Origin of the sequence: Microcystis sp. LEGE 00066 (assembly GCF_015207925.1) — a bacterium.
Taxonomy (GTDB): domain Bacteria; phylum Cyanobacteriota; class Cyanobacteriia; order Cyanobacteriales; family Microcystaceae; genus Microcystis; species Microcystis ichthyoblabe_A.
In genome coordinates this window covers 1-50,441 of the sequence record NZ_JADEVX010000010.1, presented here as the reverse complement: position 1 = coordinate 50,441, position 50,441 = coordinate 1, and the positions used below count along the sequence as shown (strand labels likewise).

Genomic DNA, 50,441 nt, shown 5'->3' with positions numbered 1-50,441 from the left:
CACCCCACACCCCACACCCACGAAAAACTTTTTCAGCAAGCCCTAATTAATTGGACCGAAAGATTACCTGTGATGATAACATGGGCTTTACTTGTCCCAGCCATTGCCAAGATTTGCCCTTGTATATATTCAGGTTTAATGGGACTAATTTTCTCTATTTCTAGATAGTCTTTGGGAGTAAAATAAGCGTGACTTTTACTGGCTGTCATGGGGTTTATTTTGCTTATTGTTGGTTTTCTAGCGGACAATTAAGCCAAATAATTGAGTCTAAATCAGTCGGATTACCTTCAGTAATTAGCTTTCTTATCAGTTCAATATAATTAAAATTACTCTCGAATAAAACAAAACGTCTATATAAAGAAGCTGCCGCTAGTCCCACGGTTCCTGAACCAGCAAACGGATCTAAAACCACATCACCTTTAAAAGAGTAATAGGTAATCACTTTTTCTGCCAATTCTACGGGAAAAGCGGCGGGATGTTTTGAGTTAGTGACTGGGTTAATTTTCCAAACATTAGTGCGTTCATAACCATCAGCAATTTTTGAGGCTTTTACTACTTCTTGATCGGGATGATTACGAATATGCCAATCGATGAGTAAATCCGTGTGTTTACGATAGACTAAAACGTATTCAGTCACTGGCACGGTTTTGTATTGGAGAGGATTGCGATCAGCTGCAAATCTGCGTCCTCTACCCGTTGCCCACCCTGCTCCCTCTGGTTTTAGCCAAATAATATCATCAATAAAATCGTAACCTTCCTCAATAAAAATTCGATGTAAATCAAAGGGAACAGCAATACGTTTAGAAGCTTGATTGCGCGAAGCACGACGCAACAGCACGGGAGAAATATTAATGACGAAAAAACGTCCTTCACTCAAAACTCGATGGCATTTTCTGATCACCTGTCGCAGCTTCAATAGATAGCTTTCGTATTCTTCAAATTCTGAATATTCCGGACGAGCATTAAAATAGGGTGGTGAGGTAAAGATTAAATCAACACTTTCTCCGGGCATTTCCTCCAAAAGTTCGCTACAATCACCAAATCCTATGGTATTTCTCAGAGAGGAAAGCTTATATTCTTTTTTGGGTTTCTTGCGGTTTTCTAATTTAGATTCATCCTGTTTTAACAGACGAGCGATAATAATTTCAGTCTGGGTTGTTTTATCTAATAAAATTTCGGTGGTGTAGGCATCGATCACCACTTCCCCAACGGTTTTTTTCTGTTCATTACATAAAGGAATTCGCCAAATGTGATATCTGTCATCCACTTCTGGTAAACCTAATTTAATCGCATTAACTAAATTTATTTCCCGCAACCAATTAAGGACAATTTCTTTAGCTTCTGCCACCGTGCGAAGCAGATAACCGCGCTTTTCTGATACCAGTTCTTTTTCCATGACATTACTCTAATTCTCTCTAGAATTTTAGCTGATCATTATCCAAAAAACTAGGAGAGTCTCAAGATAGAAATTGGCCACCTTTTAAAAATTCCACATTTCTAACACTTTTCCCGTAATGGTTTGATTTAACCAGAAAGTATTATGACTGAGGGACTGAAGATTATTTGCCGTTACTTTCCAGCTTGCTTGGGGATGAAAAAGAATTGCTTCTGCACGATTGCCGGGGGTGAGAGATGCCGGTTTTTGTTGTAAACAATGACAGGGATTGAGACTAAGCGCTTGCCATAATTGTAAAGCTGATAATTGTCCGGTTATTACTAATTTTTCCCAGAGTAGCGGTAAAGCTAATTCTAACCCGATCGCGCCGGGGGGTGCTTCTGCAAAAGAGACGGTTTTTTCTTCGTAGGTATAGGGACGATGATCGATCGCGATTGCGTCGATAATTCCCTCTTTAATTGCCGCAATTAACGCCTTGCGATCGCTTTCGTTGCCCAAGGGTGGAGCGAGGTGTAAACTGGGATGATAGCTGGCGATCGATCCTGTATTTAAGAGGAGATGCAACCACGTCACACTAGCGGTTATCGGCAATCCCCGCATTTTTGCCTCGCGAATTAATTCCACTCCTCGACGGGTAGAAATTCGCATGATGTGAACAGGTGTATTAATTTCGCCGACGATTTCTAAAATTGTGGCTAAAGCAGTGGTTTCAGAAATAGCAGGATCTCCGGGTAAACCGAAGCGAATCGAGGTTTCTCCCTCGCGCATGACTCCATTACCCTTTAATTGCTGATTTACGGGGGAAAGGGCGATATTTTGACCGAAGGGTTTTAGGTATTCCAATAAGTGCCGCAACAGTCCCAAATCTTCCAGTCCGCGATTATCGGTAAAACCCACCGCTACAGGCATTAAATCGGCTAATTCCGTCATTTTTTGCCCTTGTCTTCCTAGGGTGAGACTTGCCCAAAAATGCAGACGAGTCGATTTTGAGTCAAAAAACCCTTGACTTTTTTGCTGTAATGTGCTAACGAGTGCGGGGTGATCGAGAGGGGGGAGAGTATTGGGGAGAATTGCCACCCTGGTGCAGCCTCCGGCCGTGGCCGCTTTGAGCAAAGATGCGAGGGTTTCTCTGTCCTCGTGGCCGGGTTCCCCAGAATGACTGTAGAGATCGACTAATCCGGGAGCAAAAATACAGTTTTGACCAGAAATATAGTTACTGTTTTCTCTTGGGGGAAGCTGAGATTCGATCGCTTTAATTACCCCCTCCTCAATCCAGACATCGGCAATGCGATCAGTTTGTGTCAGGGGGTCAAGAACTCTAACCTGTTCTATAATCGTCGAGGATTGGCTATTCACGCAGACTAATTAAAACGTCATTTTTTCCTTTGGCAGTATATCACTGTTAAGCACTCAAATTTATATATTTTTAGTTATGTACAGAAATTTAAGTTAGGAAAGGATCTTTTTATGTTCTAAATCTACTGCTTGTGTTATATAATAGTTAGAGCAAATAACGAAACAAAATGTCAAAATACCAAGAAAGAATATTTTTACATCTTTTAGATAACACAAGCGAAGTGGAACTGGCCAAGAGGATTTTAAAAAGTCCACTGGGTTTAGCGGCCGATATTATCTATGCACTTTTCGAGGATAGACTGGTAAGTAAGAAGGATGAGCTAGATAAAATTAAGATGTTTGCTGCTGGAATCAGCAGGTCTGAAAAATTAGGTTCTAATTATTCTTTAGCCAAGTATTATCCTTATATGTTCTCGTTTCAGCAATTTTTTCATAGTTCCTTTCGAGCTAGACAAGGTAAAGTTTTAGAGGAGATGATTAAGAATATATTGGAAAATTATACTGATTGTAATGAAGTGCCAAAAAAAGTAGATCGTATGCAAGAAATATTGAGAGAAAGCTTTGCATCATCGACTATTACTTCACTAGATATAGATGCTATGGGCATAAATAATAAGAAAAATAAAATAGTTGTTATCCAATTGCGTTCGAGAGATGATACAGGTGGAACCACTGCAAAAAGTTCCTTAGTAGAGTTATTGAGAAGTCTAATGCGATTGAAGAATTTACCAAAAGAAGAATTATTATATTTGATTTGCATTTGGGACGAGAGGAATTCACAGCAAAAACAATCAACCATAACTAAGATATATTCTTCTTTGCAAGATTATATCCCCGATGAAAATAAATTTAGACAAGAAATTATTCAAGGCTATGAGCTTAATTCAAAAATTAAATTGAAATTAGCTTATGGTACTGATGAAATAAGTCGCTCATTATTTGAATGGACTGGTACTAATCAGCAAAGTATTTTGACAGCTATTCAACAAATTATTGATTTTGTAGAAAATTGGGATGATTTATGGGTTACTTACTCAATATCTAATATTGAGTTAGAATTAAACAGTTTTCAAGGAATTTCAAATATAAACCTTTTGAATCAAAAATTCAATGAGATTAATGCTAAATTTGATTTTAGTTCTTACGAGAAATTAAAGACTTCTATCGATGAAATAACCAACCAAATCTTGCCAATTTGGAGAGAAAAAACTATTCCATTAGCAAGTCTTTCTGATAAGGCTCATTATGTTAGAGATTTAGTTTTTCTTAAGGCTTGTTACTCTAAAATTAGAAATAATTAAAATACATTATGCAACTAGAACTTTTCGATTCTAATAATTTAGAAGAAATTAATCAGGGAACCCCGCGATTAGTTTCTTTTCGAGATTTAGTACCAGAAATCACCAGCACCAGTTATCTAACCCACGGCATCTATTATTATCCTGCCAAATTTATTCCTCAAGTGGTGAGATTTTGTCTTGATAACTACAGTAAAAAGGATGATTGGATTATCGATCCTTTTGCTGGTTCGGGTACGGTGGGTTTAGAGGCAAAACTTTGTCAAAGAAATGCAGTTTTAACTGACCTGAATTATCTTTTAAACCATATTATTCCGATTAAGATCACAGAACACCAAGAACCATTGAGTTACTCAGAGTTAGATAAAAAAATCTTAGAAGTTTTTGCCAGCAAGGATAAATTTATCCCTCAGTGGTCAAATTTAAACTATTGGTATCCAGAGGAGATTTTAGCAGTTTTACAAAAACTTTGGGCCGGTCAAAAAAGTCTAGAACCTGATTTGTATTCCCAGATCATTCAAGCAGTTTTAGTGAAAGTTAGTAAACAGTTTTCCTATGCAGAACATACGAAACCTAAATTATTTCAATCGAAATACAAAAAATCAGATATACAGGAACTATTACAAAGAAATTGGCAAGAGGAATTAAAACGAACGATTAAAGAGATGAGTTTTGAAACTTTAACCAGCGTCAATCAATATATTACCATAACTTGGCGTAATTATAATCAGGTGCTTTTTTATGGAGGAGTAGATAGTGCCACTTTTGAGATCGATCAAGAGCTAGAGTTAGATTGTTTAATTAGTTCACCCCCCTATCTGCAAGCACAGGAATATATCAGAACAGCAAAACTAGATTTATATTGGTTAGGATATACAGAAAAAGAAGTGCAAAAAATCTCTAAGCTAGAAATTCCCTACCGACAGGCTACCAGATTAATCGAAACCGAAACCTTAAATAAAGTGAGATCAAGTTTAGAGAAAGAGAATTTACATAAAATTCTTGATTCCTATTTTTGTCACACCATCAACGCTTTAGAAAATGCCACCAGAAAATTAAAACAAGCTGGGAAAGCTTGCATTTTTGTGGGTAATCCGAAAGTGGATGGAGTGGAAGTAGAAACTTGGCGAATATTACAGGAATATTTTCAGGAAAATGGCTTTATTTTTAATACCGTCTTTGAGGATAGAATTAAAACCAGACAATTATTCAAATCTCGCAAGAATAAAAATCCTGATGGCATGAAATCCGAATATTTACTAATCTTAGAGAAAAGGTAGATCTAGTTTATAGCGTTTCCCATTCACAAAAGGTACATTCTCGATCTGGAAAAGCTTAATCAGCAAAACTTTAAGTGTGCCGTACAGGTACGAGAAACCCTATATTATGTGTAAAAAACTATGTAAACAACAGGCTTCGACCGTTGAGATAGCGATCGCCCTTGAGGTTCAGCGATTGCCGCTTGGGTAAACATTTAGGGACTTGCGCTTTGATAATGTACCTTTTGGGCGAACGCAGTTCGCCCCTACATTGTGGACAAAATCCTGGCGTTGCTGATTTGAGATATGAATCTTCTCTTGTGGGATTTTTAAAACCTAGACCCAAACTAACTTTTGGATACGATGCACAGTTGGCATTCATGCCTTGATTCAGCGAACCCTAGCTTAACACCATAGTTCGGGAACCCGTACCGATCGAGCAGTTGTCAGGGGGCCTTGTATTTCGGTAAATTAGCACTCGGAAGGTAAGAGTGCTAATCTGGAAAAGGCACTTACCCAAATACAAGACAAACGGAGGATATTCCATGGCTGCAGTCAGCATCAACGTAACAACTGTTAAACCCCTAGGCGATCGAGTTTTCGTCAAAGTTAGTCCCAGCGAAGAAAAAACCGCCGGTGGTATTTTCCTTCCCGACGCCGCTAAAGAAAAACCCCAAATCGGGGAAGTCGTAGCCGTCGGCGCTGGCAAACGCAACGATGACGGCAGCCGCACCCCTGTGGAAGTGGGTGTGGGGGACAAAGTTCTCTACTCCAAATATGCCGGAACCGATATCAAACTTGGTGGCGAAGAGTACGTTCTCCTCTCCGAAAAAGACATTCTCGCCTCCGTTTCCTAATCATCTACCCTTGAAAACCCCTATTTTGCACGAATAACGATACATTATGGCTAAATCTATTATCTACAACGAAGATGCTCGTCGCGCCCTAGAAAAAGGCATGGATCTGCTGGCCGAAGCGGTAGCCGTCACCCTTGGCCCCAAAGGTCGTAACGTCGTCCTCGAAAAGAAATTTGGCGCACCCCAAATCGTCAATGATGGCATCACCATCGCTAAAGAAATCGAACTGGAAGACCATATCGAGAACACTGGTGTGGCTTTAATTCGCCAAGCCGCCTCAAAAACCAACGATGTAGCAGGGGATGGTACAACTACCGCCACCGTTCTCGCCCACGCTATCGTTAAAGAAGGTTTACGCAACGTCGCTGCCGGTGCTAACCCGATTTCTCTGAAAAAAGGGATCGATAAAGCTGCCGATTTCCTCGTCAGTCAAATCGCCAAACACGCGAAACCCGTAGAAGATTCCAAAGCGATCGCACAAGTGGGCGCTATCTCTGCTGGTAACGATGATGAAGTCGGTCAAATGATCGCCTCGGCCATGGATAAAGTCGGTAAAGAAGGCGTAATTTCCCTAGAAGAAGGGAAATCGATGACCACCGAACTAGAAATCACCGAAGGGATGCGTTTTGACAAAGGTTATATCTCTCCCTACTTTGTCACCGACACCGAACGCATGGAATGCGTTTTTGAAGATCCCGCTATTCTGATTACCGACAAAAAAATCGGTTTAGTACAGGATTTGGTTCCTATTCTCGAACAAGTGGCCCGTCAAGGTAAACCCCTAGTAATTATCGCTGAAGACATTGAAAAAGAAGCTTTGGCAACCCTAGTGGTTAACCGTCTGCGCGGTGTTCTTAACGTCACTGCGGTGAAGGCCCCTGGATTTGGCGATCGCAGAAAAGCGATGTTAGAAGATATCGCCGTCTTAACCGGTGGTCAAGTCATCAGCGAAGATGCGGGTTTAAAACTGGAAACCACCAAAATTGATAGCTTAGGTACGGCCCGCCGTATCACTATGAACAAAGATACCACCACCATCGTGGCCGAAGGCAACGACGTGGCAGTGAAAACCCGTTGTGAGCAAATTCGCCGTCAAATCGAGGAAACCGATTCTTCCTACGATAAAGAAAAACTGCAAGAACGTCTGGCTAAATTAGCCGGGGGTGTGGCAGTGATTAAAGTCGGTGCCGCTACGGAAACGGAAATGAAAGACCGCAAATTGCGCTTAGAAGACGCAATTAACGCCACTAAAGCAGCCGTAGAAGAAGGTATCGTCCCCGGAGGTGGTACTACTTTAGCTCACCTGGCTCCCCAATTGGAAACCTGGGCCAAAGAAACCCTACACCATGAAGAATTAACCGGTGCTTTAATCGTTTCTCGCGCCATTGCTGCTCCCTTAAAACGGATCGCTGAAAATGCCGGCCAAAACGGTGCAGTTATTGCCGAACGGGTGAAAGAAAAGCCCTTTAATGTCGGTTATAATGCCGCTACCGGTGAGTTCTCCGATATGTTTGAGGCGGGTATCGTTGACCCCGCGAAAGTGACTCGTTCTGCCCTACAAAATGCCGCTTCTATCGCCGGTATGGTTTTAACTACCGAGTGTATTGTGGTGGATAAACCCGAAAAAGAAAAAGCCGCTGCTCCCGGCGGCGGTGGTGACTTCGACTATTAATAATTAGTCTATTTTTTCTCGACTCGATCGCTTAAATGCGATCGAGTTTTTTTTGATGAAAAAACATCACTTCAGGTTAAGGAAAGTACAATTTTATCCCCGGCGCTTTTTCCTTGCGGTAAAATATTGATAGCTCGATCGGGTATCCCGATTTACAGCCCACCATGCGGAACAAATCTGGATTGTTAACTTATACCACGATGTCGAAAAAAGCGAAAGGATTCGGTCAGTCGCCAACTCCCACGAGAAAATTTAAGGATTTTCTCCTTGCTTTTGGGGATTTTTATCGAAAAAATTCCAAAGATGAAACGAAGCTACAGCAATTTTTAAAAGCAAATATTAATAAATTAGATGATTTACTTTCAGACGCTTTACCTTTAGTCTTCACAAGCTTAATCGCCGATAAATCAATAGACGAGCGAGAAAAAATAGCCAGCCTTTTCGAGAATTTTGCTGTCACCATTGACAAGTTTCCGTTAGGCGATCGAGCAACAAATTTAGAATTAAGTATTATTGCTCATAATCTCAGCCTAAAAATTTACACCCGCAAGGATTCCCCCGAAAATTGGGCGCAAATCCTCAATAACCTCGCCAGCACTTACAGCGATCGAATTCGTGGCGATCGTGCGGAAAATCTAGAGAAAGCGATCGAACTGTACGAGCAAGCTTTAGAAGTCTATACCCGCGAGAATTCCCCCGAACATTGGGCGCAAATCCTCAATAACCTTGCCCTCGCTTACAGCGATCGAATTCGGGGCGATCGGTCTGAAAATCTAGAGAAAGCGATCAAACTGTACGGGCAAGCTTTAGAAATTAGAACCCGCGAGAATTTCCCCGTCGATTGGGCGATGACCCTCAATAACCTCGCTATCGCTTACAGTAATCGAATTCGGGGCGATCGGGCGGAAAATCTAGAGAAAGCGATCGAACTGTACGGGCAAGCTTTAGAAATTAAAACCCGCAAGAATTCCCCCGAACATTGGGCGACAACCCTCAATAACCTCGCTGTCGCTTACAAAAACAGAATACTGGGAGATCGGGCTGAGAATCTAGAAAGGGCGATCAAACTGTACGAACAAGCTTTAGAAGTCTATACCCGCGAGAATTTCCCCGAAAATTGGGCGATGACCCTCAATAACCTCGCCAACGCTTACAGTAATCGAATACTGGGCGATCGTGCGGAAAATCTAGAACGGGCGCTCGAACTGTACGAGCAAGCTTTAGAAATTAAAACCCGCAAGAATTTCCCCATCGATTGGGCGGGAACCCTCAATAACCTTGCCAGCGTTTACAGTAATCGAATACTGGGCGATCGGTCTGAAAATCTAGAAAGGGCGATCAAACTGTACGGGCAAGCTTTAGAAGTTAGAACCCGCAAGAATTTCCCCGTCGATTGGGCGAAAAGTCAGCATAATTTGGCCAATGCCTATCGCGAGCGAGTTTTAGGAGAGCGGAAGGACAATTTAGAACAGGCGATCGATCTCTACAATCAAGCCGCTCAAATCTTTACTCGCGCCGCACTTCCTGTGAGATGGGCGAAGAATCAAGGGGATTTGGCAGAAGCTTTGATGCAACGGGATAACCCCGGCGATCTCGATACTGCGATCGCTCTACTCCAAGAAGCTCTAGAAGTCTCCCCCGCAGGTTGTCAAGATTTTATTGACTCTCAGTATCGATTAGGAATAGCTCTTTCTCAAAGGTACGATCGCGACAAAAATCCCGACGATCTTCAACGAGCTTTAGAAGCTTATAAAACCGCCCTAGATCTGATTAGTCCCGAACATTACGATCGAAAAGATATCTGGAAAGCGCTGCCCACTACCCAAACCATTCTCGGTAGTCGTCTGGTGCGGGATGGCGAATGGCAGCAAGGGTTACAACTGTTGTTAAATAGCGTCAATCAACTTAGTACCAGTGACGATCGCCTAGCCCATGCGAACGCGCTCTACCACACCGGCCGCGCCTACGAAGTTCTGTCCGATCGAGAGAAAGCCCGTCTCTACTATCGCGATGCCCTGCGTTGGTACGAATATTTACAGGATTTACCCGGAATCGCCAAAAGTCGCGCCGGATTGGGGACTGTTTTCGTATCCCAAGGACATCTAGAGAAAGGAATGGAGGAACTCGATCGAGCGAAGGCAATCTACCGACAACTACCACAGACCGATCCCGATAAAGTGGAGGAGATAGACATTATCTATCAAGCTTCTCGACGGGCGATCGAACGACAAACCAGCGAGGTATATTTATGACAAGTGCCGATGATCTTTTTAAGCAATCCTTTGACAATATCCAACGGTTAGGACTGAAGGAAATCCCCTTTACCGAAAGCCCGATCGATTTAAACAGCGATACCCTCGATCGTGTTTTTACCGGGCGAAAAAATGAATTGACGCGGGTGTTTAATCTGTTCCAAAGTCGCGAGCGTCGTCGGATTCTGGTTTCTGGTCGTTTAGGAATCGGCAAAAGTGCTTTTTTACTGGAAGCATTGTCGGTTATACGCCGCAATCGTCCGCAAATGTTGACTACCTATATATCTCTACCCGCAGGTTTAGATATCGCCACTACAGCACTGATCGCCCTCGCTAGAGCGATGCCAAATGACGATTGGGCGCAGCGTCAACTCCATCAGATGGGAATTCCCACCGAAAAACCATTGAAAGAGCGTAGCGCTGAAATTAGCGGTAGTTTAGGCATCGGTGGTAAAATCGGCGAGAAAGATTTACCGCTCACGAAATTTCAATATCCGACTGTGAGCTTCGATACATTGTTAGAGCGGGCGCAAGAAGAATATCCGCAGGGGATTCTGATCGCGATCGATGATCTAGATAAACAAAATCCTAGTGTGGTACGGCAAATGATGCACGACGCGCAGGGAATGTTAAAAGGTCGGGCTTGGTTTATGCTGACGGCTCACCCCATCGGGATGACGGGAGATTTATTAACCAGTGAACGCGGTTTATTTGACTTGCAATTGCCGCTAGAAGAACTAGATGCGGATACCACATACCAGATGTTAATTAACTATCTCAACAGTGCCAGAATTAAAAACGATTGTATCGATCCGAAAGATGACAGGTGTGTACTTCCCTTTTTACCAGACGCGGCAAGACGTTTTTGCAAGGTTTCTCTCGGCAGACCCCGTTTGTTCAACCGCTTCGGAAATATTGTACTCTCCACCGCGGCCGATCTTCAGGTTAAAACAATCACAATGGAAGTTCTCGAACAAGGATTAAGAGCAGCCGAACAGGATTTCCGACAACAAGCGGCCTTAAACGCCAAAGAGGAAAGAATTCGTCTGCTTTTGCAACGCAAAGGTAATATCTCCGACGATTCGATCACCATCGATGAGCTTGAAAGTTTAGGTTTTCGGGCATTTAGTGATATTTTGCCCTTTCTAGAAAGATTGGAAGAAGCTGATCTAGCTCAAAGGTTAAATCAAGAGGATGTGACGGTTTTCGAGCCGATCCTTCTCCCTCCGGCGGATTGAAGGGAAAACGAAAATACACCGGCAAAAATCGATCGCCGTTCCCAGAAAAATCCTTTAAGGATTCGGGATCGATCGCACCAGCAAAGTCAGAATACTGGTTAATACTGCCACTACCACGGGAATAATCAACGATTTTGATCCCTTAAGGTCAGAGACATCCTGAATTAAAGCGTCCTGTGTTCCCTCTACTTTTTCCAATCGCCTATCAATAATCTTGAGTTCGGTTTTCACCTTGGCCATATCTACTTTTAGATCAGCGACATCTTTCTGTAAAGAGTCTAACTTGCCTTCGATTCTTGTTAGAACAGTTTCTAGGGAATAGGTGATAGTGACGGGGGATTGACTCATCTGAATTTCCGGGAACATTCGATCGCCTAGTAATATTGTAGGCTGATAATCGTTATTGGTAATTCTGCGATCTTTCGGGAGTGACGGAATTACAACGATCGCATTGATCAAATATCTTCTTCAGAAAGTCCCGCTTGTTTCAAAAAATGCTTGAGTAATCCGATTTTTAAATCCTGATTTCCGTGAATCGGCACAGAGATACGGGTGGGATTATCCGGCTGACAGTAAATGTGATGGCTACCTTGAATTCTCAATAATTCCCATCCGTGACGCTCTAAAATTTTGGCGAACTTTTTCCCGGAAATTGATTTCATATCGCTATCTCTAGAATCCGAGTTGTCGGATCGTTCGGCAAGGATTCCACATCTATGGATAGACAACCTTCGATCGCCTCGTGTAAATTCTCTAGTAGTTCCTCGAAAGTTTCTGCTTGGGTGGCACAGCCGGGGAGCGCCGGGACTTCCCCCCAGAAGCCACCTTCCTCCGCCTCGTGAACGATAACTTTCATTTTCATTGCTTATCTCCTAGATCGATCAATGGGAGGGATAGATAGATAAATTATCACCACCCCTAAAATCTAACATTTCTACGGCGTTGTGTAAATAATCAGTCTTCAATAACTGGATTTAGTCTAAATATTGTAGGCTGTTTTTGTAGGTGATGCAATCCTTACCAACTGACGACATTCTGTTTTAATGGCTTGTTGTAGTTCTTGTGCCTCTGAATCGCTTAAAATGCCTGAAAACTTGGCCAGAGGATGATTGTTGCCTGTTGCCTGAACTCGATGTAAAAAATCTAACACGGTTTCTATTAGATCATCAGGTGCTTGTTCGAGTTCTTGAATTAATTGTTGACGATGGTTCATAGACAGTCTTAACGAGTAATACAGTAAATGTGATGGCTACCTTGAATTTTCAATGAAGTTCTCAAATTTTGGCAAACCTTTTCCCAGAAATTGATTTTAATTGACTCATCTGAATTTTGGGGAACATTCGATCGCCTAGTACTATTGTAGGCTGATAATCGTTGCCGTTTCCTCTCTCTTATAACAAAGAAAAACCCACTGCCCCCGCCGTTGGTGGATATTTCGACTAATAATCAATAGATCAAAGCAAAAGTAACTGAATTTCCTGAGAAAGTGGCTAATACTAAATCGAGCTATTAAAAACTGATTATTTATTCTCCCTATTGCTTTTTGCCTCTTGCCTTTTGCCTAAAACCCATAACTTTTGTACCTCACTAGACTGAAAAACGCTATAGTATAAGCTCTTGTGCAAAAACAAAAGAGTTGAGTGTTTCCGCTCAACTCCTTGGTTATCTATGCTTGATTCTATAAAGTGTTATTGTGACTGCCAAAAACTTGCGCTTTTAGTGCATCAATTTCGGCTAATAACTCGCGACGATTTTCATCTTTGAGCAGATAGCGCCAGACAAACCAACCAGTGTAAACGATCCCAACTAATTGTAGGATAGGAGCAAGGAGGGGAATATCATCGATCGCATCTAAAACCGCTAGGGTAACTTTCACGGTGACAAAACTCGCTAAAATTGCCCCCAGAACGATTAAAGGTTTTTTGTATCCAGAGAAGAAACTACCGATATAATCGGGGACATTAGCCAGATAGGACATTACCGAATCCCACACTGGTTCTACATATTCAGACCAAATCTGTTCGGTGCTGCTGCTGGGTTTGCTCAGAGACCCGGGTAAATCTGTTCTAATCGGATTTTGTGTTTCGGTGGGTTGCATTGATTCCATATTAACTGATCCTCATCATAAAGGTTAGACAGTGCGCGAATACGACCAACGGGGGTCAATTTTAACAGACTGAATAGACTAACTCGCTGTTGCCCATATTATCGGATAATTGCGATAGTAGGCGGAAAGTTTCTCAACAACTATTAAGAATCAAGGATTTAGCTTCTCAATTTTATCGTTAGTCTGACCGCAATTTTCTATTTTAACAGCAGGTAGCGATCGGCGTTGAGGAATCGGGGGGATGTCAGTTATCAGTGAACAGTAATCAGTTATCAGTGAGGAAATAGGTAGTAAAAAGCCAGTGGGTTACGGCGAATACTCAATTTTTAGTGAGATTATAACTTATTTTTCGCCTAACCCACCCTACAGATGATTACCTATTCCTGGATAAGTTGCATGGGTGCGGTGCGAGGATCGATGATTTTCTGACCTAAACCCGAAAATTTGACCGCTAGACTCATTTTTTTGCCCGTACCGAGGATATGGGTCACTTCTCCTTCTCCAAAAGTAGAGTGTAACACTCGATCGCCTACCTGCCATTTTCTTTGATCAGAGACAGTTTTTTCCATAGCAACCACTTTTGGGGTCTTTTTCGGTTTCAGGTTGCTTGTGAGCAATTCTGGAGGCAATTCCTGCAAAAATTGGGAAGCTACCTTCATCTCTTTATTCCCCCAGACATATCTTTCTTTTGCGTAGGTTAAAAATAATTGTTCCTTGGCCCGAGTCACTCCCACATAACACAAACGGCGTTCTTCCTCAAGGGCAATGGGATCGTTTAAACTACGATTATGGGGAAAAATGCCCTGTTCTAAACCGACTAAAAAGACGATAGGAAACTCTAAACCTTTGGCTGAATGAAGGGTCATTAACGAGACTTTTTCTTGACCTTCCTGAAGGTTATCTAAATCCGAGGCTAAACTAGCACTAGCGAGAAATTCCTGGAGATTGGTTTCTTCGTTTTCCTCTTGGAATTGTACCACAGCGCTATACAATTCTTGAATATTCTCGATCCGGGTATCAGCTTCCTCGGTTCCCTGGTGTTTTAATTCATCAATATATCCCGAATCTTCCATGATTTTATCTAGGATTTCACTAGCGGATAAATCGGTAATTTTTTCTTGCAGGTTTTGGATAATTTTAGCTAATCTATTGATGCTTTTAGTCGCACGACCGGCGAGAGTATTAACGGAAGTTTCATCGCTGATAATTTCCCATAAAGGTACTCCTAATTCTTGGGCAGCTTTGAGCAAATTATCGATTGTGGTTTTACCGATACCGCGTCGGGGAGTGTTAATAATTCTCAGTAAACTAACGGTATCAGCAGGATTGGCAATCACTCGTAAATAAGCGATCGCATCTTTAATCTCCTGTCGATCATAAAATTTAAATCCCCCGACAATATTATAGGGGATATTATTGCGAATTAACCCATCTTCAAAGGGACGAGATTGGGCATTAATTCGGTAGAGAATGGCAAAACTACCCCAATTTAATTCGGGATTTTCTTGGGTAAATTCTCGAATTTTATCGATAACAAAAGCCGCTTCTTCCTGTTCATCCCTGGCTTTAAAAACATAGATAATCTCGCCCCCTTCTCTAGTGGGAACAAGGACTTTATCGATTCTTTGACTATTCTTTTCAATTAATTTATTAGCCGCTTGTAGAATATTCTCCCGTGAACGATAGTTTTCCTGTAATTTCACCATCGTGCGAGTATCATCATCGGGTAAACCATCGCCAAAGTCCGCTTGAAAATTGAGCAGAATAGTAAAATCCGCCATCCGAAAACTATAGATAGATTGGTCGGCATCACCCACCACAAAAATTGATCGATCCGTCCAATTCCACTCACTTTTTTTCGTTTCACCATTGGTGGACAAAAGCCTAATTAACTCGTACTGAATCCGGTTAGTATCCTGGTATTCATCGACTAAAATATGCTTAAATTGCGTGTGCCAATAACCGAGAATAGATTCATTTTGCTGAAAAAGACGGACTGGAACCAGTATCAAATCATCAAAATCTAGGGCGTTATTTTGTGCCAATTGCATCTGATAAGCCTGATAAACCTCAGAAATGACCTTTCCCCGAAAATGAGGGTTTTCTCTGGCGTAATCTGTGGGTGTTAAACCTAAATTTTTGGCATTACTAATCGCATAACGTAGATTGCGAGCGTCAAATTTTTTATCGTCTAAATTCATTTGTTTAGTGACGATATTTTTTACCAAACTCTGGGCATCAGATTCGTCCATAATTGAGAAATTCCTTTGCCAACTATGACCATATTCATCCTGATATTTATTAATGTCATAGCGCAAAATTCGACCGCAAAGACTGTGAAAAGTCCCGATCCAGAGTTTTTTAGTATAATTCCGATAAACTTGAGAAAAGAGTTTTTTCTGTTCGTATTCTTCCAAAAGTTCTAATCTTTGACCGTATTTTTCCTGTGCTTTTTGTTGAGCAAAAGTTTTTTCAATTCTCGTTTTCATTTCCCGGGCCGCCTTATTGGTAAAAGTGACCGCGAGAATATTTTCCGGATCGACCCCGTGATGACGGATCAAATGGGCGATACGATAGGTTAAAGCGCTGGTTTTTCCCGATCCTGCTCCAGCAACCACCAACAAGGGGCCGCAAAAATGCTCCACAGCAATGCGCTGAGAAGGATTGAGTTGTTCTAAATAATCGGCTGTGACTGTCATAATCTTGGCATATAGCTCTGCGACCTCTATTACTCAGGCTACATCATCGAGACAGGTATCGCTCATTAGTCAACCCCTTCGAGAGATAAAAATTTTTTGGGCCAGTTTGTTTCAAGTCGTTCAAGATTCTAAGTTGTCCTCTACAATGGAATTAGCGGAGACGAAAGTTTCCGTTCACTCCTCACACCACACTCCGTCCGGACAATGTTCGGGCGGTTTCTTATTGAAAATACTTGATCTCTACAAATTCCCTGTTACACTGTATTATCAAAGATTTCTTGGAATCTTTTTGCGTTCAAATGTACTACCATGTGAGGGACATCACTTGTCTAAACGTTATTTGTTCACCTCCGAATCGGTTACAGAGGGACATCCCGATAAAATTTGTGACCAGATTTCTGATACCATTCTCGATGCTCTGTTATCCCAAGATGACCACAGCCGTGTAGCGGCTGAAGTGGTTGTCAATACAGGGTTAGTCTTGATTACCGGTGAAATCACCTCGAAAGCACAGGTTCATTTCGTCGATTTAGTTCGCAAGAAAATCGCTGAAATTGGCTATATCAACGCCGATAACGGTTTTTCCTCGAATAGTTGCACCGTTTTAGTCGCTCTAGACGAACAATCTCCCGATATTTCCCAGGGGGTCACGGCTGCTCAGGAAAATCGCGAACTTCTCAGCAATGATGAACTCGATAAAATTGGTGCGGGAGACCAGGGTATTGTCTTCGGTTTCGCTTGCAATGAAACCCCCGAATTTATGCCCTTACCGATTAGTTTAGCCCACCGCATCGCTCGCCGTCTAGCGGCAGTCAGAAAAACCGGTGAACTGTCCTATCTGCGTCCCGACGGTAAAACGCAAGTATCGGTCATTTATGAAAATGGTCATCCCGTGGGTATCGATACTATCCTTGTTTCTACCCAACACGATGCTACTATCGGCGATATCACTGATAATGATCTCGTCCAACAAAAGATTAAAAGTGATCTCTGGAAAGCGGTAGTAGAGCCAGTTTTCAGCGATTTAGAGATTAAACCCGATGCCAACACCCGTTATCTGGTTAATCCCACCGGAAAATTCGTCATTGGTGGACCCCAAGGCGACGCGGGATTAACGGGACGGAAAATTATCGTCGATACCTACGGTGGCTATTCTCGTCACGGTGGCGGTGCTTTCTCCGGTAAGGATCCTACCAAAGTCGATCGCTCTGCGGCCTATGCTTGCCGTTATGTGGCCAAAAATATCGTCGCTGCTGGTTTGGCCGATAAGTGCGAGATTCAAGTGGGTTATGCGATTGGGGTAGCTCGTCCGGTGAGTCTCTTCGTGGAAACCTTTGGCACTGGCAAAGTCGCTGATGATGTGATTCTGGACTTAATCAATAAATACTTTGAACTTCGTCCGGCCGGTATTATCCAAACCTTTAACCTGCGCGGTTTACCCAGTGAAAGAGGCGATCGTTTTTACCAAGATGTGGCCGCTTATGGTCATTTTGGTCGCAATGATCTCGATTTACCCTGGGAAAAGACCGATAAAGCCGCTATCCTCAAAGAAGCTTTGACTTCTGTGGTAGTATAGGGTTAGAAATTAACTGCAATTTTTGATTGAGGAGTAGAGTTTCAGGCTCTATTCCTTTTTTATACTAAATCCGTTGAGTATAGGCTACTTATGAGGACAGGAAAAAGGCAAGAGGCAAAAGGGTGAATAAATAATCAGTTTTTAATAACCAGATTTAGTATCATAATGGCATCCTATCACCTGAAGATTAATCTTCAGTTTACTAGGCTAAAATCCGAAAGAATAACCAATTTTTAGCTTTAACTGACTTTGGTCATGGCTATTAGTGGCAATATCTCCCTCGATACCGAAATCGATCACACCTTGACGATTAATTTGCTGACGAATTCCCATTCCAGTGCGAATTAAAACTCCACCATTACTATTATCACTGGTAATTACGCCCAATTCTGCTAGAAAAGTTTGATCGAAGCGTTTCGGATAACCAATCGGTCGCGAATAACCGAGAATTGCAGCGGGTAAAAAAGATCGATCGCCATTATCGGGGTCAGTTTTTATGTTTAAATCGAGATTAAGATGCAAGCGATCGAATTGACCGAGAGTTTTACTGGCAATTCCCCGCAGACGAAAATCTAATCCACTAGCATTATTTCCCGTCGGTAATCCCACATCGGTACGAATAGCAAAAGCAGGAACATTATCGTATTCGCGATTGAAATTATAGAAAAAACCTACGGATAAATTCCCCACATCAAAATCCGTGTCATCACTATTAACTCGTCCTCCCACTTGTGGATCAATACCGATAATAATATGACCATTACGAATAATACCATTGAGGTATTCAAGATCAAATTCACCACCGACATTGCTGTTTTCAGGAAAGACTAACCCAGTACCAAATTCTATCGATTGTTCCCCAAAACCTATACTTTCAGCATCATCAAAAGAAAGGGGACGACCAGAATCCAGATTATTATGATCGTTGGCAAAAACTGGATTAGTAAAACTGGCAACTAAACCCACGGCAATCAATAAAAATCTTCTCATTTTGTCGGTTCCTCTTGAGCATTGCTGTGGTCAGGTTTTTTCTCCGTATTAGGAGGGTTTTCTGGGGAGTGATTTTCGTGGTTATGGTGTTGGTGATCTCCTCCCTCATCTACTTGAGAATCATCAGGTTTTTTCTCAGAATTATCAGGATTTTCGTGATTATGACCTTCGTGAGAAATATCTGCTGGCATTAATCCCATACCCGGAATTCCTGACTCAAAACGATGATCATGTAGTCCTTCACCACCATAATTTTTTCCTGCTTCCATTTCCCGATGATTAGCAGCCATTACTAACCAAATAGCGCGGGTAATTTGTTCGTCTTTTTGTTGGAGAGTTAGCCAATCTGATGCCAGAATATCATTAACCATATCGTGTAACATATGCAGGTTATCGAAGGTGTTAGATATTGCGGGAAAACGTCGGGCAAACTTGGGACTAAGTTCGGCAAACATGGGCATAAAAGCTCGATCAGTGCGATACAATTCCTGACTATGGTATTGTTTACCCACCTGTTTATAAGCCTGTTTTTGTTCCTCTAAAGTTTTCTCATAAAGCAAGTCATACATGGTTCCTTGTAGCCAATGGTAGCCCCAAAATAAGCCATTAACTTTCGGATATTTCTGGCGAAAAGCTTTAGAATAGGGTTGGGAATCCAGATAACCCATATTCATCGGTAATCCAGTAATAGCATAGGGAACTTTTGTCAAGTAAAATTGATATAATTTTTCAATTTCTGCTTCTTTTTCCTCGTTGGTTAATTTGCTGCTGGCTAAAACATCAACGGTTTGAGCATGGAAAATATGCGCCCACTCGAAAACCTGTTCTAAAACACCGTATTTTCTGCCAAAAGTTGGGGAAATATTACCCTCGTCGGGCATAAATTTAGGCGGATTTTTTAAAACCCAATTAATTTTTTGGTATGTCTTAGTTTCTAAATCTTTCGCTTTTCCCGTTACGATATCTTCGTAAGCAAAGGCATGACCAACAGCGACCGCATTTAAGTCTAAAGCTAAATCTCTGACATTATAAATTGCATTATTATAAACCCCTCTTTGGGGATAAATATGATTACGTTGCTTGTTATACATCCAAGGTGGTATATTGTCAGAAATTGATTGTAAATTCTGAGTTTGAGGTGAATCAAGATGTAAATGTTGAGCAATGACAGGAGTAGAAATCAGTGCTACAGTTACCAATAAAATTAACTTTTTCATGATAGTTAAACCTTGAGATTAGGGCAAATAAATTGATCGTCTTTTGCTGGTGTATCCGTCCATCCTTGCAGGGTTTCGGTTAATTGTTGACGCAATAAAAGCAATTGTTCCACTTGTTTATCGATCTCAGCAATATGTTTAATTAATTTTTCCTGAATATCTCCACAGGGTAACTCGCCCTGGTCATGAATTACTAAACATTCGCGGATCTCTTGCAGACTTAAACCCAAGGATTGCAATCTCTTGACAAATAGCAAGCGATGGACAGTATCGGGAGTAAATAGGCGAAATTGTCCCTCTGTCCTCTCAGGGGACTGAATTAGTCCTAATTCCTCATAATAACGGATTGTTTTAACCGAAACACCACTTTCTAGGGAAAGTTGACCGATTTTGAGCATTATTTTTGCTCCTTAATCCTATCGTTTCTCCATGATAAAATCTCCCCTTGACTGGAGAATCAAGGGGGGGGAGAAGAAATATTTTTTTAACTGACTTTACACTCAACTCCAAAACCGACCAAGAGAACTTTTTCTAAGGGTTCTCCCTCCTGGGGACGTTGATAGTTAATAATTTTGCGAATTCGCAGTTCTGGATTGATTAAAGTAATTGAATCCACGGAAACACTGCGAGTATAATTGGTGGTCATTAATAACTCTCTGGTGGTGGAATCAAAGCGAAAAGCGGAGATAATTGGTCTTGCTTCTTCGTAGGCGCGATCACGAAGATAATCCCCTTCTAAATAACCATTATTTTCTGCTTTAACCACAAATAAAAGATTAAGATTTTGTCGTACTTCTTCCCCTTTTTCCGAGATGGTATAGAAACCTAAATTAAACCCGGGGATAGTTTCTAAATCAGCAATATCAGCATAGTGATTATCTGTCAGAACTTTCTGTTTAATCTCCCTGGTGAGCGGTTGGATGAGAAATTCAGTGCGGGAACGTTCCACTTCTTGAGCAGCTAGATAATGATAGGTTCTTTCAGTTTGCCAACTACCGACACAATAGGCAAAAAATTGCTGAAAAACTTCGGTATTCATAAATTTAACTCTCCTCATGTCATATCTTAATTTTAAGTTATTTTATCAGTAACTTGTTCCCTATTTTCAAAACCATAACAATCTCGAACAAGATAAAGTGGCCTACCCTTGACTTCCTCATAAACCCTGCCAATATATTCGCCAATAATACCAAGAGTCAGTAATTGAATTCCTCCTAAAAATAAGACAGCAACCATCAGAGAAGCGTATCCGGGTACATCGATTCCGAAGATAATAGTTCTGAGGATTAAAAAACTAGCATAAACAAGACTAACAAGTGCAATGATCAATCCTACATAAGTCCAGACTTTCAGAGGTAAAAAACTAAAAGAGGTAATACCATCGATGGCAAAATTCCATAATTTCCAGTAATTCCATTTAGTTTGTCCTTGATACCGGGGTTCTCGATCGAATAAAATTGATGTCTGTTTATATCCCACCCAAGCAAATATTCCTTTCATAAATCTTTGACGTTCGGGCATTTTTTTAATTGATTCTACCACTCGGCGATCAATCAAGCGAAAATCTCCCGTATTAGGGGGAATAGAAACCTGACTTAATTTATTTATGACTTGATAGAAACCTTCTGCGCTGAAACGTTTAAACCAACTTTCGCCAATTCTAACCCGACGGGACGCATAAACCACATCATAACCCTGCTGCCATTTTTCGATCATTTCGGCAATTAATTCTGGCGGATCTTGTAAATCAGCATCAATAGGAATAACTGCCATTCCTTGACTGTAATCAATTCCTGCTGACATGGCGATATCTTTACCAAAATTACGCGATAAATTAACCACTTTAATTTGTGGGTAACGTTGATGATATTCCACGAGATTTTTGAGAGTATTATCACGACTACCATCATTGACGCAAACGACCTCATAACTGGTATTTATTGTCTCTAAAACTGCTAAAAGTCGCCGAAAGAGAGCATCGACATTTTCTTCTTCGTTATACAGAGGAACAACAACGGATATTTTCACTGGTATTTGATTTGATAGCATATTAATTGACAAAAAACTAGAGAAATTACCTAACAAATGTCAGCAGTCAAAACTTGTTCATACTTAGCAACTGCTTGCTGCCAAGTATAATTATCTTCGATTAATTTGCGAGCATTTCTAGATAATTTTTCTCGCAACTCTGCCGATTCAAAAAGACTGCTAATCGCCGTACAATATTGCTCAATACTATTAGCCATTAAGGCTGCTAAAGGAACATTATTTACTGCCACCGTTAATCCTTCTAAACCTCGATCGCTGGCTACCACTGGCACCCCAGAAGCCATGAACTCTAGGGTTTTGAAATTCATTCCAAAACTTTTTCTTAGGGGAATAACTACCACAGTTGCCTGATAAAGATAGGTGGTCATTAATGGTACTTGTCTCGTTACAATTACTCCTTTTAAATTAGTTAATTCTTGCACTTCTAGGGATGGATTACCACCGACTAGAGTTAAAGTAGTATCGGGGTAAGTAATTTGTCCTTGAGGACGAATATAAATTTCATTAACACTATGTTCACTGGTAATTACTGAGAATTTTTGACTCTTAACTGCCCTATCTATCCAGTTTTGCATCTCTTGTTGCAGCAATTGAGCTAATCTTTGGAGTTTAGCAATTATTCCAGTTTTGGCATCTTGAGGACGGGTAAAAACTACCAATTCACTAACAAATTTACCTAACTTATCTACCTCCTCATCCCTAACATCAGCATTAGACTGAACGATGACAGTAATATCATGATTTTTGCCTAGATACTTGAGTAAATTAAAAGTTCTGCCCTGAGTTCCTCCTTTGCGAGATGGATAGGGAAAGGTGGAACTAATCATTAAGATATTCATAGCTATTTCTCTAAACGATTTTCCACCATCATGCGGACAATATCGGTCATTTTGTATCGTGCTTGCCAACCTAATTTTTCCTTAGCTTTGCGGGGATTACCGCGACTAATGGCTAAATCTGTTGGTCTTAATAAACTTCGATCGGAAATTACATGATCTTGCCAATTTAAACCAACAGTAGCAAAAGCTGTGGCGACAAAATCCTCTAGTTTTGAACTTTTTCCCGTGGCAATGACGTAATCATCGGGTTGCTCCTGTTGCAGCATTAAATACATCGCTTCAATGTACTCCGGCGCCCAACCCCAATCCCTTTCAATATCCATATTTCCTAAGTGTAAAGTTTCGGGACTTCCCTGGGCAATTCTAGCCACGGCAGCGATAATTTTTTGGGTAACAAAGCGCTCGGGACGCAGGGGAGATTCATGATTGAAAAGTATGCCTGAACAGGCAAAAATTCCGTAAGCTTCTCGATAATTAGCCACTTCCCAAAAAGCCGCCGATTTGGCCACAGCGTAGGGACTACGAGGACGAAAAGGGGTATTTTCATCGGCAGAATTATTGCCGATATTCCCGAAACACTCACTCGATCCCGCATTATATAATTTAATTTTTGCTCCGGTAAATCGAATTGCTTCTAAGAGATTTAAGGTTCCTCTGGCAATACTTTCTAAGGTTTCTACCGGCTGCTCAAAAGATAAACCCACAGAACTTTGTCCAGCCAAATTATAGACCTCATCCGGCTGAATTTTAATTAACACCTGTAGGACACCGCGAAAGTCATTCAGTGACATTGATTCTAGTTTTACCTGTTCCTTGATTCCCAAACGTTTCAGGTTACTAAAAGAGGACATTTGGGCATCCCGGGAGGTGCCAGAAACCGTATAGCCTGCTTTTAACAGTAATTCGGCTAGGTAGGCTCCATCCTGCCCCGATATACCACAAATTAACGCTTTTTTACCCATTTATTTACAATAATTTACTTTTGAGGAGTTAACATGGCCTTGGTGGCTTCGCTTAAATAACCGATTTGTCCATAGGCATAGAGCAGATTATCAAAGCTTTTAGCAGGATCATTGATAAATTTGACAGATTTAACCAATCCTCTCACCAATCGCTCACCTCCTCGCCCAAATTGAGCCAATCCCGTCCTTCCTGCCACTTCTTCCCGGTAGTGTTCGCTGATGCCTTGCCACCAACTGCGACTCATAAACCATTGACGATTGATTCTTTCTGGAGCCACATTGTGTTCCACCAATGCTGCAGGAAAATAGCCCACTTGCCATCCCTGGGCCAGTGCCAGTTCTGTAGTGTATAATTCTTCGTTAGAGAGAAGTTTTTTGCCAATTCTTCCCAAATTAGGGTCAAAACCGCCAATCTTCCCCAAGAAATCTCGCCGAATTGAGTAATTAACCCCTCGCGGAGTTAAATTCGCTTGGCTGATATATACCACATTGTCGCCCAAATCGAAAGCCCCTAAACCCCCTGCTAACTGATCGGATAACCAATTGGGTTGACTGTAGCCTTGCGGCCAAATAAGAGTGACTTTTCCCCCTGCTACTGCCAGTTTTTCGTTATTTTCGTAGGCATTTAACAGAATTTGCAACCATTGAGGACTAGCGATCGCATCGTCATCCAAATAGGCTAAAATCGGCGCTCTAGTTTCCTTCGCTCCGCGATTTCTGGCGGTAGATAGCCCTAAAATAGGTTCGTAAACATATTTTAGCCGCCCATCTCCCAGACGCGACTCGGCCACTTGACGGGTTTTATCGGTAGATGCGTTATCAACCACTAAAATCTCACAATCTGGGCAGGTTTGCGCCAAAAGACTATCGATCGCTCCTTCTAGGTAGTGATCGCGGTTGTGGGTACAGATAATCCCTGCTATTTTAGGAGCCATGGCTATCAAGGTTACTCATTCAATACCCTAAAACTTAACATTCCTTTGCAAAAATGTAAAAATGCTTGAGGAGACTCCGAGACTCCGAGATTGCTTTTTACTTATAGAGTTTCTCGTCAATTTGTGACCAACGCTACCAGTTTTTTAATTTAACTATCTATGGATACTATTCACGTTACAGGAATTCGTGCCTACGGTTACACAGGATATCTGGCTGAAGAACAGGTTTTAGGTCAATGGTTTGAGGTGAATTTATCCCTCGAAGTTGATATCAGTATTGCTGGCAAAAGTGACGCAATTGAAGATACCCTAGATTATCGACAGGCGATCGAAATTGTCAAACACCAGATTGAAACCGGCAAATTTGCCCTAGTGGAAAAATTGGCCACAGTCATCGCTGAGGATATTCTACAACTCGATCGAGTGCGACAGGTAAGAGTACAATTATCGAAACCCGCCGCCCCAATTCCCCATTTCACTGGTAAAATCACCATCGATATCACTAGATCTCGTTGAGTTTACGCGTATTATCGACTAAACTTGCAGCAAAAGCGTCAAAACGTTGGGAAAGCTTCTCGTCAAGGATTTTTCCTTCTTCGTTGAAGACTTTCCACGCTTGTCCTAAGCTAATTTGTTCGGGAATTACCCAAGCATGAACCCAACGGAGAATGATTCTTAAATCATTGAGGGCGTTACTATTGGATTGGCCGCCTAAAACACTGATTAACCCGGCAACCTTTCCCGATAACTCCTCAAAACTCATTAAATCTAGGGCATTCTTCATCACACCACTGACACTGCCATGATATTCCGGTGTCGCCAAAATTAATCCCGCTGCCGATTTAACCGTTTGCTGCATTTTGGCCACATCGGGATAGTCAGAATAGTCATCTCCCCCGTTACAGAAGGGTAAAGAGAGTTTTCTCAGGTCAATTATCTCCGTTTCTACCCCTAACCCCTGTACTCGACTGATAGCAACTTCTAACGCCATCGCACTATAGGATCCGGGGCGTAAACTGCCATTAATACCAACGATTTTGATCATAGAATTTATACAAACTCATAACGACTACATATAAGCTAACAAAAAAAGAGACAATTGGGGAAGCTTAGTTAAAAAAATATGTCGATGGGGCGGGGAGAGCGATCGATCTAAGTTTTAATGAGAATAGAAAGAAAGATTTATTCCATTTCCCCTCATTGCCATGCCAGAATTTCTCGATTTTCTCAAACATAAATATGCCTATGTGGCTATTGGTGAATTTAAACCGGGGTGTTTTTCCGAAGCCCAAAAACTCTACGAAAAAGCCGTTTCCACCTATTCTACGGGATTCCAGGGGGCTTTTCTGTTGCAAAAACCCGGAACCGACGAAGGAATTGCCGTAATCATCTGGGATAAAATCGATGATATGGAGGCAAATAAAAGCGAAGACCATGAATTATTGCTGAAATCCATGGCTCCTCTGTTTGCGAAACCGCCTGTCACCGATTTTTACGAAGTATGTAGCGAGATAGAAGGTTCCCCCATTTAAGAATAATGTTTCTTTTCGGTGGCGATTAATTTGGCGGCTAAAACCCCGCCTAGAAAGCCAAATAAATGTCCTTGCCAAGAAATCCCCGGACGGGAAGGCAAAACGCCCCAAATTGTGCCACCGTAGAGTAAAAAGACTAGAATTGACAAGAGTATAGAAGGAATATTTCTCTGGAAATAGCCCCGCAGTAATAAAAAACCTAAATAGCCAAAAATCAAGATACTTGCCCCGATATGGATGGATCCCGGAGCAGCAAATAACCAGACTCCTAACCCCCCCACCAGCATAGTCAACCCAGTCACAATAAAAAAGTCGCTGGTTTCCTGTAACATCACCAACCAACCGAGAATCAGGAAAGGAACCGTATTAGCAATAAGATGGGGAAAGTTACCGTGTAGGAAAGGTGCAAAGAGAATACCCCGCAATCCGATGACTTGATGGGGAATAATCCCGAAATTGTCTAAACTGCCCCGAAAAACAAATTGATCTAAAATCTCTAACAGCCAAAAAATCGCCACAAAGGTAGCGAGGATTATTGCTTGGGTTTTTATTTCTTGCCGTGATCCTTGACTCATAAGATTGATGGATGAGTTATTTTTTCCCATTTTGACTCTCCCCCGCTAACCGCTCGCGCGGTGTAGCGGGGGATTCTCGGTTCTTAGGCTTTTAACTAGATCGACTTGGTTTAACCGGTCGATCCCCGTCAAATCGCCTCCGCGAGCGTTTTCTAACACGGTCAGTCCGACCGCGTTTTTTCCCCGGTTCTCGATTACCTTTGCTGATGCCGTGTCTCCCGGTTCAATGTGGCCGCAAGAATCACACCGGTGAACTCTTTCCGATAACGACTTTTTGCCGGTAATCGCGCCACAATTAGGACAATCATGGGAAGTTCCGTTTTTATCAACCTTAAGATAATATTTTCCCCGTTTCCAAATAACAAACGGTAGTATCTCATTAATAAAACTACCGATACCTGAATCTAGAGATTGTTTTCTAACGATCCCTCTAGACCAGGAAACGAAGTTAATATCTTCAACAAAGATATTATCAGCAAGATCACAAAGGTAATGAGCTAACTTAAAATGCCAATCCCTACGAGTATTAGACACTTTCTCGTGTAATCTCGCTATCTTATCTTGGAGTTTCAACCAATTGTTCGAGCCTTTGACTTGATGTTTCAAGCGTCTTTGTAGCAATTTAAGCTTACTCTGTACTTTCAACAAAAATCGAGGGGCTTTGATTAAATCTCCCCGTGAAGTAGCGACAAAACTCTCAATTCCCGCGTCAATTCCTAAACAGGTCTTCCCTACTGTCATATCGGGAACTAATTCCGTAGATTGGAAGGAAACCGAAACGTAAAATCCCGACGCTTTTTGGATAATTCGAGCTTGTTTAGGCTCGAACCCAGACGGGTACTTTCTGGATTTCCTAATCCGAATTTTTCCCAATTGTGGAAAATTCAAACATCCATCCCCTAGAAAGTTTTTTGACAGCGCGGGGAAAACAAAACTTCGCATCTTTTTCTTGAATCTAGGAAAGCCGAAGCCTTTCGATTTCATGTGGTCAAACGCTTTATCTACAGTTTTTAAGACTTGCTGTAAGACTTGAGCGTTAACCGTCTTTAATATCGGGTAAACTTTTTTAGCTTCCGTTAGATTTTTGGCTTGAACGAAGTAATTAGGATAGGGTTCATCCGCAGGAATTATGTACTCAGAAACTAACGAACAACGATCCGGAAGACACTTTCGAGAGTTTAACCAATCTTTCCGTTCCGAGAGCGCGTAATTATAAACGCTCTTACAAACATCAAGAATGTGGACGATCTCCCGTTCCTGTTGCCTGTTTACCTTTAGTTTGTACTGGTAGGTAAGCGTTATCACTGTCGTTAGTTTCGTGATGTATAGCTAGATTATAACACTTACTGCCTAATATGTCAACTGATTACAATCATGGATTTCGTTCTGTTTATAGACTTACCGCCCACGTTGTATTCGTCATCAAATACCGACCATTGCTATTAACGATGAAATCTTAGCCCGACTGAAAGAAATCTTTGTATCAACGCTCACAAAATGGGAAAGCGCATTGCTTGATTTCAACGGTGAATCGGATCACGTTCACCGGATTATCGATGACAAGCCTGACATCGCTTTATCCAAACTAATCGCTAACCTTAAAACAGTTAGTAGTCGCTTAATTAGAAAGGAATTTCCAGATTTAGCGGCAAAGTATTTCGACAATAAACCCTATTTTTGGACGGGAGCTTATTTCGTGGCTAGTTGTGGCGGCGTTACCGTCGAACAACTAAAAAAATACGTCGAGAACCAAAAAAACTCCCCAAAAGTGGAAACCCTACCGCGTTAGTTTTATTCTGGTGGCGATTCATCTCGCTCCATTGAGATAGCCACCAGATCAGTTATCAGTGATTCAGTTACCAGTTATCAGGTGTGAGTTTTCAGTTTACTGTTTACTGTTTGCTGCAGGACAAAGAGAGGCTAATTGACAGGAAAAACAAGTGGGATTTCTCGCTTTACAAACCGCCCGGCCGTGGTAAATAATACTAATAGAAAAAGTTTCCCAATCCGGTTGAGGGAGTAAAGCCATTAAATCCAGTTCAATTTTCACTGGATCGTTATTAGTAGTTAAACCCAAACGATTACTTAAGCGCTTAACGTGGGTATCTACTGTCACCCCCTCAATAATCCCATAAGCGTGAGCAAGTACCACATTAGCCGTTTTTCTAGCTACTCCGGGTAAAGTTAATAATTCCTCCATTGTCTTGGGTACTTCCCCCTGAAAATCCTTGAGGATTTTTTGACAAGCACCCTGAATATTTTTAGCTTTATTGCGATAGAATCCCGTGGAACGAATCAGGGTTTCTAACTCCTCTCGCTCGGCAAAAGCTAAGGATTTAGCATCGGGAAAACGGGCGAATAAAGCAGGAGTAACCTTATTTACCCGCTCATCAGTGCATTGTGCCGAGAGAATAACTGCCACCAATAACTGCACGGGAGTTTGATAATTTAAGCTACAGGTTGCCTCTGGATATAATTGCTTTAAGTTGCTTAAAATCTCTAGGGCGCGCAGTCGAAGCTGAGTTTTTTTTCGAGGGGCCATCACTGGAATAAATCCTGAAAAACTGCTAGGTTAGCCGTGTCGCGCACGATTAAGAAAACTCCCAATCCTAAGAGTAAAACTAGACCTGTTTGCATGATGTTATCTTGCAGTTTAGTTGGGAGAGGTTTACCTACCAAAGCCTCGATTAATAAAAATACCAACTGACCACCATCAAGAGCAGGTAAAGGCAGAATGTTAATCACCGCTAAGTTAATACTAATTAGGGCGGCAAATTGAAAAAGATTACCCGCATCATTACGAGCGATTGCTGCTCCATATTCGACAATTTTAACTGGTCCTGCTACCTGTTGAACACTGTCTTTAAAGTTACTAACTAACTGCCCAAAACCTTGCACGGTTAATAGGGTTAATCGTTGAAATTCACCCGCACCTAAGCTAAAAGCTTGACCAAAATTATCGGCTTTCAGGCGAGTTTCTTCACCGTTAGGAGCCAATCTAACCCCAATTTTACCCTGACCATCACTTCCCAATTCCGGAGTAACGATTAAATCGAGAGTTTCTGTGGGGCGTTTGATGGTTAATTTTAGGGGTTGATCGGGGGAAGATTGAATAATGTCACGGAAGTCAATAATGGCATTTTGAGAAGCACCAAGAGGCTGATCATTGATAGCGAGAACGATATCCCCTGCTTGTATTCCCGCTTGTTTAGCGACGGAATTTTCCGAGGTAAAAACCTCTGGAATAATTACCCCTTCTTGATAGTTAATTTGGGGAAAACCCACCGTAGCCACTTGGGTAACAAGCAAAAAATAGGCAAAAATTAAATTAGCAATTACTCCCGCACTAATGACGATAGCTCGATCGAAAACAGGACGATTGCGTAATAAATCAGGATCGTTATTGGGAATTTGACTATCGGGATCGTCATCGGGAAAACCAACGTAACCCCCTAAAGGAATGGCGCGGAGGGCGTATTCTGTTTCTTTACCTTGATATTTAGCTAAAGCTGGACCAAAACCGATGGAAAAGCGATTAACATGGATAGATTGCCAACGAGCAGCGGCAAAATGACCTAATTCGTGAACGACAATTAATAGGGCAAGTACACCGATCGCTATTAAAACTGACATGATGATCAAAATATAATGAATTAGCTTTTGTTAATTGTAAGCGATCCTCCCGGGCAGATTGCAAAAAATCTTTAGTTATCGCTAATTTTTCGATCATTTATGGTAGAAGAGATCTTAACCGCCTAATTTGACCCGACGGAGAGCGATCGATGCCTTTGAGTGAAAGCGCCCAGCAATTAATCCCAAAAGCGAAAATCATCAGTTTCGCTAAGGGACTTGCGTGGGAATAATATCCCAGCCAGAAAATCGCAAGTCCCTTAGCTGCGGAGGCACTCGAAGGCTCTCCCCCTACTTAGAGTGATCAGCAAACCTGATCGCTCGGAGGGCGCAAGCTTTGTGCCTCTACAGTAACCGATTTTGTCCACAATGTAGGGGCGAACTGCGTTCGCCCAAAAGGTACATTATCAAAGCGCAAGTCCCTAATTGGCCCTATCAGCAAGCAGCGATCGCTATTTGGCAACAAGCGGATGATCAAACTCGCTATCTCAGTGGTAGGGATTTAGATACTATCAGTACCATTAGGGGCGATGATTTCGGGGTTAGAAGCCCTAAAACAATACAGTTTAGATCATTTTAGTGACTCAGAAAAAACCGCAATTGCTCCCTATTTCGATCACTTAATTACGGTTATGAAAAAGTTTTAAAACCGGGGCATTTAATCCGTGTTAAAATAGTGAGGCCAACAGTTAAAAATGCCGCTCACCGAGGTTAAAACTCCGTTGAAACTCTCAAATCATCGGCGTGGGTGGGCCTCTTAGGGCCACCAAAAACCTCGATCGAGTGCCTCGCGGGTCGAGGTAATTTATAAAATAAGGGAGATTCTATGGATGCCAAAGCGAAATTACTGGAGTTGATCGCTGGTAGAAATCGCGGACTCCTGGCCACGGAAAGCGACCGCGTGCGGATTTTAGCGGCGATCGAACAATTGGAGGATCACAATCCCCATCCTCATCCCCTCGAAGTTAAACAACTATTAGGGGGCAATTGGCGTTTACTATTCACCAGCAGCCGCGACATTCTGGGACTAGATCGCCTACCTTTTTTTCAATTAGGGCAAATTTATCAATATCTCGACCTGAACAAGGCCAAACTCTATAATATTGCTGAAATTACCGGCGTACCTTGGTTAGAAGGAGCAGTGATCGTCGCCGCTACCTTTGAACCCACCTCCGAGCGTCGAGTCATGGTCAAATTTGAGCGATCAATCCTCGGTTTGCAACGTTTTCTCAATTATCATTCTCCCCAAGAATTTATCGACGCGATCGAAAGTGGCAAAAAATTTCCTCCCCTCGATTTTTCTTTCAATAATCGCGAACAAAAAGGTTGGCTCGATATCACTTATCTCGATGAAGATCTCCGCATCGGCCGCGGCAGCGAGGGCAGCGTCTTTATTCTCGCTAAGGAAAAAACCTAACTTAAGTAGGTAGGCGTTAAAAGTTGTCAGATACCCCCCTTATCAAGGGGGCAGGGGGGATCGAACCTAAAATCCATTTTTAATTTAATTATAACCAGCTACTTATTACCATAAGACTAAATCCTAGGCAATAGGTAATCAGTTTTTAATAACCAGATTTACGATTATAACAAAATTATTGTACTATCATTACTCCCAGGGATGTTACCAAAATGTCTAACGAAACTGTTACTTATAGTCTTGAATCTGTCCTCAAGGAAATTAAAGACAGCATCAAGGAGGTTAACCAAAAAATCGATACCCTACAAAGAGATGTCACCCAAAAAATCGATACCTTGCAACAGGATGTTAACCAGAAATTTGACAGCCTACAGAAGGAAGTTAACCAAAAAATCGACACCTTGCAACAAGATGTTAACCAGAAATTTGATAGCCTACAGAAGGATCTTAACCAGAAATTTGAGAAAATCGACGAACGGTTAACTAAGCTAGAGGTAGGACAAGCAAAACTAACTGAGAAAGTCGATGGGATGGATAGAAGACTAGAAAAGGTGGAAGGAACCCAAAAAAATCAAGTTTGGACGTTAATTATTCTTTTAGGAGGAGCGATCGGAACAGCGGCGTGGCGCTCTTTCTTTTCTGGTAATCCTTAGAAATATTACTATAATTTCTCACTTTACGGTAGTTATGAGGGTAAATTAGCAGATGTCAAACTCAGGTTAAAAATAAGGGATATCTAACCCCTAATTATGCTTTCCTCAACCATCTTTTTAACAATCGCCACAATGCCAATATTATCCCCCCAATTAAAACTAAAGGAAACTTAATCACCCCCAGAAAGAAAGCAACGATTAAGGGATATTTTCGGGTTTATAATCTCCGAATTGCCCGATCGCACTTTTGAACATCCGCTGCTAACCCCAATGCTTGAAATAATTTCCGCGCTTGAAGATATGCTTCTTCCGCTTCCGATATACGTTTGAGTTTATCGTAGGTAACTCCCAGATTAAACCAAGATTTCGCTTCAACCCCCCGATTACCGATTTCCCGTGTGATTGCTAAGGATTGTTGATAAAACTCGATCGCTTTTTGGTATTCTCCTAGGGATTGGTAAACATTGCCTAAATTATTGTAGGAATACGCTTCACCCCCCCGATCACCGATTTCCCGTTTGATTGCTAAGGACTGTTGATGAAACTCGATCGCTTTTTGGTATTCTCCTAGGGATTGGTAAACAATGCCTAAATTATTGTAGGAATTCGCTTCACCTTTCCGATCACCGATTTCCCGTGTGATTGCTAAAGACTGTTGATGAAACTCGATCGCTTTTTGGTATTCTCCTAGGGATTGGTAAACAATGCCTAAATTATTGTAGGAATTCGCTTCACCTCTCCGATCACCGATTTCCTGAGTGATTGCTAAGGACTGTTGATAAAACTCGCTCGCTTTTTGGTATTCTCCTAGGGAATAGTAAACATTGCCTAAACCCCTGTAGGATTTCGCTTCACCCCCCCGATCACCGATTTCCCGTGTGATTGCTAAGGACTGTTGATAAAACTCGCTCGCTTTTTGGTATTCTCCTAGGGAATAGTAAACATTGCCTAAACCCCTGTAGGATTTCGCTTCACCCCCCCGATCACCGATTTCCCGTGTGATTGCTAAGGACTGTTGATAAAACTCGCTCGCTTTTTGGTATTCTCCTAGGGAATAGTAAACATTGCCTAAACCCCTGTAGGATTTCGCTTCACCCCCCCGATCACCGATTTCCCGTGTGATTGCTAAGGACTGTTGATAAAACTCGCTCGCTTTTTGGTATTCTCCTAGGGAATAGTAAACATTGCCTAAACCCCTGTAGGATTTCGCTTCACCCCCCCGATCACCGATTTCCCGTGTGATTGCTAAAGACTTTTTATGAAACCTGATCGCTTTTTGGTATTTTCCCAGACAATAGTAAACATTGCCTAAATTATTGTAGGATTTCGCTTCACCCCCCCGATCACCGATTTCCCGTGTGATTGCTAAGGACTGTTGACAAAACTCGAGCGCTTTTTGGTATTCTCCTAGGCAATAGTAAATACCGGCTAATGAGTTGAGACTCGCAACTAAATCAAGTTCTAGATTTAACTCTTTTTGTAAATCGATCGCTTTTTGATAATACTCGATCGCAAGCAGAAGTTCCTGACGATAATCTGACAATGGCAGATTTGATAAACGAAGGTTATAAATCTTAGCTAAACTGGCATATAAACTCGCTAGTCTTGGCTCTTTTTTGCCTTTATTTACCTCGATTTGCTCGATTAGTTCTAACAAGTCTTCCTTAGAGATTGAAGGAATATCTTTATCTATAGTAATTTCGTCAAAAGATTGTAAAATTGGTAAAAATTCCTGACAAGGTAAAAAGTTACTTGGAGGAGAAATAAAGCGAAAAACTCCTTTTCTCCAACTCCAAAAATCGGGGGACTTTTTGCGTAAATTTACTTCCACTGTGCTTGTTACCCAAAGAACGATGGAATAGGGAAATTCTCGCAATCCTTCCCTTGTCCATTGCAGATAACCAAAAAATTTATCTAGTTCCGATTTTTCCTGTTGCCATTCGATCGAGTGTAATTTTTCCACTCCTGTGGTTGTGATCACGGCGTTTTTGCTTTGTAATAACTCTGGTTTTCTGGAGACTAAACTAGCAATTGCTGCTCTTAAACTCGGTTCTTTTTGATCTAAATCAATCCGATAACAAGGGATTACTGGTTCTAATTCTTTGCTATAGCGATCGATGATTTCTTCTCGCAATTTTTCCTGATCACACACACAAATCAATATATTTAATCTCTCTTGATTTGCCTCTAGAGACACGATTAAACCTTCGTATTCTCTGTCATTTTGGTCAATAATTGAAGATGTTTCATTATTCATAATATCCCATTCAAATTGTTCCTCTTTTTTTCATTAACTCAACCACAATCGGATGCACATTATACCAGAGATCGCCATTGCGGTATTCCAAAATATATAAACCATGCAACAGATCTAGAAAATCTTGATCCTTGAGATCCTTCGGTTTTGACTTTTCATAAACAGTTTTAATAATTTCCTCATCTGCTGTACCGATACTTTCAGCAAAATCGAGACTAAGTTCTGTGATTGATTGTTCTAAAACAGCTTGATTAATTTTTAGGGTATTATCATTAGGATAACGACGAACCGATCGCAAACAAACCCGACAGCAATCATTAGTAATGCGAATTAATTCTCGTAATACTCCCCCACTATAAAGACAAATTTTTTCAAGGGTGTCAGGATCGATTAAAGCGGGATTGATGCGCTTAGTGATAATCTCGGTTAAAGTAGTAATAATTTGCGGATCGGGTATAGCATTAGCTGAATTAATTTCTCCCCGTTTAAAGAGTTTATATACAGGCATTTGTACGATCTGATCATTAGTTTCTGTTTGGAGAGTTGCCTTTAAAGCTACTTCTCTTAAAGCGGCGATCGGAATAGTCATAATAATCCGAAAACCAGGCAACATAATCGCTTTAATATTGTATTGAAAAATATCCCTTACCTGTGCTAAGTCAATTTTATCAATGTCATCAACAATTACTAAGATTTTTTTCTGACTTTGGGACTCGATCGCACTAGCTATAATGTTAATTTGGGCAACTAAATCAGTAATTCTCCGCTCATATTTTTGTTTAATTTCCTCGCGAATAGTCGAATTAATCTTGAGAATTCCTTTAATGTGAGCTAGTAAAGTAGAAAAGTTAAAACCTGTTTCGAGAGTTGCATCTGCTTGATTGGTTTCGGTGCGAATTTGTTCAGCAAACCATTGATAAAAGCTTTTTTTAATAGAATCTTTAATAGTTAAATTTTGGGCTTCCGCTTCTGACATCATCTGAACGGCGATCGAGAATAAAATACTAACATGATTTACGTCTGACATCTCGATCATGTCTGAGATCGAGAAGAAAACAACAAAATAGCGATCATCTAACTTTCTTTTAAATTCGTAGAGTAGGGTTGACTTACCACAACCCCGATGTCCTGCTAGAATAATTTTTCCGTCTTCCGAAGGACTATCTTCTACCAATTGTTCTAATTCTTCGATAATTTCTGTGCCGTATTTGACAGCAAAACGCTGTAATTCTTTATCCGATCGCAGGGGTAAAAGTTCCAAATTGCGATAGGCTTCTCGAAAGGGTTCTAGTAAAGGACTAACCATAAGTAATTAGGGTTTGCGGCAAAAAGTTTTTCGTGGGGGTAGGGTGTGGGAATTATGAATTATGAATTGGGTAGTTGGCTCTTCTAGGTTCTGTGTGATAAGTTTAACTTACAGAGGATCGATCAATCTTTGTGTCCTTTGTGTCTTTGTGGTTCCTTCCACTCGCTCGCTAGGAAGAATGTATCTTAGAATACATTTTGCCCACCAAACCTAAGAGAGCCAAAAAATTAACTGATAACTGATAACTGATAACTGATAACTGTTATTTTTCTGCTGCCCAACTGTCGGGAGTGTAGGTTTTTAATGCCAAAGCATGGATGGCTTCGGTAGCCAGTGCCGATTGTAAAGCGCCATAAACCATTTGATGCTGTTTAACGCGGGTTTTGCCAGCAAATTCGCCAGAAATAACCACCGCTTCCAAATGATCACCACCTCCCGTCAAATCCCGAATCATCACCTGTGCATCGGGGATTTGTTCTTGAATCATCGCTTCTACTTGGCGAAAGTCAACCATCTTAACTCCTCAAAACAATTAAAGATACTCTGATCCCATTGTTACCGAAAGCTCGTCAATGGGGATAAAATTCACTGCTGTGGGGGGGGATTGCTAGGAGTTGCGGAGGTGGGAGTCGGTGCGGAGATGGGTGTGCTGACAAATCCCATTTCGTAGAGTTGTTGATAGCTTTTTTGTCCTAATTCACTGGTGGGGTTTTGGGATTGAATCACCTGAATTAACAAAGGAACCGCCAATTCTGGCTGATTTTGCGCCCTATGAACCAAAGCAAGCTTATAGGTGGCTTCATCCCGCATTTGTCCGGTGTTTAAAGCACTTTGACGCTGATAATCGAATACTTTTGGGTCAATTCCTGAGAAACTATTAGCTAATTGCAGATGATAGTTAGATAGTTGGTTAAAAATCCGACGCGCTTGATTGAGTTTATCCACAGCGACATCGTATTTAGCGGCATTAATAGCGGCGTTCGCTTCTTCCACTAAACGTTGTCCCCCCTGAAGACTCAGGACACTATCGGCTTGATTTAAGGGTTTTAATTCGTTAGGATCGCTGGCGGGAGTGTTTGAGTCGGGGGTTTGTGCTTGTCCGTCAGGTGCGATCGCAATCACTAAACCGATCGCCAGACTGAACAGATAAATTAAACCATAAGGCTGTTTTCGCTTAACCATAAAATTTCTCGACTTAATGTTCCTGAAGGGAACGGCTATTTTTTTTAACATCGACAACTGACCTATAGTAGCTTTTTTGGGGCAGTTTCGATCCTACCCTAGCTTTCTAGACGTTAGCTCTAGCGGTTTTGTCGCCATGGCAAGTGCTGTTTTTTCCCGAAAAATCAGTACAAGTCCCCAAAAAGTTAGTTTATACCCCTGATTAATGGTTTAGATAAGTAAGTGGTTATAATTAAATTGAAGATAGATTTTGGGTTCGATCCCCCCTTAATCCCCCCTTGATAAGGGGGGCATCTGATAATTTTTAACCCCTACCTATTTACCGATAATTCACCCGTTGGAAGGCTGTCCAGATAGAATAAAGAAAAAGCAGGAGTTTAGTTAAAATGTCTTTATCACTGATTACCCGTAAGTTTACGGTGGAAGAATACGAAAAAATGGCAACCGAGGGAATAATCAAACCCGATGAAAAAGTGGAATTAATTCGAGGAGAAATTATCAAAATGTCACCGATGGGAACCCGTCATGCTTCTATTGTAGATAGATTAATACAATTATTCTATCAAAAGTTAGGACAGAAAATTATTCTCAGGGTGCAAAATCCGATTAGATTAAATAATAATTCTCAACCAGAACCAGATTTAAGTTTACTAATACCTCGATCGGATTTTTATGTTGCTGCCTATCCTTGTCCTCAAGATATCTATTTAATTATTGAAGTTTCCGATTCTACCCTCGATTATGATCGCTATACTAAAATTTCTCTTTATGCGGAAGCAAATATTAAAGAAGTTTGGATCGTTAATCTCAAGGAAGAATGTTTAGAAGTTTATCGCTATCCTCTGCATGGTAGTTATCAAGCTATTCAGAAATATTATCGAGGTGAAAGTATTTTTATTGAATCCTTTCCAGAAATAGAGTTAACTTTAATTGAAATACTCGGTAATAAAAGTGAGATCAAGGGGTAAACTTAGATATCGTCAGGATTAATGCCTAATTCCCGCAGTTTATTCGCTAATCGTTCCGCTCGTTGTTTTTCCTGATTATAGCTAGTGAAAGCTTGTCCATCGGGATAAAAAAGCAACATTTCCGGTTCCCCTAACTGAAATTGAATTTATTAATTGATTTTTTTAAAATGGTAAGTAGCTGGTTTTAATTAAATTAAAAATGGATTTTGGGTTCGATCCCCCCAACCCCCCTTGATAAGGGGGGCTTTGATCCCTCCTTATTAAGGTGGATCTGACAATTTTTAACACCTAACTAATTAGAAAGAAAAAGAATACCCAAAAAGTTCTATCTACAACTTTTGCAAGAGGGATCAAGGAGAAAATCAAGGATTTACAATCTCGGTTTCAGAACAGTCCACTGGGTCACGGGGGCCATTGCTTTCCAACCTAAAAACTTGCCGACCGGTTCGGCTTTTTCAATGCCAATTCGCAGCAGTTCCCCTCCTAATTTACTATGCCATTGCAAGAGAACTAATTCGCTTTCAATTGTAACAGTATTGGCAACAAGACGACCCCCGGGGCGCAGGGCTAACCAACAGGTTTCCAATAGGTGGGGTGTGGTGATACCGCCACCAATAAAAATAGCGTCCGGTTGCGGTAAATCTTCCAGGGCGCTCGGTGCGATTCCGGCGACGATTTGCAGGTGGGGCGTTCCCAGGGCGGCGGCATTATCGGCAATGTATTGTAATCTGGTGGGATGATGTTCGATCGCAATAGCCTGGCAACGGCGATCGCTCCGCAGCCACTCAATGGCAATGGAACCACAACCCGCCCCCACATCCCAGAGCAATTGCCCAGGCAGGGGAACCAATCTACTCAGCGTGATAGCACGAACTTCTCTTTTTGTCAACTGTCCGTCATGATGGTAGGCAGAATCCGGCAGTCCTGGAAGGCGCGGCGCCCGGGTGGGGGGATGGGAGGAAATGCAGCTAATGGCGATGACATTTAAATCTGCCAGATATGTAAACTCCCAATCGTTGGCGATGCCTTGAATGTGGCGTTCTCGGGTTCCCCCTAGATGTTCTAAAACGGTGATGGAACTTTCGCCAAAACCTCCCTCCCTGAGCAGCCGAGCAGCGATTGCGGGAGTCTGAGCATCAGCGCTCAGTACCAGCAGTTTAGCGCCGGGATAAAGCACCCCATTCAACCAAGCCGGAGGCCGACCGCACAAACTCAAAGTTTCCACTTCACTCAGGGACCAACCCAAACGACTACAGGCAAGACTAAAGCTAGAAGGAGAGGGAATAATCGTCATTTCCTCCGGGGGAATCTGACGGGTGAGGGTGACACCAATCCCGTAGCACATGGGATCACCACTGGCCAAAACACAGACAGATTGACCACGACGGCGGATAATCTCGTTAATGGAGTCTTGAATGGGAGAAGTCCAGAGCAGTTTTTGCCGTTGATCCTCTGGGGGTAACATTGCCAGATGACGTTCACCACCGACAATAACTGATGCTAAAGAAAGCAGACTTCGCCCCACTGAACTTAACCCTTCTAAGCCATCTTCACCAATTCCTATGATCGATAGCCATTTCGACTGACAATTGCGATCCGCCATATTAAAAAAAATCGCTACTATTTCATTATCTGCCATCAGGCTCTATCCTTCAAACAAGATATAATCGGGTTAGTGCCAAGTTAATTAAGATGAAAAATTATGACCACCACCGCCGATGACGTTTGGAGATTATTAGCCGAATTAGCAGAAGCTCAAAAAGAAACCGAGCGGATTCTCAAAGAACAATCTTTAAAAACTGATCGCCAAATTACCAGACTCAGTCAAGAAATTGGTAATCTTGGGGGTAAATGGGGTCGTTTTGTCGAAAATATGGTAGCCCCAGCTTGTGAGACTTTATTTTTAAATCGTCAGATTCCCGTACATCAAGTTAGTCAAAGAGTCAGAAAACGTCTCGACGGTAAAACCCTAGAAATTGATGTGTTAGTAACTAATGAAAATCATGTGCTGGTAGTGGAAGTCAAAAGTAGTTTAAGTGTAGATGATGTCAAAGAATTAATCAAGAATCTAACAGAATTTAGGCAATTTTTTCCCGAATATAACCACAAACAATTATATGGGGCAGTAGCAGGCATTGAAATCGAAGAGGGAGCAGATAAATATGCCTATCGTCAAGGTTTATTTGTCTTGGCACAAAGGGGTGAAAATGTAGCAATTCTTAACGATACTGAGTTTCAACCGAAAACGTGGTAGGGGCTTTAAAAACAAGATATAATCAGGTTATTGTCAAGTTAATTTAGAGGAAAAATTATGACCACCACCGCCGATGATGTTTGGAGATTATTAGCCGAATTAGTAGAAGCTCAAAAAGAGACAGAAAGATGCTTTCAAGAAACTGAGCGACGCTTTCAAGAAACCGAGCGACGCTTTCAAGAAACCGAGCGGATTCTCAAAGAACAATCTTTAAAAACCGATCGCCAAATTACCAGAGTCAGTCAAGAAATTGGTAATCTTGGCGGTAAATGGGGTCGTTTTGTCGAAAATATGGTAGCCCCCGCTTGTGAGACTTTATTTTTAAATCGTGATATTCCCGTACATCAAGTTAGTCAAAGAGTCAGAAAACGTCTCGACGGTAAAACCCTAGAAATTGATGTGTTAGTAACTAATGAAAATCATGTGCTGGTAGTGGAAGTCAAAAGTAGTTTAAGTGTAGATGATGTCAAAGAATTAATCAAGAATCTAACAGAATTTAGGCAATTTTTTCCCGAATATAACCACAAACAATTATATGGGGCAGTAGCAGGCATTGAAATCGAAGAAGGAGCAGATAAATATGCCTATCGTCAAGGTTTATTTGTCTTAGCACAAAGGGGGGAAAATGTAGCGATTCTTAACGATACTGATTTTCAACCAAAAACGTGGTAGGGGCTTTAAAAACAAGATATGATCAGGTTATTGTCAAGTTAATTTAGAGGAAAAATTATGACCACCACCGCCGATGATGTTTGGAAATTATTAGCCGAATTAGTAGAAGCTCAAAAAGAAACCGAGCGACGCTTTCAAGAAGCCGATCGCCAAATTACCAGACTCAGTCAAGAAATTGGTAATCTTGGCGGTAAATGGGGACGTTTTGTCGAAAATATGGTAGCCCCCGCTTGTGAGACTTTATTTTTAAATCGTCAGATTCCCGTACATCAAGTTAGTCAAAGAGTCAGAAAACGTCTCGATGGTAAAACCCTAGAAATTGATGTGTTAGTAACTAATGAAAATCATGTGCTAGTAGTGGAAGTCAAAAGTAGTTTGAGTGTAGATGATGTCAAAGAATTAATCAAGAATCTAACAGAATTTAGGCAATTTTTTCCCGAATATAACCACAAACAATTATATGGGGCAGTAGCAGGCATTGAAATCGAAGAAGGAGCGGATAAATATGCCTATCGTCAAGGTTTATTTGTCTTGGCACAAAGGGGGGAAAATGTAGCTATTCTTAACGATACTGAGTTTCAACCGAAAACGTGGTATAATTCTTAAACTTGTCTTTGGGAAAGTCCAGTGCAATTCTGGTACTGTGCCGCAGCTGTAATCAAGTAAAAAGTAAAAAGTAAAAAGAGTACATCTTCCCTTTTTCCTTGCGAGTCAGAATACCAATTACAAGCTTTTGATCGGTAGTATAGACAACTAATTTTCTAACTACTTCTCTGCGTCGCATGGAGAACAAATAACGGTGAATTGGTTAGTTGAAGCAAATGCTTGTCCCGGTTTATTTTATGGAACTGCTGCCCAGGATGGGTTTTTAATTCGTCTCCGCACCCCCGGTGGATGGCTCAATTCTCCACAGGGAAAAGCGATCGCCACTTGGCTCGAACAATGGCAGAGTACGATACAAGTTACCAATCGGGCAAATCTGCAAATTCGCGGACTGCAAAAATCCCCCAGTTTAGAAGAATTTCAAACCCTGCAAAAATTAGGGTTAGCTGCCCATAATCCCAGTATCGATCATCTGCGTAATATCATGTCTAGTCCCACGGCTGGAATTGACTGCCAAGAATTGATCGATACTCGTCCATTAGTCCAAGAATTAGATAATTTTATCCAAAATTATCCATCAATTGCCCAACTAAGTCCTAAATTTAGTATCGGGATCGATGGCGGTGGTGCAGTGGGAATTGGCACCAGTTCAACTATGGCCTGGCAACACCGCTATAACGAGATTCAGCTATCAGCAATTGCTCTCAATAATCCGACAAATTTAACTTCTATTGTTTGCTTTCGATTAGCACTTGGAGGAGATAAACAATTCTATGACACGGACTTATTAATTGAGCCAGAAAACTGTTTAGCTGTGGTCAAAGCTCTAGTAAAGGTTTATCTCGATTATGTTCAACAAACCCCTAATATCAAGGGAAAAAAACCTCGGATGAAACACCTACTCAAAGATTGGGGATTAACAAAATATCTCGAACAAGTTAACTCCCAATTACATCGGACTTCTACTGGCATAATACAAGGGCAAGAATACCAGCAGGCTGCCCATTCTACTCAACCCTATTTTCATCTAGGAATTCATCCTCAAAAGCAACCCGGATTGTCTTATATTGGTCTATCATTAAGATTAGGACAATTGACGGCTAATCAACTATGGGGATTAGCGGCACTATCAGAAACTTTTGGCAGTGGTCAGTTACGATTAACCCCTTGGCAGACTGTTATATTACCCGATATTCCCGATGAAAAAGTGTCAGAATTGTTGCCAAAACTGTCATCCCTAGGATTATCCGCTTCTCCTGGATGGGATGCGGGGATAGTTGCCTGTAGCGGTAAACCGGGTTGTGCAGCAGCGGCCACTGCAACTCAAATTCATGCTTCTATCCTAGCAGATTATTTGCAGGAACACTTAACCTGCAATTCTCCTGTTAATATTCACTTGACAGGTTGTGCTAAATCCTGCGCTCAACCGGGTCCTGCGGAAATTACCCTTTTAGGAACTACCATCGAGGAAAATGGCCAAACAATGGAAGCTTATCAAGTCTATGTGGGTGATAGTCAAAAATTCTTAGAAGCACCCATATTTGAAGGAGAATTTACCAAGATTCCCCGGCTCATAGTCCAAATTTTAAGCTCCCAAAAATCAAAAAATTTAGATGAATAGAATGGAATACATTAAGAATGGTGAGGAAATTTACCGCAAATCTTTTGCTATTATTCGGGCTGAAACTAACTGGAAAAATCTCCCCGATGATTTAGCTTCTGTGGCGGTTCGTCTAATTCATTCCTGCGGGATGACAGACATAACAGAAGATTTAGAAGCATCACCGGACGCGGTTAAAATCGGACGAAATGCCCTCGCTGGGGGTGCAGCAATTCTCTGTGATTCTCAAATGGTCGCTAATGGCATTACCAAAGCCCGTTTACCTAAAAATAATCCGATTATTTGTACCCTCAATTATCCAGAAGTGACCGAGTTAGCACGGCAAATTAATAATACCCGCTCCGCTGCCGCTTTAGAACTTTGGCAACCTCATTTAGCTGGAGCGGTGGTAGCCATTGGTAATGCACCAACCGCACTTTTTCACCTACTAGAATTGCTCGATCAAAATGTAGCTAAACCGGCTTTGATTTTAGGCTTTCCCGTGGGATTTGTAGGAGCGGCAGAGTCGAAAATAGAATTAGCAACTAATAGTCGTGGCGTGCCATTTATTACCCTGCACGGACGTAGAGGCGGCAGCGCAATCGCAGCAGCAGCAGTCAATGCTTTAGCAAAAGAGAACGAATTATGAATAAATTAGGCAAACTTTATGGATTAGGAATCGGTCCCGGTGATCCCGAATTGTTGACGCTAAAAGCACACCGGATTCTCACAACTGTTCCGGTAATTGCCTATCCTACCTTAGAAAGTGGCAAAGTTTTGGCACGGGCAATTGTTTCGGATTTTATCCGTCCCGAGCAGATAGAAATTCCCATGCCTTTACCTTTTAGTGTCGAGCGCAGTTCTCAACCTCATTATGATATTGCCGCCGAAAATATCGCCGAACAGTTAAACTTAGGCCGAGATGTGGCGGTGCTATGTGTGGGCGATCCGATGTTGTATGGCACATTTATGTATATCTTTAATCGCTTGTGCGATCGCTTTTCTATTGAAGTCGTGCCGGGTATTTCTTCAGTGATGGCAAGTGCAGCAATGCTGGGTGTACCTATCACTTATCGAAATGACGTATTTAGTATCATGCCCGCTACTTTAGAGGCGGAAATATTGCGGGATCGCCTAGCATTTATCGATGCAGCAGCGATTATTAAATTAGGCAGACATTTCGCTAAAGTTCGTGATATTCTCGAGGAATTAGGATTATTAGAACGCGCCCTCTACATCGAACGAGCAACCTTACCCAATCAGCAAATTATTCCGATTACCGAAATCGATCCAGAGGCTGTCACCTACTGGTCATTAATTCTGATTCCTAGTAAAACTAAACTCCAACAGCAATTCTCATTTTGAAACGATTTTGCGTTGTTTCAGCGATCTAGAGATTCGTTAAGAATTATTAACCCCTCTAGGTGCAAGGGTTTTAATGTCATGAAACCTTAAAATGAGAATTGCTGGCTCTTCGGTTTGTGTTATGCAATGAACGGGGGTTATAAGGGATGGAACCCCTATATAGAAAGGCATTTAGCGATTTTTGTCAATTATTTTCGATCTAGAGCGAACTAATCAATTAAATCCTTTGCCAGATAAGGATTTAGTCGATTTATGCCCCCCTATCGAACCATACCAAGTAACGAAGAGCCGAATTGCTGAAACTCCAATAATTCTATAGACATAGTTAAATCTTCTATCCCCTACCTGACAAAACCTATCGGGTTTAGATGATAGGAAGAATTTCATGAAGATTTTGCTAAAATTGTCGATGCCTATATTGGGAATGATCGAGTATATGTATTTATTGACGATTTAGATCGCTGTAAACATCCAAAATCAGCAGAGTTGATGCAAGCGATTAACTTGATGATTGCTGATGATCCGTCAGTGGTGTTGATTTTCTGACAGGGGGACAAGCGAGCTAGAAAATTTGCCAACAAAGGCTTCTGGCTTCTCTCGCTAGAAATAGATCGAGCGATTCTAGGCAAAAAGCTAAGGAAAGAATTAGGGATAGGAGCGAGCTTACTAGGAATCATTATTAATAAGTGAGAGATGGTGCGGCGAACTTTTTCGAGCTAAAATCATGAAAAGTTTACGATATATGGATTTCAGCCTTCTTGTCCCCCTGTCAGGTTTCTAGGGTGATATCCTCGTATAAATCCCGAAAAGATGCCGTCAGATTAATACTCTGCAAACTAAAACTTTCTTGCTGATAGGTTTGCAGAATCCATAAATCCTGTTCACCCCGTCGAAAAGTTTCCACTCGTTGGTGTTTACTATTCACTAAGACATATTCCTCTAAACTTTCTAGAGTTTGATAATCATTAAATTTATCCCCCCTGTCAAAAGCTTCTGTGGAATCGGAGAGAACTTCAACAATCAATTTAGGAAAACTTTTGTAGGTAGCAGTTTCCCTATCTCTGTCATCACAGGTGACAATAATATCAGGATAATAAAAGTGATTGCGCTTCTCTAATCTGACTTTCACATCGGCAAAATAAACCCGACAATCGGAACCACGCAAATGATTACGAACAATTGTGTATATATTCCCCGCAACAATATTATGAGTATCCGTCGTCCCTGCCATGGCGTAAACTTGTCCATCGATATACTCGTGTTTAATGGTACTTTTCTCTTCAAACTGAAGATATTCTTCTGGAGTGAGATTATTATAGTTAGATAGAGCAATCATCGTTTTTTCTGCTAATTACAACTTTATTAAGTACCTAAGCAGGTAGGTGTTAAAAATTGTCAGTTCCCCCCTTATTAAGGAGGGTAGGGGGGGGATCAGGGGCAAAATATATCTTCTATTTAATTAGAACCACTTACCTAAGCAAAATTAATTATACATCTAAGCCGTTAGCCTTTTCCGTAATCAGTAAGCGGTATTAAGTAACAGTAACATTCCCTGATTACTGTTCACTGTTCACCGATAACCGAAAAGTCTCCTCTCTCCGAGTCTCAACTAGGAAATTAACTTTGCAGCACTAGATACCTGTTGAAATACTGTCTAGGAGAACCAGCAAAAAGAGCCTCGAATGGTTAATCTATATGTTATTACTCTTGTAACCCCCTATAACTACTGCTATGACAACCCTAATTGACTATTCAAATATTCAATCTTTACCCGAAGTTTGGTCAATAGTTGCCCAGCGTTTCCCCAATATTATCGCCCTGCACGATCCCCACAGTAAACCGGAAGTAATTATCACCTATCGGGAACTTTATCAACAAATTCAGCAATTTGCCGCCGCTTTACAAGCATTAGGAGTCACAGAAACCGAAAATGTCGCTTTATTTGCCGATAATAGTCCCCGGTGGTTTATTGCCGACCAAGGTTCCATGGCAGCCGGGGCCGCCAATGCGGTACGATCTGCTCAAGCAGATGCCGAGGAATTAGCCTATATTCTCGCTGATAGTGACAGTCAGACGCTGATTGTCGAAAATAACAAAACTTTAGGCAAATTGCTGGCGAAAATCCCTGAATTGCCCCTAAAATTAATCGTGCTGCTCACCGACGAAGACCCCGCTACTGGGGCGATTTCCGTGCAGACCTTAAATTTCAAGCAACTAATGGCGATCGGGGCTGAGAACACCCTTAAACCCATCACCAAGGGCGAAAATGATCTGGCTACCCTCATCTACACATCGGGAACGACGGGACAACCAAAAGGGGTGATGTTAAGTCACGGGAATCTACTCCATCAGGTACGCAACTTAAATGCTATCTTTCAACCGGATCCCGGCGATCGAGTTCTAAGCATACTACCTTCATGGCATTCCTACGAGCGCAGTTGTGAGTATTTCAGTCTAGCTCAAGGTTGCACCCAGATTTATACCAGTATTCGCACTTTTAAGCAGGATTTAAAGCAATTTAGTCCGCAATTAATGGTGGGAGTTCCCCGTCTTTGGGAATCTCTTTACGAGGGGATCCAAAAACAATTTAGCGAACAATCGGCCACAAAACAGAAATTAGTGCGATTTTTGCTAGAAAAGTCGGAAAAGTACGTTATTGCTAAACGTATCGCTGATAATCTCAGCCTAGATCACCTTCACGCTTCCCCCGGAGAAAGACTAAAAGCAAGAATTCAATCCCTCTTACTCTATCCCCTCCATGCCATCGGTGACAAGCTAGTTTATGGCAAAATTCGCCAAGCAGTGGGAAATAAAGTTAAAATCTTGGTTAGTGGCGGTGGTTCCTTAGCCAGACATCTAGATACTTTCTATGAGATTGCGGGAATCCCGATTTTAGTTGGTTATGGACTGACAGAAACTTCTCCTGTCGCTACCGTCCGTCGTATCGATCATAACCTGCGCGGGTCTGCCGGTCGTCCCGTCTTTCAGACAGAAATCTGTATTGTCGATTTACACAGCAAAGAAGTCCTACCCACAGAAAAACACGGTTTAGTCTTGATTCGTGGTCCGCAGGTGATGCAGGGATACTATAAAAAACCCGAAGCAACCGAAAAAGCGATTTCTCCCGATGGTTGGTTTGATAGCGGTGATATTGGTTGGTTAACCGCTGCTGGGGATTTAGTCTTAACCGGACGAGCCAAAGATACAATTGTTTTGAGCAATGGTGAAAATATCGAACCGCAACCGATTGAAGATGCTTGTTTACGCAGTCCCTTTATCTCCCAAATCATGCTAGTGGGACAGGATCAAAAAGCTTTGGGGGCTTTGATCGTGCCTAATCTTGATATACTGGCCAATTGGGCCCATGAACAGAAACTATCCTTAAATTTACCCGATGCTCACAGCGATCGCTCAACGATTCTTTCTAGCGATCTCTACAGCAAAAAAGTCTTAGCTCTCTACCAACAAGAATTAAAGCGCGAGGTGAGAAATCGGCCCGGTTATCGTACCGATGACCAGATTAAAACCTTTGAGTTAATTTTAGAGCCTTTTTCCCTAGAAAACGGCATGATGACCCAAACTTTAAAGATTAAACGACTGGTAGTAACGCAACGCTATCGCGATATGATTAACGAGATGTTTGCCAAGTAAATATTTCTGGTAAATATTCCCTAAACCCTTGACAAAAAAACCTTTTTAGGATAAGCAAATCATGGATGACGCACAAACCAGTTTATTACTGAAGCGCCCGGTGACAATTAAAGTCATCGTGACCCCCCGCTGGAAAGAAGAAGCACAACAGCAATTACAAGCACAAATGGTGCAAATTGATGCACAAATTCAACAATTAGAAAGCCAAGGACAAAGAGCGATCGCAGAAATTCAGCGTCAGAGTCTGATCCCCTTACCCCCCGCGGCTGCCCAACAGATTGACAATATTCAAATCCAAGTCAATCAACAGAAAAGTGAGTTTCTCGAACAAAAAAACCAGTATCTGCAACAACTGCAACAGATACAACTCTTGGAACTCAATCAAGAAGTCGCCCAAGCACAACTAGAAAGCTTTTTCCGCGTCGAAAAAGGCGATAACTTAGTGGCCAAAATGAATGTGGAACTCGTCCTTAGAGATGGCATCGTCGAAGAAATTCGCGGCGAAATTTAAAGCTAGGGTGAGCAGTTACGGGTCATTGTCAACTTAACCCTTAAAATCGGCAATAGCAAGGGGTATTCTCCCTTGCTCACCCAGAAAACCGTCCCTAGTTCACATCACCCCTGACAGGACTTGATCAGACCTTAAAAATATATTAAGATTCTTTATCGATCGCCCGGACACACTCGCTTATATTGTCGTATAACTTCATCTCTCCATCGACTCACCCTAAATTAGATCCTATAAATATGGAATCTCTATGCTTTCTTTCTTACCCACTATTCTTTTAGCTCAGTCCGCCTCGGTTCTGCCCCAGATAGAGAGGAAATTAATCACCCAATATCAGGAAGTGCGTCAGTTGCCCGGTCAACTAAATGACGTTCTAGTTTTTAATAGCAATAGTCCCGAAGTAGTAGAAAAAGAGGGAATTCTCCTCTCCACTTTCCCCGGTAAAGGAAAACGTTTTCCCATAGCCCATCTCAATCATCCCCTACAAGGACGTTTTGACGTTTTCACCCACCACATCGCTCGTCAAACCGATCCCAATCGCAACCTACACCAGGGACTGATCGTTACTAATCCCACCTCCAAAAACCTCGTTATCCGCATCCTGCAAGGAGTCAGTTACGTCACCTCCGCCGATGCCCCTTTTGTCGATTTACCCTCTCTGGTGGAAGATCCCAACGGCCGGGTTTTTTCCGGTCCCGGTTCCCGTTTAGCCAGCGATATCATGCGTCGTCGCCATGATACCCAATTTCCCACCCAGATCGTCATTCCCCCCGGCGAAAGTCGGATGCTCTTGGATCTAGTTATCCCCAGAAGCAGCGCTCGCTCGACTCTGCTGCGTCTCTACAGCGATGGCCCTATCTATATGGCTAATTTAGCCCTCTACGAAGTTCCCCAAAAAGTCAAAATCGAAGATCGGGAAATAGAAAGCTTTCGTCCCCCTACCCTAGAGGAATGGCGTACCCTATTAGTTAGAGGTGATTTAGCCGCTCCTCGCGATTTTCCCCCCACTCCCCCCGATCAATGGTCTCCCGGAAGAAGAAATTTTTATGGTCGCGTGGCTGGAATTTCTGTGGGTTCGGAATGGGCAACCCGCATTGTTGATCCCAAAGGGGGAATTAATCTCACCATTCCTCAACCCGGTCAAGCTTTTGCCTATCCTTTAAGTACGGTGACAGCAGCTACTTTCGGAACCAGGCAAATCCAAAGCGCCCCCATGTTAGTGCGTTATCCCGATACGGCTTTCAAAGCTCACGGTAACTACGGTGTTCACTACTATCTGACTTTACCTCTATATAACAACACTAACAAGACGCAGGTGGTGGCTTTGACTATTCAAACCCCAATTAAAGAAGACAATTATCTCGATCGCTTGCTATTTGTTGAACCCGTCCAGGGACAGGTATTTTTCCGGGGGGCCGTGCGCGTTACCTATCGTAACGCAATGGGACGCACCGAGGAACGTTTTTTCCATCTCGTTCAACGGGAAGGACAACAGGGAGAAGCTTTAGTACAGATAGAACTTCCCCCCGGCGCCCGACGCGACGTTAATCTCGATTTTCTCTATCC

At 41.8% G+C, this 50,441-nt stretch carries 50 protein-coding genes, 3 pseudogenes and 1 riboswitch; of the genes and pseudogenes, 24 read left to right on the top strand and 29 right to left on the bottom strand.

All coding sequences use genetic code 11. The annotated features are described in order from the left end of the window. Positions 1-32: 32 nt before the first annotated feature. From IQ224_RS02900 to IQ224_RS02890, 3 genes are all read right to left on the bottom strand, one after another. On the bottom strand, positions 33-209 hold the full coding sequence (locus tag IQ224_RS02900; protein ID WP_194032510.1) for a hypothetical protein: 177 nt from the start codon (positions 207-209) through the stop codon (positions 33-35). A 14-nt stretch (positions 210-223) separates the two neighbouring features. Then, positions 224-1,396 (bottom strand): site-specific DNA-methyltransferase, encoded by a 1,173-nt coding sequence (locus IQ224_RS02895; protein ID WP_194032509.1) that lies wholly within the window; start codon positions 1,394-1,396, stop codon positions 224-226. A gap of 84 nt (positions 1,397-1,480) precedes the next feature. Beyond that, the gene (locus IQ224_RS02890; RefSeq protein WP_194032508.1) at positions 1,481-2,752 is read right to left on the bottom strand and encodes a dihydroorotase; all 1,272 of its coding nucleotides are present in this window, start codon (positions 2,750-2,752) and stop codon (positions 1,481-1,483) included. 167 nt (positions 2,753-2,919) lie between these two features. On the opposite strand from IQ224_RS02890, the gene IQ224_RS02885 reads away from it, so the two are divergent. The 6 genes from IQ224_RS02885 to IQ224_RS02860 all read left to right on the top strand — a co-directional run bounded on the left by IQ224_RS02885 (position 2,920) and on the right by IQ224_RS02860 (position 11,328). Then, entirely contained in the window at positions 2,920-4,053 is a 1,134-nt protein-coding gene (locus tag IQ224_RS02885) for a hypothetical protein (protein WP_002744535.1), read from the top strand. A gap of 8 nt (positions 4,054-4,061) precedes the next feature. After that, the gene (locus IQ224_RS02880; RefSeq protein ID WP_194032507.1) at positions 4,062-5,330 is read left to right on the top strand and encodes a DNA methyltransferase; all 1,269 of its coding nucleotides are present in this window, start codon (positions 4,062-4,064) and stop codon (positions 5,328-5,330) included. 524 nt (positions 5,331-5,854) lie between these two features. Continuing rightward, positions 5,855-6,166 (top strand): co-chaperone GroES, encoded by a 312-nt coding sequence (gene groES, locus IQ224_RS02875; protein ID WP_002769848.1) that lies wholly within the window; start codon positions 5,855-5,857, stop codon positions 6,164-6,166. A gap of 46 nt (positions 6,167-6,212) precedes the next feature. Next, a complete protein-coding gene (gene groL / locus IQ224_RS02870; protein WP_002744527.1) occupies positions 6,213-7,838 on the top strand; it encodes a chaperonin GroEL in 1,626 nt (541 codons plus the stop codon). Positions 7,839-8,002: 164 nt separating this feature from the next. Continuing rightward, positions 8,003-10,090, top strand: coding sequence for a tetratricopeptide repeat protein (locus tag IQ224_RS02865; protein WP_228036070.1), 2,088 nt, complete (start codon positions 8,003-8,005; stop codon positions 10,088-10,090). Then, the gene (locus IQ224_RS02860) at positions 10,087-11,328 is read left to right on the top strand and encodes a hypothetical protein (protein WP_194032506.1); all 1,242 of its coding nucleotides are present in this window, start codon (positions 10,087-10,089) and stop codon (positions 11,326-11,328) included. Before IQ224_RS02865 ends, IQ224_RS02860 begins: the two co-directional genes overlap by 4 nt. Positions 11,329-11,382: 54 nt before the next feature. On the opposite strand, the gene IQ224_RS02855 is transcribed toward IQ224_RS02860, so the two are convergent. The 6 genes from IQ224_RS02855 to pcrA form a co-directional block, all read right to left on the bottom strand. Further along, positions 11,383-11,676 carry a shikimate dehydrogenase gene (locus tag IQ224_RS02855; protein ID WP_194032512.1) on the bottom strand — a complete coding sequence of 98 codons (294 nt, stop codon included), beginning with the start codon at positions 11,674-11,676 and terminating at the stop codon, positions 11,383-11,385. Positions 11,677-11,783: 107 nt separating this feature from the next. After that, positions 11,784-11,990, bottom strand: coding sequence for a type II toxin-antitoxin system HicA family toxin (locus tag IQ224_RS02850; RefSeq protein WP_002737289.1), 207 nt, complete (start codon positions 11,988-11,990; stop codon positions 11,784-11,786). After that, the gene (locus IQ224_RS02845; protein WP_193956892.1) at positions 11,987-12,190 is read right to left on the bottom strand and encodes a type II toxin-antitoxin system HicB family antitoxin; all 204 of its coding nucleotides are present in this window, start codon (positions 12,188-12,190) and stop codon (positions 11,987-11,989) included. Before IQ224_RS02845 ends, IQ224_RS02850 begins: the two co-directional genes overlap by 4 nt. Before the next feature lie 117 nt (positions 12,191-12,307). Beyond that, positions 12,308-12,541 carry a hypothetical protein gene (locus IQ224_RS02840; protein ID WP_002737131.1) on the bottom strand — a complete coding sequence of 78 codons (234 nt, stop codon included), beginning with the start codon at positions 12,539-12,541 and terminating at the stop codon, positions 12,308-12,310. A 465-nt stretch (positions 12,542-13,006) separates the two neighbouring features. Further along, a complete protein-coding gene (locus tag IQ224_RS02835; RefSeq protein ID WP_002744522.1) occupies positions 13,007-13,435 on the bottom strand; it encodes a CAAD domain-containing protein in 429 nt (142 codons plus the stop codon). Between the two features lie 377 nt (positions 13,436-13,812). Beyond that, positions 13,813-16,134 carry a DNA helicase PcrA gene (gene pcrA, locus IQ224_RS02830; RefSeq protein ID WP_194032505.1) on the bottom strand — a complete coding sequence of 774 codons (2,322 nt, stop codon included), beginning with the start codon at positions 16,132-16,134 and terminating at the stop codon, positions 13,813-13,815. Positions 16,135-16,459: 325 nt separating this feature from the next. On the opposite strand from pcrA, the gene metK reads away from it, so the two are divergent. Further along, positions 16,460-17,710, top strand: coding sequence for a methionine adenosyltransferase (gene metK / locus IQ224_RS02825; protein WP_194032504.1), 1,251 nt, complete (start codon positions 16,460-16,462; stop codon positions 17,708-17,710). A gap of 207 nt (positions 17,711-17,917) precedes the next feature. Here metK and IQ224_RS02820 read toward each other — a convergent pair whose 3' ends face one another. The 8 genes from IQ224_RS02820 to IQ224_RS02785 all read right to left on the bottom strand — a co-directional run bounded on the left by IQ224_RS02820 (position 17,918) and on the right by IQ224_RS02785 (position 24,702). After that, on the bottom strand, positions 17,918-18,700 hold the full coding sequence (locus IQ224_RS02820; protein WP_194032503.1) for a hypothetical protein: 783 nt from the start codon (positions 18,698-18,700) through the stop codon (positions 17,918-17,920). Continuing rightward, on the bottom strand, positions 18,697-19,917 hold the full coding sequence (locus IQ224_RS02815; RefSeq protein WP_002744515.1) for a hypothetical protein: 1,221 nt from the start codon (positions 19,915-19,917) through the stop codon (positions 18,697-18,699). The genes IQ224_RS02820 and IQ224_RS02815 overlap by 4 nt, the downstream gene beginning before the upstream one ends. 5 nt (positions 19,918-19,922) lie before the next feature. Then, positions 19,923-20,315 carry a heavy metal-responsive transcriptional regulator gene (locus IQ224_RS02810; protein ID WP_002737834.1) on the bottom strand — a complete coding sequence of 131 codons (393 nt, stop codon included), beginning with the start codon at positions 20,313-20,315 and terminating at the stop codon, positions 19,923-19,925. Between the two features lie 86 nt (positions 20,316-20,401). Beyond that, positions 20,402-20,956, bottom strand: coding sequence for a phycobiliprotein lyase (locus tag IQ224_RS02805; RefSeq protein ID WP_002744512.1), 555 nt, complete (start codon positions 20,954-20,956; stop codon positions 20,402-20,404). A gap of 32 nt (positions 20,957-20,988) precedes the next feature. Continuing rightward, positions 20,989-21,966: a glycosyltransferase family 2 protein gene (locus IQ224_RS02800; RefSeq protein ID WP_228036068.1), complete on the bottom strand. Its 978-nt coding sequence runs from the start codon at positions 21,964-21,966 to the stop codon at positions 20,989-20,991. Positions 21,967-21,995: 29 nt separating this feature from the next. Further along, positions 21,996-22,805 carry a glycosyltransferase family 4 protein gene (locus IQ224_RS02795; protein WP_194032502.1) on the bottom strand — a complete coding sequence of 270 codons (810 nt, stop codon included), beginning with the start codon at positions 22,803-22,805 and terminating at the stop codon, positions 21,996-21,998. A 2-nt stretch (positions 22,806-22,807) separates the two neighbouring features. Then, the gene (locus IQ224_RS02790) at positions 22,808-23,767 is read right to left on the bottom strand and encodes a GDP-mannose 4,6-dehydratase (RefSeq protein WP_002744507.1); all 960 of its coding nucleotides are present in this window, start codon (positions 23,765-23,767) and stop codon (positions 22,808-22,810) included. Positions 23,768-23,781: 14 nt separating this feature from the next. After that, positions 23,782-24,702 (bottom strand): glycosyltransferase family 2 protein, encoded by a 921-nt coding sequence (locus IQ224_RS02785; protein WP_002735442.1) that lies wholly within the window; start codon positions 24,700-24,702, stop codon positions 23,782-23,784. Positions 24,703-24,861: 159 nt separating this feature from the next. Here IQ224_RS02785 and folB point away from each other — a divergent pair, with 159 nt between their 5' ends. After that, entirely contained in the window at positions 24,862-25,218 is a 357-nt protein-coding gene (gene folB / locus IQ224_RS02780; RefSeq protein ID WP_002744506.1) for a dihydroneopterin aldolase, read from the top strand. Here the strand turns inward: folB and IQ224_RS02775 are convergent. Then, positions 25,205-25,747, bottom strand: coding sequence for an NADPH-dependent FMN reductase (locus IQ224_RS02775; protein WP_002744504.1), 543 nt, complete (start codon positions 25,745-25,747; stop codon positions 25,205-25,207). The genes folB and IQ224_RS02775 overlap by 14 nt on opposite strands. A gap of 160 nt (positions 25,748-25,907) precedes the next feature. On the opposite strand from IQ224_RS02775, the gene IQ224_RS02770 reads away from it, so the two are divergent. Further along, positions 25,908-26,234, top strand: coding sequence for a hypothetical protein (locus IQ224_RS02770; protein WP_002735315.1), 327 nt, complete (start codon positions 25,908-25,910; stop codon positions 26,232-26,234). Here IQ224_RS02770 and IQ224_RS02765 read toward each other — a convergent pair. Then, positions 26,231-26,839, bottom strand: a complete 609-nt coding sequence (locus tag IQ224_RS02765) for a rhomboid family intramembrane serine protease (protein WP_036401120.1) — start codon at positions 26,837-26,839, stop codon at positions 26,231-26,233. The genes IQ224_RS02770 and IQ224_RS02765 overlap by 4 nt on opposite strands. Positions 26,840-26,854: 15 nt before the next feature. Further along, on the bottom strand, positions 26,855-28,114 hold the full coding sequence (locus IQ224_RS02760) for an RNA-guided endonuclease TnpB family protein (protein ID WP_084990080.1): 1,260 nt from the start codon (positions 28,112-28,114) through the stop codon (positions 26,855-26,857). Positions 28,115-28,176: 62 nt separating this feature from the next. Here IQ224_RS02760 and tnpA point away from each other — a divergent pair. Beyond that, a pseudogene (gene tnpA, locus IQ224_RS02755) lies at positions 28,177-28,598 on the top strand (IS200/IS605 family transposase); the annotation flags it as partial. 96 nt (positions 28,599-28,694) lie between these two features. Here tnpA and nth read toward each other — a convergent pair. Beyond that, entirely contained in the window at positions 28,695-29,351 is a 657-nt protein-coding gene (gene nth, locus IQ224_RS02750) for an endonuclease III (protein ID WP_002747506.1), read from the bottom strand. Then, positions 29,351-30,442: an RIP metalloprotease RseP gene (rseP, locus tag IQ224_RS02745; RefSeq protein WP_002747504.1), complete on the bottom strand. Its 1,092-nt coding sequence runs from the start codon at positions 30,440-30,442 to the stop codon at positions 29,351-29,353. The genes nth and rseP overlap by 1 nt, the downstream gene beginning before the upstream one ends. A gap of 527 nt (positions 30,443-30,969) precedes the next feature. On the opposite strand from rseP, the gene IQ224_RS24855 reads away from it, so the two are divergent. The 3 genes from IQ224_RS24855 to IQ224_RS02730 all read left to right on the top strand — a co-directional run bounded on the left by IQ224_RS24855 (position 30,970) and on the right by IQ224_RS02730 (position 32,509). Further along, positions 30,970-31,086, top strand: coding sequence for a hypothetical protein (locus tag IQ224_RS24855; protein WP_002747503.1), 117 nt, complete (start codon positions 30,970-30,972; stop codon positions 31,084-31,086). Between the two features lie 179 nt (positions 31,087-31,265). Then, on the top strand, positions 31,266-31,856 hold the full coding sequence (locus tag IQ224_RS02735) for a PAP/fibrillin family protein (RefSeq protein WP_002747500.1): 591 nt from the start codon (positions 31,266-31,268) through the stop codon (positions 31,854-31,856). Positions 31,857-32,068: 212 nt separating this feature from the next. Beyond that, positions 32,069-32,509 carry a DUF4164 domain-containing protein gene (locus IQ224_RS02730; RefSeq protein ID WP_194032501.1) on the top strand — a complete coding sequence of 147 codons (441 nt, stop codon included), beginning with the start codon at positions 32,069-32,071 and terminating at the stop codon, positions 32,507-32,509. Between the two features lie 217 nt (positions 32,510-32,726). Here IQ224_RS02730 and IQ224_RS24850 read toward each other — a convergent pair whose 3' ends face one another. From IQ224_RS24850 to IQ224_RS02710, 5 genes and pseudogenes are all read right to left on the bottom strand, one after another. Further along, the gene (locus tag IQ224_RS24850) at positions 32,727-33,779 is read right to left on the bottom strand and encodes a tetratricopeptide repeat protein (protein ID WP_370583121.1); all 1,053 of its coding nucleotides are present in this window, start codon (positions 33,777-33,779) and stop codon (positions 32,727-32,729) included. After that, positions 33,777-34,766: pseudogene (locus tag IQ224_RS24845) on the bottom strand (tetratricopeptide repeat protein); the annotation flags it as partial. The gene IQ224_RS24850 and the pseudogene IQ224_RS24845, both read right to left, overlap by 3 nt. A 10-nt stretch (positions 34,767-34,776) precedes the next feature. Next, a complete protein-coding gene (locus IQ224_RS02720; protein WP_002749536.1) occupies positions 34,777-36,072 on the bottom strand; it encodes a P-loop NTPase fold protein in 1,296 nt (431 codons plus the stop codon). Positions 36,073-36,334: 262 nt separating this feature from the next. Next, positions 36,335-36,586 carry a BolA family protein gene (locus IQ224_RS02715; RefSeq protein ID WP_002737239.1) on the bottom strand — a complete coding sequence of 84 codons (252 nt, stop codon included), beginning with the start codon at positions 36,584-36,586 and terminating at the stop codon, positions 36,335-36,337. 71 nt (positions 36,587-36,657) lie between these two features. Next, on the bottom strand, positions 36,658-37,305 hold the full coding sequence (locus IQ224_RS02710) for a hypothetical protein (RefSeq protein WP_036403371.1): 648 nt from the start codon (positions 37,303-37,305) through the stop codon (positions 36,658-36,660). A 335-nt stretch (positions 37,306-37,640) separates the two neighbouring features. Here IQ224_RS02710 and IQ224_RS02705 point away from each other — a divergent pair, with 335 nt between their 5' ends. Beyond that, the gene (locus IQ224_RS02705; protein WP_194032500.1) at positions 37,641-38,222 is read left to right on the top strand and encodes a Uma2 family endonuclease; all 582 of its coding nucleotides are present in this window, start codon (positions 37,641-37,643) and stop codon (positions 38,220-38,222) included. A gap of 370 nt (positions 38,223-38,592) precedes the next feature. On the opposite strand, the gene cbiE is transcribed toward IQ224_RS02705, so the two are convergent. Further along, the gene (gene cbiE, locus IQ224_RS02700; protein WP_080612770.1) at positions 38,593-39,861 is read right to left on the bottom strand and encodes a precorrin-6y C5,15-methyltransferase (decarboxylating) subunit CbiE; all 1,269 of its coding nucleotides are present in this window, start codon (positions 39,859-39,861) and stop codon (positions 38,593-38,595) included. A 63-nt stretch (positions 39,862-39,924) separates the two neighbouring features. On the opposite strand from cbiE, the gene IQ224_RS02695 reads away from it, so the two are divergent. From IQ224_RS02695 to IQ224_RS02665, 7 genes and pseudogenes are all read left to right on the top strand, one after another. Continuing rightward, positions 39,925-40,476 carry an NERD domain-containing protein gene (locus tag IQ224_RS02695; RefSeq protein WP_084990083.1) on the top strand — a complete coding sequence of 184 codons (552 nt, stop codon included), beginning with the start codon at positions 39,925-39,927 and terminating at the stop codon, positions 40,474-40,476. 57 nt (positions 40,477-40,533) lie between these two features. Next, positions 40,534-41,148: a DUF3782 domain-containing protein gene (locus IQ224_RS02690; RefSeq protein WP_084990084.1), complete on the top strand. Its 615-nt coding sequence runs from the start codon at positions 40,534-40,536 to the stop codon at positions 41,146-41,148. A 57-nt stretch (positions 41,149-41,205) separates the two neighbouring features. Further along, the gene (locus IQ224_RS02685) at positions 41,206-41,754 is read left to right on the top strand and encodes a DUF3782 domain-containing protein (RefSeq protein WP_153044880.1); all 549 of its coding nucleotides are present in this window, start codon (positions 41,206-41,208) and stop codon (positions 41,752-41,754) included. Next, positions 41,728-41,891, top strand: a riboswitch (cobalamin riboswitch). It overlaps the preceding gene by 27 nt. 56 nt (positions 41,892-41,947) lie before the next feature. Then, entirely contained in the window at positions 41,948-43,372 is a 1,425-nt protein-coding gene (cobG, locus tag IQ224_RS02680; RefSeq protein WP_194032499.1) for a precorrin-3B synthase, read from the top strand. A gap of 1 nt (position 43,373) precedes the next feature. Then, entirely contained in the window at positions 43,374-44,000 is a 627-nt protein-coding gene (locus IQ224_RS02675) for a precorrin-8X methylmutase (protein ID WP_002740548.1), read from the top strand. Continuing rightward, the gene (cobI, locus tag IQ224_RS02670) at positions 43,997-44,716 is read left to right on the top strand and encodes a precorrin-2 C(20)-methyltransferase (protein ID WP_084990085.1); all 720 of its coding nucleotides are present in this window, start codon (positions 43,997-43,999) and stop codon (positions 44,714-44,716) included. The genes IQ224_RS02675 and cobI overlap by 4 nt, the downstream gene beginning before the upstream one ends. Positions 44,717-45,091: 375 nt before the next feature. Further along, positions 45,092-45,256 (top strand): annotated as a pseudogene (locus IQ224_RS02665) (P-loop NTPase fold protein); the annotation flags it as partial. A gap of 229 nt (positions 45,257-45,485) precedes the next feature. Here the strand turns inward: IQ224_RS02665 and IQ224_RS02660 are convergent. Beyond that, complete coding sequence (locus tag IQ224_RS02660) at positions 45,486-46,052, bottom strand: Uma2 family endonuclease (RefSeq protein ID WP_194032498.1); 567 nt, start codon at positions 46,050-46,052, stop codon at positions 45,486-45,488. Between the two features lie 395 nt (positions 46,053-46,447). Between IQ224_RS02660 and IQ224_RS02655 the strand changes: the two genes are divergently transcribed. The 3 genes from IQ224_RS02655 to IQ224_RS02645 form a co-directional block, all read left to right on the top strand. Continuing rightward, complete coding sequence (locus IQ224_RS02655; RefSeq protein ID WP_194032497.1) at positions 46,448-48,367, top strand: long-chain fatty acid--CoA ligase; 1,920 nt, start codon at positions 46,448-46,450, stop codon at positions 48,365-48,367. A 61-nt stretch (positions 48,368-48,428) separates the two neighbouring features. Further along, positions 48,429-48,878, top strand: a complete 450-nt coding sequence (locus tag IQ224_RS02650) for a YlqD family protein (RefSeq protein WP_002740554.1) — start codon at positions 48,429-48,431, stop codon at positions 48,876-48,878. Positions 48,879-49,125: 247 nt separating this feature from the next. Continuing rightward, positions 49,126-50,441, top strand: a 1,316-nt coding sequence (locus IQ224_RS02645) for a DUF3370 domain-containing protein (protein WP_194032496.1), incomplete at its 3' end; no start/stop codon positions are given.

Excerpts from the sequence above, each read along its gene's own strand:
- IQ224_RS02900 (WP_194032510.1), bottom strand. The coding sequence starts at position 209 with ATGACAGCCAGTAAAAGTCACGCTTATTTTACTCCCAAAGACTATCTA.
- IQ224_RS02895 (WP_194032509.1), bottom strand. The coding sequence starts at position 1,396 with ATGGAAAAAGAACTGGTATCAGAAAAGCGCGGTTATCTGCTTCGCACG.
- IQ224_RS02885 (WP_002744535.1), top strand. The coding sequence starts at position 2,920 with ATGTCAAAATACCAAGAAAGAATATTTTTACATCTTTTAGATAACACA.
- IQ224_RS02880 (WP_194032507.1), top strand. The coding sequence starts at position 4,062 with ATGCAACTAGAACTTTTCGATTCTAATAATTTAGAAGAAATTAATCAG.
- groES (WP_002769848.1), top strand. The coding sequence starts at position 5,855 with ATGGCTGCAGTCAGCATCAACGTAACAACTGTTAAACCCCTAGGCGAT.
- groL (WP_002744527.1), top strand. The coding sequence starts at position 6,213 with ATGGCTAAATCTATTATCTACAACGAAGATGCTCGTCGCGCCCTAGAA.
- IQ224_RS02865 (WP_228036070.1), top strand. The coding sequence starts at position 8,003 with ATGCGGAACAAATCTGGATTGTTAACTTATACCACGATGTCGAAAAAA.
- IQ224_RS02860 (WP_194032506.1), top strand. The coding sequence starts at position 10,087 with ATGACAAGTGCCGATGATCTTTTTAAGCAATCCTTTGACAATATCCAA.
- IQ224_RS02855 (WP_194032512.1), bottom strand. The coding sequence starts at position 11,676 with ATGAGTCAATCCCCCGTCACTATCACCTATTCCCTAGAAACTGTTCTA.
- IQ224_RS02850 (WP_002737289.1), bottom strand. The coding sequence starts at position 11,990 with ATGAAATCAATTTCCGGGAAAAAGTTCGCCAAAATTTTAGAGCGTCAC.
- IQ224_RS02845 (WP_193956892.1), bottom strand. The coding sequence starts at position 12,190 with ATGAAAATGAAAGTTATCGTTCACGAGGCGGAGGAAGGTGGCTTCTGG.
- IQ224_RS02840 (WP_002737131.1), bottom strand. The coding sequence starts at position 12,541 with ATGAACCATCGTCAACAATTAATTCAAGAACTCGAACAAGCACCTGAT.
- IQ224_RS02835 (WP_002744522.1), bottom strand. The coding sequence starts at position 13,435 with ATGGAATCAATGCAACCCACCGAAACACAAAATCCGATTAGAACAGAT.
- pcrA (WP_194032505.1), bottom strand. The coding sequence starts at position 16,134 with ATGACAGTCACAGCCGATTATTTAGAACAACTCAATCCTTCTCAGCGC.
- IQ224_RS02820 (WP_194032503.1), bottom strand. The coding sequence starts at position 18,700 with ATGAGAAGATTTTTATTGATTGCCGTGGGTTTAGTTGCCAGTTTTACT.
- IQ224_RS02815 (WP_002744515.1), bottom strand. The coding sequence starts at position 19,917 with ATGAAAAAGTTAATTTTATTGGTAACTGTAGCACTGATTTCTACTCCT.
- IQ224_RS02810 (WP_002737834.1), bottom strand. The coding sequence starts at position 20,315 with ATGCTCAAAATCGGTCAACTTTCCCTAGAAAGTGGTGTTTCGGTTAAA.
- IQ224_RS02805 (WP_002744512.1), bottom strand. The coding sequence starts at position 20,956 with ATGAATACCGAAGTTTTTCAGCAATTTTTTGCCTATTGTGTCGGTAGT.
- IQ224_RS02800 (WP_228036068.1), bottom strand. The coding sequence starts at position 21,966 with ATGCTATCAAATCAAATACCAGTGAAAATATCCGTTGTTGTTCCTCTG.
- IQ224_RS02795 (WP_194032502.1), bottom strand. The coding sequence starts at position 22,805 with ATGAATATCTTAATGATTAGTTCCACCTTTCCCTATCCATCTCGCAAA.
- IQ224_RS02790 (WP_002744507.1), bottom strand. The coding sequence starts at position 23,767 with ATGGGTAAAAAAGCGTTAATTTGTGGTATATCGGGGCAGGATGGAGCC.
- IQ224_RS02785 (WP_002735442.1), bottom strand. The coding sequence starts at position 24,702 with ATGGCTCCTAAAATAGCAGGGATTATCTGTACCCACAACCGCGATCAC.
- folB (WP_002744506.1), top strand. The coding sequence starts at position 24,862 with ATGGATACTATTCACGTTACAGGAATTCGTGCCTACGGTTACACAGGA.
- IQ224_RS02775 (WP_002744504.1), bottom strand. The coding sequence starts at position 25,747 with ATGATCAAAATCGTTGGTATTAATGGCAGTTTACGCCCCGGATCCTAT.
- IQ224_RS02770 (WP_002735315.1), top strand. The coding sequence starts at position 25,908 with ATGCCAGAATTTCTCGATTTTCTCAAACATAAATATGCCTATGTGGCT.
- IQ224_RS02765 (WP_036401120.1), bottom strand. The coding sequence starts at position 26,839 with ATGGGAAAAAATAACTCATCCATCAATCTTATGAGTCAAGGATCACGG.
- nth (WP_002747506.1), bottom strand. The coding sequence starts at position 29,351 with ATGGCCCCTCGAAAAAAAACTCAGCTTCGACTGCGCGCCCTAGAGATT.
- rseP (WP_002747504.1), bottom strand. The coding sequence starts at position 30,442 with ATGTCAGTTTTAATAGCGATCGGTGTACTTGCCCTATTAATTGTCGTT.
- IQ224_RS24855 (WP_002747503.1), top strand. The coding sequence starts at position 30,970 with ATGATTTCGGGGTTAGAAGCCCTAAAACAATACAGTTTAGATCATTTT.
- IQ224_RS02735 (WP_002747500.1), top strand. The coding sequence starts at position 31,266 with ATGGATGCCAAAGCGAAATTACTGGAGTTGATCGCTGGTAGAAATCGC.
- IQ224_RS02730 (WP_194032501.1), top strand. The coding sequence starts at position 32,069 with ATGTCTAACGAAACTGTTACTTATAGTCTTGAATCTGTCCTCAAGGAA.
- IQ224_RS02720 (WP_002749536.1), bottom strand. The coding sequence starts at position 36,072 with ATGGTTAGTCCTTTACTAGAACCCTTTCGAGAAGCCTATCGCAATTTG.
- IQ224_RS02715 (WP_002737239.1), bottom strand. The coding sequence starts at position 36,586 with ATGGTTGACTTTCGCCAAGTAGAAGCGATGATTCAAGAACAAATCCCC.
- IQ224_RS02710 (WP_036403371.1), bottom strand. The coding sequence starts at position 37,305 with ATGTTAAAAAAAATAGCCGTTCCCTTCAGGAACATTAAGTCGAGAAAT.
- IQ224_RS02705 (WP_194032500.1), top strand. The coding sequence starts at position 37,641 with ATGTCTTTATCACTGATTACCCGTAAGTTTACGGTGGAAGAATACGAA.
- cbiE (WP_080612770.1), bottom strand. The coding sequence starts at position 39,861 with ATGGCAGATAATGAAATAGTAGCGATTTTTTTTAATATGGCGGATCGC.
- IQ224_RS02695 (WP_084990083.1), top strand. The coding sequence starts at position 39,925 with ATGACCACCACCGCCGATGACGTTTGGAGATTATTAGCCGAATTAGCA.
- IQ224_RS02690 (WP_084990084.1), top strand. The coding sequence starts at position 40,534 with ATGACCACCACCGCCGATGATGTTTGGAGATTATTAGCCGAATTAGTA.
- IQ224_RS02685 (WP_153044880.1), top strand. The coding sequence starts at position 41,206 with ATGACCACCACCGCCGATGATGTTTGGAAATTATTAGCCGAATTAGTA.
- IQ224_RS02675 (WP_002740548.1), top strand. The coding sequence starts at position 43,374 with ATGGAATACATTAAGAATGGTGAGGAAATTTACCGCAAATCTTTTGCT.
- cobI (WP_084990085.1), top strand. The coding sequence starts at position 43,997 with ATGAATAAATTAGGCAAACTTTATGGATTAGGAATCGGTCCCGGTGAT.
- IQ224_RS02660 (WP_194032498.1), bottom strand. The coding sequence starts at position 46,052 with ATGATTGCTCTATCTAACTATAATAATCTCACTCCAGAAGAATATCTT.
- IQ224_RS02655 (WP_194032497.1), top strand. The coding sequence starts at position 46,448 with ATGACAACCCTAATTGACTATTCAAATATTCAATCTTTACCCGAAGTT.
- IQ224_RS02650 (WP_002740554.1), top strand. The coding sequence starts at position 48,429 with ATGGATGACGCACAAACCAGTTTATTACTGAAGCGCCCGGTGACAATT.